General features: G+C 42.5%; 61 protein-coding genes and 1 pseudogene. 9 read left to right on the forward strand and 53 right to left on the reverse strand.

The window, feature by feature from the left end:
• Positions 1–13: 13 nt before the first annotated feature.
• The 32 genes from WA1_RS21440 to rplC form a co-directional block, all read right to left on the reverse strand.
• Positions 14–244 carry a hypothetical protein gene (locus tag WA1_RS21440; RefSeq protein ID WP_066612953.1) on the reverse strand — a complete coding sequence of 77 codons (231 nt, stop codon included), beginning with the start codon at positions 242–244 and terminating at the stop codon, positions 14–16.
• Positions 245–337: 93 nt separating this feature from the next.
• Complete coding sequence (gene prfA / locus WA1_RS21445) at positions 338–1,432, reverse strand: peptide chain release factor 1 (RefSeq protein WP_017748897.1); 1,095 nt, start codon at positions 1,430–1,432, stop codon at positions 338–340.
• Between the two features lie 107 nt (positions 1,433–1,539).
• Positions 1,540–1,779 (reverse strand): 50S ribosomal protein L31, encoded by a 240-nt coding sequence (rpmE, locus tag WA1_RS21450; protein WP_017748896.1) that lies wholly within the window; start codon positions 1,777–1,779, stop codon positions 1,540–1,542.
• Between the two features lie 124 nt (positions 1,780–1,903).
• Positions 1,904–2,320: a 30S ribosomal protein S9 gene (rpsI, locus tag WA1_RS21455; RefSeq protein ID WP_017748895.1), complete on the reverse strand. Its 417-nt coding sequence runs from the start codon at positions 2,318–2,320 to the stop codon at positions 1,904–1,906.
• A 5-nt stretch (positions 2,321–2,325) separates the two neighbouring features.
• Complete coding sequence (gene rplM / locus WA1_RS21460) at positions 2,326–2,778, reverse strand: 50S ribosomal protein L13 (RefSeq protein ID WP_017748894.1); 453 nt, start codon at positions 2,776–2,778, stop codon at positions 2,326–2,328.
• Positions 2,779–2,846: 68 nt separating this feature from the next.
• Complete coding sequence (truA, locus tag WA1_RS21465) at positions 2,847–3,674, reverse strand: tRNA pseudouridine(38-40) synthase TruA (protein WP_026135261.1); 828 nt, start codon at positions 3,672–3,674, stop codon at positions 2,847–2,849.
• 79 nt (positions 3,675–3,753) lie between these two features.
• Positions 3,754–4,104, reverse strand: a complete 351-nt coding sequence (gene rplQ, locus WA1_RS21470; RefSeq protein WP_017748892.1) for a 50S ribosomal protein L17 — start codon at positions 4,102–4,104, stop codon at positions 3,754–3,756.
• 90 nt (positions 4,105–4,194) lie between these two features.
• Positions 4,195–5,142 (reverse strand): DNA-directed RNA polymerase subunit alpha, encoded by a 948-nt coding sequence (locus tag WA1_RS21475; RefSeq protein ID WP_026135260.1) that lies wholly within the window; start codon positions 5,140–5,142, stop codon positions 4,195–4,197.
• A 307-nt stretch (positions 5,143–5,449) separates the two neighbouring features.
• On the reverse strand, positions 5,450–5,848 hold the full coding sequence (gene rpsK, locus WA1_RS21480) for a 30S ribosomal protein S11 (protein ID WP_017748890.1): 399 nt from the start codon (positions 5,846–5,848) through the stop codon (positions 5,450–5,452).
• Between the two features lie 48 nt (positions 5,849–5,896).
• On the reverse strand, positions 5,897–6,277 hold the full coding sequence (gene rpsM / locus WA1_RS21485) for a 30S ribosomal protein S13 (RefSeq protein WP_017748889.1): 381 nt from the start codon (positions 6,275–6,277) through the stop codon (positions 5,897–5,899).
• Between the two features lie 218 nt (positions 6,278–6,495).
• Positions 6,496–6,609, reverse strand: coding sequence for a 50S ribosomal protein L36 (rpmJ, locus tag WA1_RS53015; RefSeq protein ID WP_072040794.1), 114 nt, complete (start codon positions 6,607–6,609; stop codon positions 6,496–6,498).
• 374 nt (positions 6,610–6,983) lie between these two features.
• Positions 6,984–7,208, reverse strand: coding sequence for a translation initiation factor IF-1 (gene infA / locus WA1_RS21490; RefSeq protein ID WP_006276978.1), 225 nt, complete (start codon positions 7,206–7,208; stop codon positions 6,984–6,986).
• Between the two features lie 244 nt (positions 7,209–7,452).
• The gene (locus WA1_RS21495) at positions 7,453–8,010 is read right to left on the reverse strand and encodes an adenylate kinase (protein ID WP_017748888.1); all 558 of its coding nucleotides are present in this window, start codon (positions 8,008–8,010) and stop codon (positions 7,453–7,455) included.
• Positions 8,010–9,323, reverse strand: coding sequence for a preprotein translocase subunit SecY (gene secY / locus WA1_RS21500; RefSeq protein ID WP_017748887.1), 1,314 nt, complete (start codon positions 9,321–9,323; stop codon positions 8,010–8,012). Before secY ends, WA1_RS21495 begins: the two co-directional genes overlap by 1 nt.
• A 127-nt stretch (positions 9,324–9,450) precedes the next feature.
• Positions 9,451–9,894, reverse strand: coding sequence for a 50S ribosomal protein L15 (gene rplO, locus WA1_RS21505; protein WP_017748886.1), 444 nt, complete (start codon positions 9,892–9,894; stop codon positions 9,451–9,453).
• A gap of 78 nt (positions 9,895–9,972) precedes the next feature.
• Positions 9,973–10,500 (reverse strand): 30S ribosomal protein S5, encoded by a 528-nt coding sequence (gene rpsE / locus WA1_RS21510; protein ID WP_017748885.1) that lies wholly within the window; start codon positions 10,498–10,500, stop codon positions 9,973–9,975.
• Positions 10,501–10,600: 100 nt separating this feature from the next.
• Positions 10,601–10,963 carry a 50S ribosomal protein L18 gene (gene rplR, locus WA1_RS21515; protein ID WP_017748884.1) on the reverse strand — a complete coding sequence of 121 codons (363 nt, stop codon included), beginning with the start codon at positions 10,961–10,963 and terminating at the stop codon, positions 10,601–10,603.
• Positions 10,964–10,965: 2 nt separating this feature from the next.
• Entirely contained in the window at positions 10,966–11,511 is a 546-nt protein-coding gene (gene rplF, locus WA1_RS21520; RefSeq protein ID WP_017748883.1) for a 50S ribosomal protein L6, read from the reverse strand.
• Between the two features lie 108 nt (positions 11,512–11,619).
• On the reverse strand, positions 11,620–12,021 hold the full coding sequence (gene rpsH / locus WA1_RS21525; protein WP_017748882.1) for a 30S ribosomal protein S8: 402 nt from the start codon (positions 12,019–12,021) through the stop codon (positions 11,620–11,622).
• Positions 12,022–12,041: 20 nt separating this feature from the next.
• Positions 12,042–12,590 carry a 50S ribosomal protein L5 gene (gene rplE, locus WA1_RS21530; RefSeq protein ID WP_017748881.1) on the reverse strand — a complete coding sequence of 183 codons (549 nt, stop codon included), beginning with the start codon at positions 12,588–12,590 and terminating at the stop codon, positions 12,042–12,044.
• 129 nt (positions 12,591–12,719) lie between these two features.
• On the reverse strand, positions 12,720–13,073 hold the full coding sequence (gene rplX, locus WA1_RS21535) for a 50S ribosomal protein L24 (protein ID WP_017748880.1): 354 nt from the start codon (positions 13,071–13,073) through the stop codon (positions 12,720–12,722).
• A complete protein-coding gene (gene rplN / locus WA1_RS21540) occupies positions 13,073–13,441 on the reverse strand; it encodes a 50S ribosomal protein L14 (RefSeq protein ID WP_017748879.1) in 369 nt (122 codons plus the stop codon). Before rplN ends, rplX begins: the two co-directional genes overlap by 1 nt.
• A gap of 39 nt (positions 13,442–13,480) precedes the next feature.
• Entirely contained in the window at positions 13,481–13,741 is a 261-nt protein-coding gene (gene rpsQ / locus WA1_RS21545; RefSeq protein ID WP_017748878.1) for a 30S ribosomal protein S17, read from the reverse strand.
• Between the two features lie 6 nt (positions 13,742–13,747).
• Complete coding sequence (gene rpmC / locus WA1_RS21550; protein ID WP_017748877.1) at positions 13,748–13,978, reverse strand: 50S ribosomal protein L29; 231 nt, start codon at positions 13,976–13,978, stop codon at positions 13,748–13,750.
• Between the two features lie 3 nt (positions 13,979–13,981).
• Positions 13,982–14,413, reverse strand: coding sequence for a 50S ribosomal protein L16 (gene rplP / locus WA1_RS21555; protein WP_017748876.1), 432 nt, complete (start codon positions 14,411–14,413; stop codon positions 13,982–13,984).
• A gap of 82 nt (positions 14,414–14,495) precedes the next feature.
• Complete coding sequence (gene rpsC / locus WA1_RS21560) at positions 14,496–15,281, reverse strand: 30S ribosomal protein S3 (protein ID WP_017748875.1); 786 nt, start codon at positions 15,279–15,281, stop codon at positions 14,496–14,498.
• A gap of 21 nt (positions 15,282–15,302) precedes the next feature.
• The gene (gene rplV / locus WA1_RS21565; protein ID WP_026135259.1) at positions 15,303–15,668 is read right to left on the reverse strand and encodes a 50S ribosomal protein L22; all 366 of its coding nucleotides are present in this window, start codon (positions 15,666–15,668) and stop codon (positions 15,303–15,305) included.
• Between the two features lie 99 nt (positions 15,669–15,767).
• Positions 15,768–16,046: a 30S ribosomal protein S19 gene (gene rpsS / locus WA1_RS21570; protein WP_017748873.1), complete on the reverse strand. Its 279-nt coding sequence runs from the start codon at positions 16,044–16,046 to the stop codon at positions 15,768–15,770.
• A 91-nt stretch (positions 16,047–16,137) separates the two neighbouring features.
• Complete coding sequence (rplB, locus tag WA1_RS21575) at positions 16,138–17,001, reverse strand: 50S ribosomal protein L2 (protein ID WP_017748872.1); 864 nt, start codon at positions 16,999–17,001, stop codon at positions 16,138–16,140.
• A gap of 4 nt (positions 17,002–17,005) precedes the next feature.
• Entirely contained in the window at positions 17,006–17,332 is a 327-nt protein-coding gene (locus tag WA1_RS21580) for a 50S ribosomal protein L23 (protein WP_017748871.1), read from the reverse strand.
• Complete coding sequence (gene rplD / locus WA1_RS21585; RefSeq protein WP_017748870.1) at positions 17,325–17,957, reverse strand: 50S ribosomal protein L4; 633 nt, start codon at positions 17,955–17,957, stop codon at positions 17,325–17,327. The genes WA1_RS21580 and rplD overlap by 8 nt, the downstream gene beginning before the upstream one ends.
• A 130-nt stretch (positions 17,958–18,087) precedes the next feature.
• Positions 18,088–18,729, reverse strand: coding sequence for a 50S ribosomal protein L3 (gene rplC, locus WA1_RS21590; RefSeq protein ID WP_017748869.1), 642 nt, complete (start codon positions 18,727–18,729; stop codon positions 18,088–18,090).
• 808 nt (positions 18,730–19,537) lie between these two features.
• Between rplC and ndhN the strand changes: the two genes are divergently transcribed.
• Positions 19,538–20,014: an NAD(P)H-quinone oxidoreductase subunit N gene (gene ndhN, locus WA1_RS21595; RefSeq protein ID WP_017748868.1), complete on the forward strand. Its 477-nt coding sequence runs from the start codon at positions 19,538–19,540 to the stop codon at positions 20,012–20,014.
• 211 nt (positions 20,015–20,225) lie between these two features.
• On the opposite strand, the gene WA1_RS21600 is transcribed toward ndhN, so the two are convergent.
• Complete coding sequence (locus WA1_RS21600) at positions 20,226–21,053, reverse strand: ABC transporter permease (protein ID WP_017748867.1); 828 nt, start codon at positions 21,051–21,053, stop codon at positions 20,226–20,228.
• A 360-nt stretch (positions 21,054–21,413) separates the two neighbouring features.
• Here WA1_RS21600 and WA1_RS21605 point away from each other — a divergent pair, with 360 nt between their 5' ends.
• A complete protein-coding gene (locus WA1_RS21605) occupies positions 21,414–21,968 on the forward strand; it encodes a DUF3172 domain-containing protein (RefSeq protein ID WP_017748866.1) in 555 nt (184 codons plus the stop codon).
• A gap of 67 nt (positions 21,969–22,035) precedes the next feature.
• On the opposite strand, the gene WA1_RS21610 is transcribed toward WA1_RS21605, so the two are convergent.
• The 7 genes from WA1_RS21610 to WA1_RS21640 all read right to left on the reverse strand — a co-directional run bounded on the left by WA1_RS21610 (position 22,036) and on the right by WA1_RS21640 (position 29,100).
• Positions 22,036–22,992, reverse strand: coding sequence for an AMIN domain-containing protein (locus tag WA1_RS21610; protein ID WP_017748865.1), 957 nt, complete (start codon positions 22,990–22,992; stop codon positions 22,036–22,038).
• Positions 22,993–23,058: 66 nt separating this feature from the next.
• Positions 23,059–23,646 (reverse strand): hypothetical protein, encoded by a 588-nt coding sequence (locus WA1_RS21615; protein ID WP_272819195.1) that lies wholly within the window; start codon positions 23,644–23,646, stop codon positions 23,059–23,061.
• Positions 23,647–23,656: 10 nt separating this feature from the next.
• Positions 23,657–25,837, reverse strand: coding sequence for a cation:proton antiporter (locus WA1_RS21620; protein ID WP_017748863.1), 2,181 nt, complete (start codon positions 25,835–25,837; stop codon positions 23,657–23,659).
• Between the two features lie 279 nt (positions 25,838–26,116).
• The gene (locus WA1_RS21625) at positions 26,117–27,409 is read right to left on the reverse strand and encodes a cation:proton antiporter (protein ID WP_017748862.1); all 1,293 of its coding nucleotides are present in this window, start codon (positions 27,407–27,409) and stop codon (positions 26,117–26,119) included.
• 244 nt (positions 27,410–27,653) lie between these two features.
• Positions 27,654–28,058 carry a type II toxin-antitoxin system VapC family toxin gene (locus WA1_RS21630; protein ID WP_017748861.1) on the reverse strand — a complete coding sequence of 135 codons (405 nt, stop codon included), beginning with the start codon at positions 28,056–28,058 and terminating at the stop codon, positions 27,654–27,656.
• Positions 28,055–28,288, reverse strand: coding sequence for an AbrB/MazE/SpoVT family DNA-binding domain-containing protein (locus WA1_RS21635; RefSeq protein ID WP_017748860.1), 234 nt, complete (start codon positions 28,286–28,288; stop codon positions 28,055–28,057). Before WA1_RS21635 ends, WA1_RS21630 begins: the two co-directional genes overlap by 4 nt.
• 386 nt (positions 28,289–28,674) lie before the next feature.
• Positions 28,675–29,100 (reverse strand): hypothetical protein, encoded by a 426-nt coding sequence (locus WA1_RS21640; protein ID WP_017748859.1) that lies wholly within the window; start codon positions 29,098–29,100, stop codon positions 28,675–28,677.
• Positions 29,101–29,376: 276 nt separating this feature from the next.
• Between WA1_RS21640 and WA1_RS21645 the strand changes: the two are divergent.
• Positions 29,377–29,706: pseudogene (locus WA1_RS21645) on the forward strand (hypothetical protein); the annotation flags it as partial.
• Positions 29,707–29,851: 145 nt separating this feature from the next.
• Here WA1_RS21645 and WA1_RS21650 read toward each other — a convergent pair.
• The 3 genes from WA1_RS21650 to WA1_RS21660 form a co-directional block, all read right to left on the reverse strand.
• On the reverse strand, positions 29,852–30,574 hold the full coding sequence (locus WA1_RS21650) for a GDSL-type esterase/lipase family protein (protein WP_081402913.1): 723 nt from the start codon (positions 30,572–30,574) through the stop codon (positions 29,852–29,854).
• Between the two features lie 174 nt (positions 30,575–30,748).
• Positions 30,749–32,710, reverse strand: coding sequence for an FHA domain-containing protein (locus WA1_RS21655; protein ID WP_017748856.1), 1,962 nt, complete (start codon positions 32,708–32,710; stop codon positions 30,749–30,751).
• A 233-nt stretch (positions 32,711–32,943) separates the two neighbouring features.
• Entirely contained in the window at positions 32,944–33,588 is a 645-nt protein-coding gene (locus WA1_RS21660; RefSeq protein ID WP_017748855.1) for an FHA domain-containing protein, read from the reverse strand.
• A 611-nt stretch (positions 33,589–34,199) separates the two neighbouring features.
• Between WA1_RS21660 and WA1_RS21665 the strand changes: the two genes are divergently transcribed.
• A complete protein-coding gene (locus tag WA1_RS21665) occupies positions 34,200–34,958 on the forward strand; it encodes a glycosyltransferase (RefSeq protein ID WP_017748853.1) in 759 nt (252 codons plus the stop codon).
• A gap of 69 nt (positions 34,959–35,027) precedes the next feature.
• Here WA1_RS21665 and WA1_RS21670 read toward each other — a convergent pair whose 3' ends face one another.
• From WA1_RS21670 to WA1_RS57145, 7 genes are all read right to left on the reverse strand, one after another.
• The gene (locus WA1_RS21670; RefSeq protein WP_017748852.1) at positions 35,028–35,747 is read right to left on the reverse strand and encodes a hypothetical protein; all 720 of its coding nucleotides are present in this window, start codon (positions 35,745–35,747) and stop codon (positions 35,028–35,030) included.
• 482 nt (positions 35,748–36,229) lie between these two features.
• Positions 36,230–36,613, reverse strand: a complete 384-nt coding sequence (locus WA1_RS21675) for a hypothetical protein (RefSeq protein WP_017748851.1) — start codon at positions 36,611–36,613, stop codon at positions 36,230–36,232.
• 616 nt (positions 36,614–37,229) lie between these two features.
• On the reverse strand, positions 37,230–38,003 hold the full coding sequence (locus tag WA1_RS21685) for a hypothetical protein (RefSeq protein ID WP_017748849.1): 774 nt from the start codon (positions 38,001–38,003) through the stop codon (positions 37,230–37,232).
• Between the two features lie 780 nt (positions 38,004–38,783).
• The gene (locus WA1_RS60090; RefSeq protein WP_017748847.1) at positions 38,784–40,631 is read right to left on the reverse strand and encodes a calcium-binding protein; all 1,848 of its coding nucleotides are present in this window, start codon (positions 40,629–40,631) and stop codon (positions 38,784–38,786) included.
• Positions 40,632–40,673: 42 nt separating this feature from the next.
• Complete coding sequence (locus tag WA1_RS21695; protein ID WP_066612958.1) at positions 40,674–48,107, reverse strand: CARDB domain-containing protein; 7,434 nt, start codon at positions 48,105–48,107, stop codon at positions 40,674–40,676.
• A gap of 317 nt (positions 48,108–48,424) precedes the next feature.
• A complete protein-coding gene (locus WA1_RS53025; RefSeq protein ID WP_017750179.1) occupies positions 48,425–50,593 on the reverse strand; it encodes an SBBP repeat-containing protein in 2,169 nt (722 codons plus the stop codon).
• 60 nt (positions 50,594–50,653) lie between these two features.
• Positions 50,654–50,815 carry a hypothetical protein gene (locus WA1_RS57145; protein ID WP_158516674.1) on the reverse strand — a complete coding sequence of 54 codons (162 nt, stop codon included), beginning with the start codon at positions 50,813–50,815 and terminating at the stop codon, positions 50,654–50,656.
• Between the two features lie 511 nt (positions 50,816–51,326).
• On the opposite strand from WA1_RS57145, the gene WA1_RS55185 reads away from it, so the two are divergent.
• On the forward strand, positions 51,327–51,428 hold the full coding sequence (locus WA1_RS55185; RefSeq protein WP_272819439.1) for an element excision factor XisI family protein: 102 nt from the start codon (positions 51,327–51,329) through the stop codon (positions 51,426–51,428).
• Positions 51,429–51,433: 5 nt separating this feature from the next.
• Here the strand turns inward: WA1_RS55185 and nfi are convergent, their stop codons facing one another.
• Positions 51,434–52,102 carry a deoxyribonuclease V gene (gene nfi / locus WA1_RS21705; protein WP_017744593.1) on the reverse strand — a complete coding sequence of 223 codons (669 nt, stop codon included), beginning with the start codon at positions 52,100–52,102 and terminating at the stop codon, positions 51,434–51,436.
• A gap of 165 nt (positions 52,103–52,267) precedes the next feature.
• On the opposite strand from nfi, the gene WA1_RS21710 reads away from it, so the two are divergent.
• Positions 52,268–53,110, forward strand: a complete 843-nt coding sequence (locus WA1_RS21710) for a prohibitin family protein (RefSeq protein WP_017744592.1) — start codon at positions 52,268–52,270, stop codon at positions 53,108–53,110.
• A 353-nt stretch (positions 53,111–53,463) separates the two neighbouring features.
• On the opposite strand, the gene mnmH is transcribed toward WA1_RS21710, so the two are convergent.
• A complete protein-coding gene (mnmH, locus tag WA1_RS21715; RefSeq protein ID WP_017744591.1) occupies positions 53,464–54,519 on the reverse strand; it encodes a tRNA 2-selenouridine(34) synthase MnmH in 1,056 nt (351 codons plus the stop codon).
• 314 nt (positions 54,520–54,833) lie between these two features.
• On the opposite strand from mnmH, the gene WA1_RS21720 reads away from it, so the two are divergent.
• The 3 genes from WA1_RS21720 to WA1_RS21730 all read left to right on the forward strand — a co-directional run bounded on the left by WA1_RS21720 (position 54,834) and on the right by WA1_RS21730 (position 56,883).
• Entirely contained in the window at positions 54,834–55,910 is a 1,077-nt protein-coding gene (locus tag WA1_RS21720; protein ID WP_017744590.1) for a hypothetical protein, read from the forward strand.
• Between the two features lie 318 nt (positions 55,911–56,228).
• Positions 56,229–56,513, forward strand: coding sequence for a hypothetical protein (locus WA1_RS21725; RefSeq protein ID WP_017744589.1), 285 nt, complete (start codon positions 56,229–56,231; stop codon positions 56,511–56,513).
• Positions 56,514–56,598: 85 nt separating this feature from the next.
• A complete protein-coding gene (locus WA1_RS21730; RefSeq protein ID WP_017744588.1) occupies positions 56,599–56,883 on the forward strand; it encodes a hypothetical protein in 285 nt (94 codons plus the stop codon).
• 219 nt (positions 56,884–57,102) lie between these two features.
• Here WA1_RS21730 and WA1_RS21735 read toward each other — a convergent pair whose 3' ends face one another.
• Positions 57,103–57,606: a hypothetical protein gene (locus WA1_RS21735; protein ID WP_017744587.1), complete on the reverse strand. Its 504-nt coding sequence runs from the start codon at positions 57,604–57,606 to the stop codon at positions 57,103–57,105.
• Positions 57,607–57,671: the final 65 nt, after the last annotated feature.

A 57,671-nucleotide genomic window follows, 5' to 3' on the forward strand; every position in this document is an offset into this window, starting at 1 on the left:
TTGAAAAAAAGTTTTATGCCTTCTTCTTGAAAAAAAGTTGCCTGCCTTCTTCTTGAAAAAAAGTTGCCTGCCTTTCTTCTTGAAAAAAAGTTGCCTGCCTTCTTCTTGAAAAAAAGTTGCCTGCCTTCTTCTTGAAAAAAAGTTGCCTGCCTTTCTTCTTGAAAAAAAGTTGCCTGCCTTTCTTCTTGAAAAAAAGTTGCCTGCCTTCTTCTTTATTTAAAACGGGCGAGGACGCCCGTTCCACAAGATCAGAAGTTTCACAAGATCAGAAGTTCCACAAGATCAGAAAATACTGTGGTGCGATCGCTGGAATTTTTAAATTCCTAGCCCCTAGCCCCTAGTTAGTAGCAGAGGCAAGTTCCGCTAAACGTTCTTGCTGATCTTGAGAGATACAAGCTTGAATAACGTGTTCAATTTCACCCTCTAGGAGTGTACTGAGTGGGTAGTTTTCACCCAATCGGTGGTCGGTGACACGGTTATCTTTATAGTTGTACGTGCGGATTTTTTCAGAACGCGAACCAGTTCCTACTTGGCTTCGCCGCATGGAAGTGACAGCTTCTTGCTGTTCGCGTAACTTCATTTCATACAGCTTTGCTCTGAGGATCTGCAATGCCCGTTCTTTGTTTTGTAACTGGCTGCGTTCTTCCGTACAGAAAATACGGATACCAGTAGGTTTGTGGAACAAATCAACAGCTGTTTCCACTTTGTTGACGTTTTGTCCACCTGCACCGCCAGATCGAGCCGTCGTTAATTCAATTTCCTTGGGATCGATGTGGATTTCTACATCATCCACCTCTGGCATAACTGCCACAGTAGCGGTAGAGGTATGAACTCGTCCGCCAGCTTCCGTAACTGGTACACGCTGTACGCGATGTACGCCAGCTTCAAATTTTAGTTTGCTGTAAACGCTATCACCCTGAATTTCTAAAATAGCTTCTTTGAAACCGCCCATTTCTGCCAAAGATTCACTGAGCATTTTTACGCGCCAACCTTGGCTATCAGCATAGCGTGAGTACAAACGTACTAAATCTCCAGCCCAAATACTGGCTTCATCACCACCAGTACCCGCACGAATTTCCAACATAATGTTTTTGTCATCATTTGGATCGCGGGGTAGCAGCAATATTTTTAGGCGATTTTCTAATTCTTCTATTTTCTGCTCGAGTTCATTTACTTCCAAAGCTGCCATTTGCTGCATCTCTGGATCGCCGTGAGCTTCTTTTAACACCTGACGCGCCCCTATTAAATCTTCCTGCGCTTTTTTCCAGGTATCGTAAGTGTCTACAACTTCTTCTAACGTGGAGCGTGCCTTTGCGATCTTTTGATACTCATCAGGGTTTTTAGCAGTATCGGGGTCGGCTAGGCGACGAGTCAATTCATTAAAGGTTTGTTCAACTGACTTGAGTTTCTCCAGAAGATATATTTCAGCCATGACGGGTTCAGTCACTCCTTAAAAAAATAGCAAATTGGCTTGAGCATTAGATACGACAAATCGACCCAGCCGATGCAGGGTCGTCGTTAAAAGCTAAAGCCAGCCCGCTACTTTTTACGTTTACTGCTGGTGGTTTGACCTTCCATCATGCCGTACTTCCTCATGAAGCGCTCTACGCGACCTTCGGTGTCTATAATCTTCTGCGTTCCTGTGTAGAAAGGGTGGTTTCCAGACCAAACATCTACGTGCAATTCAGGCTTAGCAGCGCCTACAGTCATAACAAGTTGACCGTTGCAGTAAACTTTGGCTTCAGGATACCACTGAGGATGAATACCTTTTTTAGCCATTTTCTCTTCCGTGGTTGATGTCTATGATAATATTATAACTTTTTGGGGATTGGGCATGGGGCATGGAGCATAGGGCATTGTCAAAGCTATTAAATTCCCCATTGCCCATTGCCCATTGCCCATCTTATCGCTTCGAGTACTGAGGTGCTTTGCGAGCTTTATGCAAACCGTACTTTTTGCGTTCTTTAGCGCGTGGGTCACGAGTCAGATACCCTTCGCTTTTCAAAGGTGAACGGTTATCGGGATCGAGTTGGCACAGCGCACGAGCAACTCCCAAGCGAACAGCATCTGACTGTCCGGTTAAGCCCCCGCCTTCAGCTTTCACTAGGATGTCATACTCGTTTTCCAAACCTAGAGTTTCTAGCGGTGCCTTGGCAACGGCAAGATAATTCGCATTGAACTGGAAATAAAGGTCTCCTGGTTTACCATTGACAATCATTTGTCCGGTACCGGGAACCAACCGAACTCGCGCTATTGCGGATTTTCGACGACCAGTACCCCAATACATGGCACGACCGCTGTTGGTGTCTGTTGCTTGCATGAATCTTATTCTCCTGGAATTGTCTGAATTTTTAACTCTTTGGGTTGTTGTGCTGCATGGGGATGAGTTGGTCCGGCATAAACTTTCAGCTTGGTAAACAGCTGACGCCCCAAACTATTCTTGGGTAACATACCTTTAATAGCGTGTTCTACAATCCGTTCTGGCAAACGTTGTTGGAGCTTATCAAAGGTTTCGGTCTTCATACCACCCGGCCGACCAGAATGGCGGTGGTAAACTTTTTGACTGCGCTTTTTACCAGTAACGGCTACTTTCTCAGCATTGATAACGATCACAAAGTCACCTGTATCCATGTGAGGAGTATATTCGGGTTTATTTTTTCCTCTAAGAATCATGGCGATTTCAGTAGCTAGGCGACCAAGGCGTTGGTCAGCCGCATCTACTACATACCAATTATGCTGAAGTGCTTTTATGGGAGGAAGGAACGTTTTGTTAGTCATTTGTTAGTCATTTGTTAGTTGTTAGTTGTTAGTTGTTAGTTGTTAGTTGTTCTACTATCTACTAACCACTAACTAAATACAAATTTTGGTTGAGTATCAAACCAAATTTCTGGAGGAAAGGGAAAATCTGGATAGCCCACTCGCAACAAACATAAACCTTGGGAAGGTGCAGCGTGTTTTACTTCTTCACGCCGTTCGTATTTCCATAGGTCAGTAAAGTTTTCTGGTGTCCGCTGTCCTGAACCTACTTGTACTAGCATCCCTACTAATAGCCTCACCATACCGTATAAAAATCCATTTGCCTGAATTTCTATGTGCAGAAACGATCCATTGCGATAGCACTCCGCAGCTTGTATATCTACCCAGGAGTGCTTTCGTACTGAATTCGCTCGGTGAAAAGCAGCTAGGTGATGATGCCCAATTAACGGTTTTAAAGCCGCTTGCATCAACGATTCATCCAAAGGGTCAATATAATAATGCCAACTCACGGCGCTGGCAAACAAGTTCGGTAATCCTTCAGTATATAACGTATAACGATACCGTCGGTAGATGGCACTAAAGCGAGCGTGCCAACGGTCATTGACCTCTGCTGAAGCCCGAATCAATATATCGTTGGGCAAATAACTGTTCAGGATAACTGCCCACTTGCAAGCTGGAATTGGACTGGTGACATTAAAGTGGGCAACTTGAGCAGCTGCATGAACTCCAGCATCAGTTCGCCCAGCACCATAAAGTGTTACTGGATAACCCAGTACAGTAGCGATCGCTTTTTCAATCTCTTCTTGAACGGTACGCTGTTGTTTTTGCCGTTGCCAGCCATGAAAATGAGTACCCAGGTATTGAATGACCAGGGCGACTCGATAAGTTCTTGGTTTAGGCTGCTGGCTGTCTAACATAAGGATGTTGTCATTTGTCATTTGTCATTTGTATTAAAGATTAATAACTAATGACTAATGACCAATGACCAATGACAAATTAAACCAATTCAATGATTGCCATTTGAGCATTATCACCCCGACGAGGTACGGTATGTAGAATTCGGGTGTAACCACCTTGACGATTGGCATACCGAGTGGGGACTTGTTCAAACAAAGCACGAACTAATTCCTTGTCATATATATAACCAAGGGCTTGACGGCGTGCTGATAGGGAACCATCTTTAGCTAGGGTAATCATTTTGTCAACTTCAGCACGTAATACCTTAGCTCGGATTAAGGTGGTTGTGATTCGTCCGTGACGGATCAGTTCGGTAGTCAGCGATCGCAACAAAGCACGACGCTGATCGGCTGGTTTGCTAAGTTGTTTAACTCGACAACGATGACGCATAATCTTTGTTCGTGGTTAGTGGTTAGGGTTAGTAGTTAGTGGTTAGTGGTTCTATTACTAATAACAAATAACCACTAACCATTAGCCAATTTAAGGATGTTTTGAAGCTCTTTCAGTTGGTAAGGTAATACCCAAGCGTCGCTGTAGGGCTTCAACCACCTCTTCAGCAGACTTTTGACCAAAGTTTTTGATTTCTAATAGGTCTTCTTGAGTGTAATCTAGTAAGTCGGCAACAGAGTTAACCTGTGCTCGCTTGAGACAGTTATAAGCTCGTACTGAAAGTTGTAACTCTTCAATAGGAATTTGAGCGGTGGGATCGTCTGGAATATCAGTAGCTGTGTCTGTAGGTTCCAGCGAAATATCTTTTAATGGATTGAATAGCTCTACCAAAATACCTGCAGCGCCTGAAAGTGCCTCTTGTGGAGTCAGACTGCCGTTTGTACATACTTCTATCAACAAACGGTCTTTTGGTATCCCATTATCTCCACGAGTTTCTTCTACGCTGTAATTAACTTTTCGCACTGGCATAAATATTGAATCGATTTGAAGAAAGTCCAAAGATGTAGCTTCTTCACGACCCCTCTCGACAGTGCGATATCCCTTACCTCTTTCAATCCGAAATTCCATTTCCAACTTCCCACCTTCCGCAACCGTAGCCACGTACTGAGTGGGATCGATCACTTCTACTTCACTGGGTAAATCAAAGTGTGCTACTGTGACTGTTGCCGGACCTGTAACAAGTACTCGACCAATCTGGGGTTGAGATGAATAGCTTTTGAGGACGACTTCCTTCATTTTCATGAGGATTTCCAAAACATCTTCCCGCACACCCGGAACGGTAGCAAACTCGTGTGAAACGCCTGCAATTCTTACTGCTGTTACTGCTGTACCTTCTAAATTAGAAAGCAAAACCCTTCTCAAGGCATTACCAACTGTAGTTCCTTGACCCCTTTCTAGGGGTTCTAAGACAAATCTACTGGCTTGACCTCTATTTTCTTCAGTATTAGATTCTACACATTCAATTTGAAATTGTGCCACGGAGTAGCCTCCCTTATTGTCGAGTCCTGTAAGAGGGGCAATCAAATTGCCTCCACAAACACTTGGTTGTAGCGGAAATTTTCTTCACCAGTGTTTAAGGGCGGACAGGTACGTTCTAAACGTCTGCCTTCCCAAATTTATTTTTTGCCTTATAGCTATGGTGAAATTTTGAGACTTCCAAATAGCTAACAGACAGCAGTCATATGTCGTTTACTATATTGCCGCTTTGAGTTCGCACCGCAGTGCTAGCTCAAAACCCATGACTCTCGCACCACAAGAGCGATGACCACTTAAGTGGTCATCGCTTTTACACGCGGCGACGCTTGGGCGGACGGCAACCATTGTGAGGAATTGGAGTAATATCTCGAATGAGAGTAATTTCCAGCCCTGCTCCTTGAAGTGCTCTGATAGCTGTTTCTCTACCTGCTCCCGGACCGCTGACCATTACCTCTATCTGGCGCATTCCCTGATCGATAGCTCGGCGTGCTGCACTTTCTGCTGCTGTTTGTGCGGCAAAGGGAGTTCCCTTTTTAGCTCCTTTGAAGCCACTAGATCCAGCACTTGCCCATGACACAACATCTCCGTTTGAGTCGGTAATGGTGACAATGCTATTGTTAAAGGTAGACTGGATGTAAGCAACCCCATTTGGGACATTACGTTTTTGCTTCTTGCTACCTGATTTTTTGTTACTTTGTTGTCGCGCCATATCGCTGTGATTTTTCGTAAATTGCTGTAGATAAGCGTTAGTAAAGAATTACTTAGCTGGGGCCTTTTTCTTACCCGCCACTGTCTGCCTTCTCCCCCGACGAGTTCTGGCATTAGTACGAGTTCTTTGTCCTCTGACTGGTAAGCCCATACGATGGCGACGCCCCCTATATGTACCGATATCAACCAGGCGCTTGATATTCATCGCTTCCCAGCGCCTTAAATCACCCTCTACTTGATAGTTACTTTCTATCTCGCCTCTTAGGGCTGCTATATCAGCATCACTTAGCTCCTTTACACGGGTGTCGGGGTTAACACCTGTTGTTGCTAAAATCTCTTTGGAACGAGATAATCCAATTCCGTAAATATAGGTTAGACCTATCTCAACACGCTTGTCTCGTGGAAGGTCTACTCCGGCAATACGTGCCACAATTGTCTCCCTCTTTGTCAGTTATCAATTACTTAGTTATTTACTTAACAGTTACCCAGTACCAGTATATTGTTTACTTATCAGTCATCAATACTCAGTTACTAATTCACAGTTACCCAGTGTAAGCAAATTATTTACTGGTCACTGGTCACTGGTCACTGGTCACTGGTCACTGGTCACTGGTCACTGGTCACTGGTCACTGGTCACTGGTCAGGTTTTACCCTTGACGTTGCTTGTGCTTGGGGTTGGAACAAATCACCATGACGCGACCACGACGTCTAATCACGGTGCATTTTTCACAAATCTTCTTAACTGATGCTCTGACTTTCATGTTGCTTATTTTGACTCCAAATAGAAAATTATAACATATAATGGGAATTTATGCTGTGAGATACATCTAAAACCCAATTTTTCTGTTTGTGGTAATATTTTCTACAAGTGTTAGGTTTTTCACTCAAGAGTAGATTTTACCTTTGGTGAACTTGTGTTGCCACTTCACTTGACATGAGCGATCGCTTCTTAAAATTTTTAGAAAACTCAGGTAGCCTCTCGTTGGGATATAGCCTAAAATATGGGAAGTATTTTCAGATTTATCCCGAAAACTGTCACTTCGGTAGGGCAACAATCACAGTGGTTCCAACAAAAATCGCATCTCGGTCAATAAATCAACTGAAATTATCCAAGCGCAAAAATTGTTTGTTCGGTCTACTTCTTCCGAAGTCGATAAGTGATTCTACCTTTTGTCAGATCGTAAGGAGTTAACTCCACCTTGACGCGATCGCCGGGTAATATTTTGATATAGTTACGGCGGATCTTGCCAGAAATGTGGGCAAGGACGTTAAATCCGTTATCGAGGTCTACACGGAACATGGCGTTAGGAAGGGACTCGGTAACTGTACCTTCCATTTCAATTAGGTCTTGTTTAGACAAGTTTTTTCCTCAACTCAACAGTCTCCTTTTCAGTTTTTCAAACGCAGCTAGGGTAGCTCTAGTGTGCAGAAGAACATATTTTGGAGAATATATCAACAGTTCATTAATATATCTTATCCAAGATTTACACACATTTGCTTGCTAGGAGATTGGGAATTGGGAATTGGGCATCGGGAATTAGGCATTGTAAAAGCTATTCAATACCCCATTGCTCCATGCTCATTGCCCCATGCCCATTGCCCATTTACGAAACAACGATTTTTTTCAAATCAGCAGTGACTTCTTCTGGGGACTGATTGCCATTGACACAGAGCAGGAGATTGCGATCGCTGTAAAAATCAATTAAAGGAGCTGTTTCGGAACGATAGACCTCCAAACGGTGACGAATCACTTCTTCTGTGTCATCGTTTCTGCCCCGTTCCAGCAATCGGGAAATCACGATATCATCTGGGACTTCCAGATTGATTACCCTTTCTCCTCCTTGCTGGTGGAGTTTTTGTAGCAATTGCTCCAAGAAAACAGCTTGATTAACAGTACGGGGAAAGCCATCAAGAATCCAACCAGATTGAGCATCTGGTTTGCCAAGACGTTCCTCAATCAGATCCTCAATAAGTTTATCGGGAACCAAGTCCCCCTTATCTAGATAACTTTGAGCTTTTACACCCAAAGGAGTTTGGTCTTTAACTGCTTGACGTAATATTTCACCCGTAGAAATATGGGGCAGATCGCAATCCTGAGCTAAATTTTTCGCTTGAGTTCCTTTTCCAGCTCCTGGCGGTCCCAAGAAGATTAATCGCGTCACTATTGTTTCACCATTCCTTCATAGCGCTGAGAAATAACGTAGGTTTGGATTTGCTTTGATGTATCAATCGCCACACCAACTAGAATCAGCAAAGAGGTAGCACCCAAGCCTCTAAAAGTTGGGACACCCAAAGCACTTTCAACGGCAGTAGGGATAATTGCAACCAAGCCTAAAAAGATCGCACCCAAAAAAGTTAATCGATTCACCACGCGTTCGATATACTCACTTGTTGCCTTACCCGGACGAATACCGGGGATGCTAGAACCCATTTTCTTCAAGTTCTGTGCCACATCTACCGGATTAAGAATCAACGAAGAATAGAAATAGCTAAAGAACACGATAGAAACGAGGTAAACGAGAGCGTAAACCCAAGATCCGGAAGCACCAGGAACAAGATAAGTGTTAACAATCCTTGAGTATTGTGGATTGTTAATGAAATTTTGTATTAACAGTGGCAAACTCAGAATAGCAGCAGCAAAAATGATTGGCATCACGCCCCCTTGATTAAGACGTAGGGGTAGATAGCTGCGCTGTTCTGCAAAAAGTTTTCGACCAACTTGACGGCGTGCGGAGATAATTGGGATGCGGCGGATTCCTTCTTGTACGAAGACAATACCAACAATCGTGGCTAGAAAAAGCAGCAGCAACACAATAACACGACCAGCGATTTCCCGACCGCCAGTTTGCACAAAGTCGATAGTATCACCTAAAGCCTTTGGCAATGTTGCCACAATGTTGACAAAAATCAACAAAGAAGCTCCATTCCCAACACCTCGTTCTGTAATCAGTTCGGATGCCCACATGACAAACATGGAACCTGCTGTCAAGGCAAGGGCTGTCTCAATGACAAAAATCGGTCCGTAGCTTTGGGCAAAAGGTTTGAGCCAGAAAGCAGCCAAAAAAGAACTTTGAATAATTGCCCAAATGAGAGACACGTAACGAGTCACTTGAGAAATTTTTCTTCGTCCTGCTTCACCTTCATTTTTCTGTAAGTTTTCTAAAGCAGGAATGGCAGCCGTGAGCAATTGGATAATAATCGAGGCATTGATGTATGGCAAAATACCTAAGGCAAAGACTCCCAATGCTGAAAGTCCGCCTCCGGAAAAGATATCCAAAAAGCTTAATATCTGGTTATTACCTTGAAGGGCTTGAGCAAATTCTGCCCTATTTATTCCTGGAATGGGCAAATGTATCCCCAAGCGAATCAACAGGAGAATACCCAGGGTGACAAGCAACCGACCTCTCAGTCCTGCGGCTTGTGCCATCTGCATAAAAGTTTCTTGAGCCGTTGGAGCTTTTTCTCGACCGAGCATAGAAGGCTACCTTTGAAATATGAAATATGAAGAAGTATGAAGTGTGAAGTTATGAACTACGAACTTTGAAGTATTAAGAAGTATAAATTTTTTCATCCTTTATCCTTCATCCTTCATCCTTCATTTTTCATATCACTTCGCAACTTCCACCAGCTGCCTCAATTTTGGTACGGGCTGTACCTGTGAAAGCGGCTGCTTTTACTGTGAGCGGAACGCTCAACTCCCCATTTCCCAGGATTTTTAAAGAACCTTTTGAGGCAGTTAGAATACCTGCTTCCTTCAGTGAGTCCAGTGTTACTTCTGAGTTTGGGGGTAGAGCAGCAAGCTTTTCTACATTAATCGTAGTGTAAATCTTACGGTTAACGAGGGGAAAGCCCTTCAATTTAGGAATACGGCGGTATAATGGCTGCTGACCACCTTCAAAGCCAGGTCGAGTGCTGCTTCCAGAACGTGCGTTTTGACCGCGCATACCTTTACCAGCGCTTGCGCCCTGACCAGCGGCAACGCCTCTACCCAGACGGCGACCGCGTTTCTTAGATCCCTTTTGGGGGCGGACATCATTTAGTCTCATAATTAATTTGTTAGTGGTTAGTGGTTAGTGGTTAGTGGTTAATGGTTAGTGGTTCTACTCACTACTAACTACTAACCACTAACTAATGTATAAATTTTCAACAGGGATGCCTCGGTCTTCAGCAACTTCTGTAAAAGTACGCAGGGTAGACAGCGCATTGACAGCAGCTCTGGCATTATTCAGAGGGTTGTTGGAGCCGAGTTGTTTTGCTAGAACGTTACGAACGCCTGCCAATTCCAATACTGTCCGAACAGCACCACCAGCGATTACCCCAGTACCTGGTGATGCAGGGCGCATAATAACTTTTGCGCCACCACCAGTCCCATTAATCGGGTGGGGTATTGAATTGGATTTGGTGATGGGGATATCAATAAGATGTTTTTTGCCGTCGGCGACACCTTTCTTTACAGCACCAATAACATCTGATGCTTTGCCGACGCCCACGCCGACTTGACCGCGTTCGTTACCCACAACAACGATCGCTCGGAAGCTAAGCTTTTTACCGCCTTTAACAACCTTGCTCACACGTCGGATCTGGATAACTCGCTCTTGCCAATTAGTTTCTTCCTTTTTCGTCCGGTTGGTTTTGCGACGATTTGTTGCCATTATGATATGTACCTCATATTAATTGTTAATTGTTAATCGCTAGTTGTCAGTTGTTCTATCAACTACTAACTACTAACCACTAACCACTAACTAATGTCATTTAAAACTCCAAACCAGCTTCACGGGCTGCTTCAGCGAGTGCTTTAACGCGTCCGTGATAGAGGTTTCCACCACGGTCAAAGACAACTTTTGCGATCCCCTTGGACAAAGAACGAGATGCAATCAACTTACCAACTTCTATGGAAGCGTCGCAGTTTCCACCTGAAGACAATTTAGATTTCAACTCTGGTTCTACAGTGGAGGCAGCTACCAAAGTATGATGTTGTGTATCATCAATCACCTGAACATAAATATGCTGGTGAGAGCGAAATACAGCTAATCTTGGGCGCTCGGCAGTTCCACTGACTTTGCCACGAATGCGTCGTTGGCGACGTTCTCTTGATTCTTTGCGAGTACTCTTCATTTTTACTTCTTACCCTTACCAGTCTTACCAGCTTTACGTCTAACGGCTTCACCGGCGTAACGAATACCCTTACCTTTATAAGGTTCTGGTGGACGAACATCACGAATTTTAGCTGCTATGTTGCCTACCACTTCTTTGTCATAACCACTGACAATAACGTTGGTGTTGTTTTCAACAGCAAACTGAATTCCTTCTGGGGGAACAATTTGTACCTGATGGCTGTAGCCCATGTTCAAAACCAAGTTACGACCTTGAACAGCAGCCCGGTAACCCACCCCTTGAATTTCTAAACGGCGTTGAAAACCTTGAGAAACTCCTTCAACCATATTGGAAACCAAAGTCCGGGATAAACCGTGCATTTGACGAGATACGCGGGAATCATCCCGACGATTCACCTGCAATATTTCTCCCTCTTGGGAAACTGTGACTTGGGTTGGCAATTCGCGAGAAAGTTCACCTTTTGGGCCTTTAACAACTACCTTTGCGCCATCAATAGTCACTTGTACTTTGGCAGGAACATTAATTGGTCGTTTACCAATTCGAGACATAACTTTCCTTTTGTTAGTTGTTAGTTGTTAATTGTTAGTTGTTAATTGTTAGTTGTTAATTGTCAAAAAGTACCACTAACCACTAACTACTAACCACTAACACCATATCTACCATACATAGCAAAGTACTTCTCCACCTAAGTTTTGACGCCGTGCTTCCCGGTCTGTCATGATCCCGCTAGATGTGGAAATAATAGCAATGCCAATACCGCCTAGTACCCTTGGTAGCTCTTTCTTATTGGAGTAAACTCGCAAACCTGGTTTGCTTACCCGCTTTAAGGAGGTAATTAGGGGTTGGCGATTTTTACCCTTGTATTTTAAGGAGATGGTGAGTTCGCGCTTAACGCCTTCTCCCACTTCTTCAAAATCAGAAATAAAACCTTCTTCCCGCAGCACTTTTGCAATGTTGCGAGTCATCTTTGTGGATGGCACGTGTGTTGTTTGATGCCGCGCCATGTTGGCATTGCGAATGCGCGTCAGCATATCTGCAATTGTGTCGTTTACCGCCATCTTTTCCTCTTTAAATCAACTTATTGCTCGCGAAAAGGCATTCCCATTTCTTTTAGTAAAGCGCGACCTTCTTCGTCATTTTTTGCTGTGGTAATGATGGAAATGTCCATACCACGAACTTGATCGATGCTGTCGTACTCTACTTCCGGAAATATCAGTTGCTCTCTGACACCTAAAGTGTAATTACCCCGACCATCAAAGCTTTTAGGGCTAATACCGCGAAAGTCACGAATCCTTGGTAGTGTCAGGTTGATCAAACGGTCAAGGAAGGCGTACATCCGTTCGCCTCTGAGGGTCACCATAATGCCCACAGGCATACCTTGACGAATTTTGAAGCCTGCGATCGCTTTTTTTGCTCGGGTCACTACAGGTTTTTGACCGGTAATGAGTGCAATTTCGCTCAACGACGCTTCTAGTGCTTTAGCATTTTGAGATGCTTCCCCTAAACCTCGGTTGACGGTAACTTTCACCAACTTTGGTACTTGATGAATGTTTATGTATTCAAACTGCTTCATCAGTTTGGGGACTATAGTCTCTTGGTATACAGTTTTCAGTCTTGGTGCTGCCATAGTCTTTTGTCCTTAATTTCCCTGGGCTTGGTCAGGGAACGTTGTTATTTGTCCTTTGTACGAGTGTCCTTCGTCCTTTGTCCTTTGTCATTGGTTTTTTACTAATGACAAATGACTCATGACTCATGACTATTTATCAAGAATTTCACCAGTTTTTTTCAGCATTCTAACTTTCTTCCCTTCGGAGGTGAAAGTGTAGCAAATACGACTGGCAACGTTTTGCTTAGTGGAATAAAGCATGACGTTAGAACTGTGGATAGGATACTCCTGGTTGACAATTCGTCCGGATTCGCCTTCCTGCTGTGGTTTAACGTGCTTTGTTTTAATGTTGACACCTTTGACGATGACTTTGCTTTCTTGGGGGAGGGCTTTAATAATTTCACCCACTTTGCCCTTGTCTTTTCCAGCAATCACTTGCACGGTGTCTCCGGTTTTGACGTGCATTTTAGAGAATTTGGGCTTTTCCTTCTTTTTGGTCGCCATTACAGCACCTCCGGAGCCAAAGAAACGATTTTGGTAAAGTTTTTGTCACGCAGTTCCCGTGCTACGGGACCAAAGACGCGGGTTCCTTTTGGGTTACCGTCTTTGTTGATAATAACTGCGGCGTTGTCGTCAAAGCGAATGCTCATCCCACTGTCTCTACGTATGCAGTGGCGAGTGCGAACAATCACCGCTTCTACAACGTCAGACTTTTTTACAGCCATGTTGGGAATTGCGTCTTTAACAACAGCAATAATTTTATCGCCTACAAAGCCGTAACGGCAGTTACCAGCACCTAGAACGCGGATGCACATCAATTTGCGAGCACCGCTGTTATCTGCGACATTGAGGTAAGTCTGGGTTTGAATCACTGTTTATCTCCCTTGCATGTGTTGTTAGCTATCTAACAACTATTTCGTTAACTCAGCGTTCTTAGTGGTTAGGATTTCAGTGACTGTCCAGCGCTTAGTTTTACTGAGGGGTCTGGTTTCCTGAATCCGAACGCGATCGCCTATTTTGCACTTATTTTCTTCGTCATGTACCTTATATCGTCTGGTTTTCACAACGATTTTGCCGTATTTGGGGTGGGGAGAGCGGTTTTCGATAGCGACGACTACCGTCTTTTGCATTTTGTCGCTCACAACCAAGCCCACTCGTTCTTTTACTGCCATATTTTTCTACTCTGCTTCACTAGTGGCTTGACTTACAGACGCCCGCTTGCGCTCATGTTCTACTGTTAGTAATTGAGCTAGGCGATGTCGGGCGTGTCTGAATTGGTGGGGTTTTTCCAACTGTCTGGTGGCTTTTTGCAAGCGCAATTGAAACAATCGTTTTTTAACGGCGAGAATTTCATTAGACAATTGTTCGTCAGTTAATTCTCTTGCTTCTGAAATTTTAGGAAGAGCCATAACCTACACCTCCTGCTGTTGCTCTTGTTCAGAGCGTTTAATAAACTTCGTTTTAATTGGCAACTTGAAAGCCGCCAGTCGCATTGCTTCACGAGCAATTTCTTCCGTTACACCAGCAATTTCAAATAAAATTCTGCCCGGTTTCACGACAGCTACCCAAAACTCTGGAGATCCTTTACCGGAACCCATACGGGTTTCTGCTGGACGCATGGTAACTGGTTTGTCAGGGAAAATGCGAATCCAGATTTTACCGCCCCTACGAATATAACGAGTCATTGCTCGACGAGAAGCCTCGATTTGCCGGGAGGTAATCCAAGCGGGTTCTAAAGCTTGGAGAGCAAAATCACCAAAGTTAAGGCTACTTCCGCGAGTGGCTTGTCCGCTCATCCGCCCGCGTTGTTGTTTGCGGAATTTAGTTCTTTTTGGACTTAACATATTTGTCAATTGTTAATTGCTAACTGCTAATTGCTAATTGCTCATTGCTAATTGCTACTATTAGTCATTAGCTATTAGCCATTTACCCTTCGTTAGAACGGTCTTCAAATTGCTGGCGACGGCGATTTTGACGGCGAGAAGGGGGACGATCGCGATCGCGGTCACGATCTCCTCGGTCACGATCGCGAGATCCTTGTGGTGGTGGAGTTTCTTCCTGTCCGGGAATAATTTCTCCTTTAAACACCCAAACTTTAATGCCAAGAATACCGTAGATGGTTTTAGCCGTGCAGTAAGAGTAGTCAATGTCAGCTCGCAAGGTGTGGAGGGGAACGCTACCTTCACGAGACGACTCTGTCCGAGCAATTTCTGCACCGTTGAGGCGACCGCTGACTTGAACTTTGATGCCTTGTACTCCTGCACGTTGAGCGCGTTGAATAGCTTGGCGAACGACTCTCCGGAAGGAAACCCGACGTTCTAACTGCTGAGCAATGTACTCGGCAATCAAGTAAGCATCAGCATCGACTCGCTGTACTTCAACAACGTTAATGCGAATCTGACGATTGCTGCCTAACAGTTGTTGAAGCCCTGTCCGCAAAGCTTCGATTCCTTGTCCACCTCGACCCACGACTACGCCTGGTCGAGCAGTGCGAACTTCTAGATCGATCTGATCTGCTTTGCGCTCAATCCGGACTTCAGAAATTCCGGCGTTGTTTTGAGCAGATCTACCCAGTTTTTCTTCTATATATTTACGCAGTTTGCGATCTTCTTGAAGAAGTTCTGGATAGCGGTTAGGGTCTGCAAACCAACGGGATTGGTGCTCTTGGGTAATTCCCAAACGAAAACCGACTGGATGTATCTTCTGTCCCACAAATGCTTCCTCTAAAATTTCTTAATCTTTTGCTGCGTTGGGGTCAGCAGCTACAGCTACAGTGATATGACACGTTGGTTTGCGAATTTGGTAAGCCCGACCTTGTGCTCTAGGTTGAAATCTCTTCAGCACAGGACCTTGGTCTGCATAAGCTTGAGTGATTACCAAATCGGCTCTATCTAAGCCAGCGTTATGCTCCGCGTTAGCTGCTGCACTTCTAAGTACTTTTAGTACTGGCTCGCAGGCTCGATAGGGCATGAATTCTAAGATAATCAGTGCTTCTCTATACGAGCGTCCCCGAATTTGGTCTAGTACGCGCCTCACTTTTAGGGGAGACATACGTATAAAGCGGGCGATCGCTTTTACTTCAGTAGTATCAGTTGCCATAATTTTCTCCATCAAAAAATTTTGGATTTTGGATTTTGGATTTTGGATTTTGAATTTTAGATTCAATCCAAAATCCAAAATCTAAAATCTAAAATTCTTTTATCTCCCTGATTTTTTATCACTCTTAGAGTGACCTCTAAAAGTGCGAGTGGGTGCAAATTCGCCCAATTTGTGTCCCACCATTTGGTCACTAATAAAGATAGGAACGTGCTGACGTCCGTTATGAACGGCAATGGTATGACCAACCATGAGGGGTAAAACTGTTGAAGCCCGCGACCAAGTTTTAATAACTTCCTTTCTGTTGGCTTCGTTAAGTTTTTCAATTTTGTTTAGAAGATGATCCGCAACAAAGGGACCTTTTTTTAGAGAACGACCCATAATTTAACAATAGTTAGTGGTTAGTGGTTAGTGGTTAGTGGTTAGTGGTTAGTGGTTAGTAGCTACCAACAAACAACTAACCACTAACTCTTTATGATTCACGTCCGCCACGTCCGCGCTTGGATGACTTACGACGGCGACGTACAATCAACTTACTGCTGGCTTTCTTGGGTTTGCGAGTCTTGAGACCTAAAGCGGGTTTACCCCAAGGGGTGACAGGACCCGATCTACCAATAGGTGCTCTACCTTCACCACCACCATGAGGGTGATCTACTGGGTTCATCACACTACCTCTGACTTGAGGACGGCGACCCTTCCAGCGAACTCTACCAGCTTTACCTGCGCTGAGGTTTCTGGCGTCGAGGTTACCAACTTGCCCGATAGTGGCATAGCATTCACGGCGCACCATCCGGACTTCGGTGGAAGGCAACTTAAGAGTTACGTAATTACCTTCTTTTGCCACAACCTGAGCTGTAGCACCTGCAGCCCGAACAATTTGACCGCCTTTACCTGGCTTTAACTCTACGTTGTGGACGCTAGTACCCAAGGGAATGTTAGCTAGGGGTAAAGCGTTGCCATCTTCGATAGGCGAAGTTGGTCCGGCAATAATTGTTCTACCTACACCTACTCCATTGGGCTGTAGAATGTAACGCTTCTCGCCATCTTCGTATTGCAACAGCGCAATTCGTGCATTGCGGTTGGGGTCGTATTCAATTGCTATGACTTTAGCTGGAATCTCACGCTTATCCCGCTTAAAGTCAATGATGCGGTAGAGACGTTTGTGTCCGCCACCTCGATGACGGGTGGTGATACGTCCTTGATTGTTCCGACCTTTTGCACGATGGATCGATCTGGTTAAAGACTTTTCTGGTTCGCTTTTTGTAATTTCCGAAAAGTCAGAAATTGTGACCTGGCGAGTGCTGGGGGTATAAGGGCGAAAAGAACGAGTACCCATTTTCTTAAACCTCTGGGAATAAAACTTGTCTGATCTTCTCTACATCCCCAGCTGCGACTGTAACAATAGCTCGCTTGTATTGGGGTTTGAAACCTATAAATTTACCAACACGTTTCTTCTTGCGTGGTGGTAATGCGGTATTGACTCCTACAACTTTGACGTCAAATAAGTTTTCAATTGCCGCTTTGATTTCTGGTTTGGTCGCTTTTGGCGTCACTTCAAAAGTGTATTTGTTCTGCTCCATTAAGATAGTCGCCTTTTCAGTCAGAATTGGACGACGTATAAGATCGGGGAGCTTACGGAGGTCAAACTCCTGAGGTATCTTAGCCACCGTAGACCTCCTGAATCTTTTCTAAAGCTTGCGCTGTCACAACAATTTTGTCAGCATGGAGTAAGTCGTAAACGTTGAGTTGATCTGCTGGAATGAGCTTGAGATTTTCTACGTTCCGGGCTGACAAGTATACGTTTTCCTTGCGTTCCGCCAAGATTAACAGAGTCTTTCTTTCTTGAGACCCACCCCAACGAGCGATCGCACTTACCAACTCTTTTGTTTTAGGACGTTGCATTTGATCGCTAAATTCTTCTACCACAATCAAATCATCGATCCGGCTAGCAAATGCTGTTCTCAGTGCCAATTGCCGTTCTTTGCGGTTCATTTTGATTTCAAAATCTCTGGGTTTTGGTCCAAAGATCACACCACCACCGCGCCATAATGGTGAACGGATAGATCCAGCACGAGCTCGACCGGTTCCTTTTTGCCGCCAAGGTTTGCGACCGCCTCCTCGAACTTCCGAACGAGTTTTTGTACTAGCTGTTCCTTGGCGAGCATTAGCCATTTGTCTCACCAAAGCTCTATGAACGATGTGAGACGCTGTTTTTTCCTTGGCTACTTTCAAGTCGAACGTTGTTTGTCCGACTTGCTCTCCTTGCCAATTTTTGACTACACACTCAAACATTTTTTGTCCTTTGTCCTTTGTCTTTTGTCCTTTGTACGAGTGTCTTTTGTCCTTTGTCTTTTGTCCTTCGTCCGAAATCATGACTAATGACTAATGACTAATGACCAATGACCAATGACTAATGACGGACTTATGATTTTTTACCAACTATGGTTGCCGGAAGAACATTTACAATAGCTCCGGGCTTCCCAGGAACAGCTCCCTTGATCAGCAATAAGTTACGTTCTGAGTCTACTCGTACTACAGTGAGTTTGCGAATTGTGACTCGATCTCCTCCCAACCGTCCTGGCATCCGCTTTCCAGGATAGACACGACCGGGAGTCGTACCAGCACCGATTGAACCTGGTTGTCTGTGGTTTTTAGAACCGTGAGACATTGGTCCTCGACCAAAATTGTTGCGTTTTTGGTTGCCAGCAAAACCGCGACCTATACTTGTACCAACTACATCTACTATTTGACCTGCACTAAAAATATCTGCTTTAAGCTCTTGACCTAGAGAATAATCACTAGAGTTATCTATGCGATACTCATGCAAATGACGCACTGCTGGGGCAGATGACTTAGCCAAATGTCCTAACAGTGGTTTATTCAGTGCTTTTGGCTTTACTTCGCCATAACCCACTTGGATGGCGGAGTAACCGTCGGTCTGCTTTGTTTTGACTTGGGTAACGGTACATGGTCCCGCTTTGATAACAGTTACAGGAATAGCAATTCCATCACCATCAAATATTTGGGTCATGCCCAGTTTGGTGCCGAGAATACCTACAGACACAGTTACTGGCTCTCCTTACTTAACTTTTTTTCGTTAACATCGGATTTTAGACATTTGTATATATGCCCAGATAAGCATTTGCAGCTTTTTTGGGCTGACCTCTGAAGTCGAATCTGCTAGGTGTCACAGTTACAACTTCTTTGGGTCTTCACAACAGTCCCTACTGTTCGGTGAATCCGATTCTGTTTGTTTTCACCACACAGCCAGAATTATCTTCCATAGTGGAAGAACTCATTTCTGGATTAAATGCAAGGCACGAGAGCTTTGCTTTTCGTGCAGCAACGCTTTTATTTAAGCAGTTGATTCGGCACTCTTTCATTGCAGTAGTAAGACTTAGGTAGCAATCTACCCAGTATCCATCAACTGAGACTCACGCAATGCCACAAACAAACATTACTGCTCAGTTTTTTCTTTACTGCTCACCTCAAACACTTGTTTGAGATTTTTGCGGTCTTTTTCAAGGCTAAGAACTGAGTGTACTATGTACCCTAGGATAACCTTGGTTTTTCAACCAATTGACCCTTAGCATAGTTTATCCAGTTTACCAGTCTTTTGACCAATCCTTACTAGTTTATCCTATTTGGATGATTGTCACCAATTTTGATGACAAAACTATCCGGAAATGCCAATAGAATAGTTACCTGATTCTACTAAATGTCACGATCCGATAGTATAGCGTACAGATTTATATTTGTCTACAAATTTTTTACAGTGACCAATTCCACTCCCTACTCCCTACTCCCTACTCCCTACTCCCTAAATAACAGATAATAGAGATATCAAAGTGGGATAGGATAAAGAATAATCTATGGCATTAATTACCACTGGCAACGGTTTAATCCGCGATTTGGAGAAGCATGGTGCTCTCGGTGTGTACGTACCTCTCGAAGGAGGTTTTGAAGGTCGGTACAGACGCCGACTGCGTGCAGCAGGCTATATTGCCCTCAATTTGACTGCAAAGGGACTGGGAGATGTAGCTGCCTATCTCACGAAAGTTCATGGTGTTCGACCTCCACATCTCGGTAAAAAAAGCACGGGTAGTGGTGCAGCAGTAGGTTATGTGTACTACTTGCCACCAATTGTTAGCTCTCAGCTAGAACAACTTCCACCAAAATCCAAAGGTTTGGTGTTGTGGATTATTGAAGGGTCTGTTCTTTCAGATCAAGAAGTCGAGTTCTTGGCAACTTTACCTAGTATAGAACCACGCGTTAAAGTCATCATTGAGAGAGGAGGCGATCGCGCTTTCCGTTGGATGCCTTTAGAAAAAACTCTGGTAGCTGTCTAGAAAATAGGGAGTGGGGAGTAGGGAGTAGGGAGTAGGGAAGAGGGATTTTCATAACGAGCGTTGTGAGCGCTCCTCCGTGAGGATCTAGCTAGCGAAGCCGCAGGGGACAAGGGAAACCATAAAACTATTCCTCCTCCCTACTCCCCTCACAATGCCACACTTGCATCAATTAACTGATTGTGGCAAAGTTCCAGAAGCGTGCGGTTCAAAATTAATCTTGCTGATGAGAAAACAAATAAGCACCACGAAACGAAAGAGCGATCGCCATCACTAACAGAATCGGTATGCAATACCATGGAAACTGAGACAATGGCAAATAAGTCGCTCCACGCAATCCAATACTGGCGTAGGTCAGAGGTAACAAGTAAACCACCACTTTGAACGCAGCTGGTAAAGTACTGGGGTCAAAAAATGTTGCTCCCAAGAAAGACATAGGGATAATAATAAAATTGTTGTAAAGCCCTACTGCTTCAAGAGACTTCACCGTTAACCCCACAATAACACCCAAACCCGCAAACACAGAACAACTTAAAAGTAGTATCAGCAAAAACAGTGGATGGAGAAAACGCCAGTTACCACTAAACGCAATACCTACCACCATCACACCTAGCGAAGTCATCAACCCTCGCAGGACGCCTGCCAGCATTTTACCTGTGTGTAACGCCAGAGGATGCACGGGAACAAGCAATAATTCCTCAAAGTTTTTCGTAAAGAGTCTATCTCCACATATAGAGAACGTTGTTCCAACAAAGCTGACCGTCATTGATGACAGCGCTACCATTCCTGGCAATATAAACTCCAAGTAATTATCAAAACTACCACTTATCCCCGCTCCAGGTTTGATTGAGTTACCCAATCCAAAACCAAAAGCTAGAATGTATATCAAGGGAGATATAAGTCCTGATGAAGCAATTTGTACAACCCGTGCGCGTAGTTCCAGCCAATCCCCCCAAAAAATTGTGAGACTATCTGCTACGAGCGTTTGAAGTTGCGAAAATTTGAAACCCCTGCCTAAGAAAAGCACTTGTTGAGTAGCCACTTGATTTTTGTAAACGTAAGATTTTCTTAATAACTTTTAGTTTAAAATTTTTAATACATCAACTGCATTAGGTAACAGAAGGTATTAATCTTTGAAAGATTTGCCGATCTTGCCTTCACAAGGAACAATATATATCTATAGGAATCCTAAATTATTTATGAAAAACTTTAAGTACCGTAGGTAGGGCTAAAGCCCACCGCAAGCTTTAGTTGGTGGGCTTTAGCCCTACCTACGTGTATTTTAAAAATCAAATAGGATTGCTATAGACGGGCAAATACTGTCACGACTAGCCATACTAAAAGAGGGAGTAAATTCACAACCCCTCCCCACTGTCTAAAACATAACGTTAATTAAATCACTATGAGACGTAAATCTTCTGGTAGAACAGCTACCCCTCCCAGACCTACTACCCCTAAATCTTCTATTTTTCAATCTCCCTTATTTAATGTCACCACCATAGCAATTTTGGCAGGGGTGTTTGTTTTGGGCATTGGGATTGGTATTGCTTTTAGCTCCACAGCAACATTTACTCCCAATAACGTAGCTAGTAGAGAATTTATTGATACTAGAGCACCCAACCCCGAACTTTGCGTTCAGTATGGAGCTAGCGCTATGGTGATGGATACCCGGCTGTTTGTCACTCTCAACCCATTTAAAGTCTACGTTGGTCAGCCTAGTATGCGTCCTGGATGCGTTCTGCGTTCTAGTAACTGGGCTATTTTAGAGCAAAGGAAGCTGGTGTCAGGAGATCAGGTGAGAGAATGTAAAAATCGCCTGAATCATTTCGCATTCGTTGGTGACTTAAACGGTGATAAACCTGATATTAGTTGCACCTACGAGAATGATGATGCGAAAAACTTTTTCCTCAATAATCCAGGTGCTGCAGCACCAACTCTAGAAACAGAAAGGTTTTAATGGTTAGTGGTTAGTGGTTAATGGTTAGTGGTTAATAAAATAACAATTAGCCATTAGCCATTAACAATTAATTACGAATTTTGGGAAATGGTTGACCAAAATCAATGACCTCAGGAGCATCAGCGCCGTAAGGATAGTTGGGCGCACTGGGAACTGGAAAATTTGGTGTTCTTGAACGTGGGGTATTGTTGTAATTATTGGGTTGATTTGGAAAAAAAGCTGACGGAAGATTAGAATTCGGTGCTTGATAAGGATTGTTGGGTGCTAAAGGTGGAACTTGGACAAACGGTGCTTGGGGAGAGTAGTTGGTTGTTGGGGGTAAATTTGTAAATTCAGAGGGCGCATTCAAAGATGGTGGCGCACCATAGATATTTGGTGTGAAATCGTTTGCTGGTTGTGGAGGATAAATACCAGACGGTAAATAACCAGATGGTTGTGAAGGGTAAATACCAGGCGCTAAAGAACCTGATGGTTGTGGAGGATAAATACCAGGTGGTAGATTTTCTGAGAATGGTGGGTTAATAGTTGTTGGTGGAAAATTTCCAGGTGAAGGAGGTAAGTCGCCCGGAGGTAAGTAAGTATTGTTACTAGAAATTGCAGGACGTAACACCCAACGATTGGCTTGCCGAGACAGAGGTTGTAATTGTACTCTTGCTGGATCTAGGAGAGATCCAGGAGCTAAATCTAGGACAATACGAGTTACATCTGCATTTAATTGGGAAATACGGATGCTTTGGATTGCGCCAGAATAATTTTGTCGAGTGGAAACATTGCCTAGTTTGGTATCTGGCAAATCGACAACAATGCGAGGCGGTTGGGCAAGATAAAATTGGCGCGGTTGAGAAGCTGCTGAGAGCGAAATTTCTAGTTGTAACGCTTCTGGATTGAATCGCCAATCTTCCAACCGCGCTATTTGCTGTGCATAACTACTACCAGTATGGAGAGCGATCGCAACATACGAGCCAAGCAAGCCAATCCCAAATAGATGCTGGCAGTAATATACAAGTGGTCTGTGCTTACCCATACGCTCAATGCTCCTTACTTTTACTTAGCAGTAGTAGATCATTCTAAATATGGCATCAGTTTGTACTTAATGGGTATTTAAGTGGTTAGATTTTTCAGGGATTTTTTCAGGTGTCGCTGTCAAGTTAATAGCCTCTGAACTACCATCCATACTGAGAGTTCCTGCTAAATCCTGTTTAGGAGTCAGTTGAGCTTGTATTTTAACTAAACTCAAAGAAGGACTTTGTTGTGTTGCAGCATTGGGAGTATGGCAAAGAATGGCTCTAGGCACTTTTCCTGATAGGCTTAGCTGTCGATGATTCAATTTACCTGTCAGAGAAGAGGTGGTTTTATTAGCTGTAGACATTTTAGTGTTAAGATTTGCTGATTGTACAGAACCATTCAAGTAAACGCCTGACTGCTGAATATTTAATACTACGGGATTGGACTGTTTGCAGATTTGCAAATTATCGTTAAGCACTAAACGGTAGTGACTGTTTAACGTTGGAGCAGCCTTAAGATTGCTTTCACCATAAGCTGTGACAACTTTAAACAAAAGCAGTACGGAACTTATCGCTGTGCCATAGAAGACTAAAGATTTTAAGTTGAAATGGTGCATATTGGGGAGTAGAGAGTAGGGAGTAGGGAATAGGGAAAAGACTATTGACCTGGTCACTGGTCACTGGTCACTGATCACTGGTCACTTCTGTTGCCAGTATAGGTCCGAGGTGAGAAGTGACTTGATTGTAACGACGGGTGATCAGCAGCGATGAGCGACACTCAATGGCTAATTCATCTGTATATCTTCCCAACGTTTGACGTTCGATCCCCCAAGCACGGCTTGTTCCTGCAATGGTAAGGTCAACACTTTCTGAGGCGGCGACTACAGCTTGAATCGGCTCTGCAATTTCAACGACTTTGATGTCAACGCGATCGCGCACGCTACGAGGCAATTGCTCCATGATATTGCGAAGTTCATTACTTAATTCGTTTTTGACTTGCTGATTTCCCACCACCTGTAAAATTTGTAAGCGTCGCGTATCGCTATTGACCAACAATCTCAGAGCAAGTACTAATGCTAAATCATCGTGAATATTTGCTGAGTAAGGTACTAACAAACGTTCGAGGCGTTCTTCTCCGCGATCGACAAATACGGCTACATCAACTGGCGCAGTTAAAAGAATTTGACCAACTCGTCCACCCAAACGATTCTTACTAAAAGCTGGGCGATGCCATCCTACTAAGATGAGGTTGGCTTGTTCTAGTAAAGCGATTTGGGAAGTTTCTCTAGCAACATTATTTGACACGCGAACAATGGGATGTACGTAAGACCGTGAAGCGGAAGGTTCTAAACGTTCAATCAATTCTTCTAGTTGATAGCGGCGCTGTGTAATTAACTTCTCTGCTTCTACAGGAGTACTTTCAAAAGCGTAGTCTTCTTGCAGTTGAATCAAACTGAGGGGATGAACAACCGCAGATTGTCGAGAATTCATTGCAATTGCAACAGCCAACTGTACCAAACCTTTTTGGGTGCCTGGATTTGCTACGGGTACCAAAATTCGGTAAGAGATGGGGTAAATATCATCAGTTGTGGTATCGCGATCGCTTGTTACTTCCTCTGATTCTGGCTCCAGTACATCTAACATCATTAACTTCTTAGGATAAGTCATCTCAAGCAGTGGCGATGTCATGAATGTTGTCACAAGTGCCATAATCACCAGCATGGTAAACAATAGAGGTGATATAACTCCAAGGCTAAGACCAATGTTAAGTACTATGAGTTCGGTTAAGCCGCGAGTATTCATTAACCAACCTAGTGCAGAAGCTTCCCGATTTTCTATCCCGCTAACACGGGCGGCTACGTAAGTTCCAATGTATTTCCCTGCGATGGCAACTCCCAAAACTGTCAAACTTAGTAACCACAATTCTGGGCTGTTGAGCAACCCAATTTCCGTTCGCAAACCGCTATAAGCAAAAAACACTGGTAGCAAGAAGATTAAAACAAAATCTTCGGTTTTGATTGCTAATTCTTTGACAAGCTCGGCATTTTTGGGCATGATTGCTCCTAACAAAAATGCTCCAAATATCAAGTGGATGCCAATGAGTTCTGTAATCAGAGCAGACGCAACAACTCCCATGTAGATTAAAGCCAGAACCAATTGACTGAGACGTCCGGAGCGGCGGTAGTAGATGGCAAAACGCTCTAGGAAAGACCGCCCCACGGTCACCATGAAGCCAATATACACGAGAGAATAGAGGATTGTGGGGATAGCTTTGGCAAAGCTACCAGTATTTGCCACTGCGATCGCAACTGCCAACAAGCACCAAGCGGTGACATCATCAACTGCAGCACATGTTAATGCCAAAGTCCCCAAACGAGTTCCCTGTAGATTATTCTCAGTGATGATTCGGGCTAGTACGGGAAATGCAGTAATTGACATGGCTGCGCCCAAAAATAGGGCAAAAGCGGTAAACGAAACACTACCATTAGAAACCAAAGGATAGAGAAGTACTGCAAGCAACGTTCCGAGAGAAAACGGCATTAAAATACTGACGTGAGATGTCAAGATTGCCACTTCTAGATTACCGCTAAGGTATTTGGGATTCAGTTCTAATCCAATTAGAAACATGAAAAAGATGAGTCCAACCTGAGATAGTACGTTTAGGAAAGGAACTGTCTCTGGTGGAAATAAGGTAGCTGCTAACCCCGGAGCAACCAAACCAAAAAAAGACGGACCGAGAAGAATCCCGGCTACAATTTCGCCGATAACAAGTGGTTGGTTAATCCACCGGAAGGCAAGCCCCACCAGTCTGGACAGCCCAATAACAATCAGTACCTCAAGTAGAACGAGAACAACTGTGTGCATGGTTTCCTCCCTGACTAGCGACAACCTGATGTCCCTAAGATAATTCTTTATATCACTGAAAGATGTCAACTTTATTCAGCAATTTTGCGATTAGTTGCCATAGTCTTGAATATTAATTCTTCTTGAGACACAGTTACCACCGTTAAAACCAGGGGATTTTTAATTTTATTTTTTTAGAGAAATATACTGAATATCCCATGATTGGCATAACGAAACCCGGTATCTCCAAGATACCGGGTTTTTAAGACTCAGTATTTGTTTACAACTCGAACAGAATTGCTATATCATTTGAGATTTATCATAAGTTGTTCCATGCAACAAAAAGTTAACTAATGGTGATGTCATGAGTGTAGTGACAATTGCCATTATCACCATAATTGTGAATAAAGTTGGGGTAATTATACCTTGTTCCAACCCAATATTCAGGATAATTAATTCCATCAAACCTCGTGCATTCATCAAAGCACCAATAGTGGCTGATTCGCGCCAATTTTCACCTGCCAATTTTGCAGCTAGCATACAAGCAATACCTTTACCAAAAATAGCAATTGCCACAATTAAAGCTGTTATTGCCCAAAGAATCGGTGTATTAACCAATCCAATTTGAGTGTTAAGTCCAGAAAACACAAAAAATATAGGCAATAAAAGAGAGGTGGTCAAAAATTCCGTGCGTTCGCGAAGTTGTTCTGCAAACTCACCTCTTGGCATTGCTGTTCCGATAATAAATGCACCAAAGACTGCATAAATACCAACTGCATCGGTGATCCAAGAACAAAACATCAAGAGTGTAAATACTAAAGTTAGAGTTTGAACGGTCAATTCACCATCTCGTTTTACCATCTTATTAAAGATAGTGAGCGCAGGTCTTGCCACAAAAGTTGTCATTAGTACGTAAGCAATACCACCACCAATGGCAAACGCTGCAATACTTGTGTTGGTGTGAATACTTGCTAATACAATAGCTAGCAAACACCATGCTGTTGCATCATCAATGGAACCAGCGGCTAATGCCAAAGTTCCAAAATGAGTTTTCGCAATACCACGTTCGTAGAGCATTCGGGCTAACATGGGAAATGCCGTGATTGACATGGAAGCACCTAAGTATAGTGCTGCAGCCCAAGGGCTGACACCTTGTTTAAATAAATCGCCCCTATTAACAAGGAAGAAAGCAGCTATACTGCCCAAGCAAAATGGCACAAGTATCCCCGCTACAGAAACTAAACCTGCACTCTTGAGCCTTTGCTTAATAATTTCAGTGTTAAATTCCAAACCAATTAAAAACATATAGACAACCAACCCAATTTGACTGATAGCAAAGAGAATTGACATTGATGGGTTGGGAATTTTTTCTCCAGTGGCAAGTATGATGGGAACTTTAGGAAACAACCATTGCTGTATGCTGGGTGCGATCGCACCAAAAAGCGATGGTCCCAACATAACACCTGCGATCATTTCGCAGACAACATCCGTTTGCCCTAGGTAGCGCCGCCCAATAACCGTGACAATGCGACAAGCGGCTAAAATTACTGTTAACTGCAGTAATAGCCTTAAAATTAGCTCAAAATTTGACATCGTGTTCCCTATTTGGAGAATTCATGCCATTCATCTACAAGTTAGCTTTCGGATCATCCATAGATGAACAAACACGACACTCCAATTGTTTAAATTGACATCACAGTTGTAAACTTCACAACAGCGTAATGTACAGTGCCTAAGGATAATTTTTAACATATAATAGCAAGTTTCTCTGATTCTTCAATGTCTCTAATTTTACGAGGAGCGTTAATAGGTATTTCCCATTCCACACTAGTCATGGCTATTCAGGTGAAATCAGCCTAACGTTGGGAAAGTAGGTGCGATAGCGATTGACATCACGAGTAATGAGAGGAAAATTAGCAATGCTAGCATGGGCACCAATGTAGAAATCAGGCAATGGGGAGGTTCTTGCGCCACCACGACGGCGGTAGTTAAGAAAACTTTGACCTGCTAGGAATGCTGCATCCCAAGGTAAAGGGAGACGTTCAAATAGATCTTCTGACAATGCAGTTATGAGTTCCTGTTCTTGGGGAAAGCCGACAGCAATCTCCGCATAGATAATGGGATTAATGGCAAGTCGGTCTTGACTGGCATAGGTTGTCAGTTGAAGGGCTGACCAATCAAACCAGTTGGGATCGTTGGTAAAAATGTCGAGAATAACGTTGCTGTCTACCAAGACGGTCATTGATTATCGTCGTTGCGGGTAAGGGTCATGATTTGGTCAGTGGTGAGATTTCCAGCCGCGCAACCCCGCATGGTGTCAATCCAGGTTAGGATTTTATCAGTAGGTTGTATTTTCTTGAGATAAATGCGATCTCCTTCGATTTCAAACGCTAATTCTACGTCAGGAGAAATGCTTAGCGCCTCTCGAATTTCAGGAGGGATGGTAATCTGACCGTCAGGTGTAATTCGCATAGTGTATTTGTTGTTCAAGCGTTCTTATTTCCTCATATTACTGTATTGTAAAAATTTCTTGCTAATTTAAAAATAATTCTGTCGAATGGTAGCGCGATCGCGATGAAGAACCAAACAAAAGAATTGATAAGCAATTTTGAGGAAACATACACTATTACAGAACTAAAAACCTAACTTTATTTATGGAGACAAAATAAAGCGTAGCAACTTTATTAAATCCCCCCTTTAAAGCGTGGGGAAACATACCTGCCCTCAGACGAGCGTACTTCTGCCTTCTTAATCGGTTCTTCACATAGCGACTCATGCTCAGTTTGGTACCATTTAGTATGTTTTGTAAACCGAGTCTAGCTTCCCGTTCTCTCAGCCAAAGACGCTCTGATATTCGTTCACAACCACTGTCCGCCTCGGAAGCGCCAACGCACAAAGATAATCCGCATTAAACTTTGTGAAACTAAAAAAACTGCTAACCACACAACACTGTAATGCTGAAGAAATACACCTAAGGGGGGATAACTAGGTATAGGTAAGATGCGAAAGATGCCTACTATGAACCAGATAAATATCATTTCCCAGATCCCTGCAAAGAGTTGATAAGCTGCAGGCCAGTCTCGATCCCAACGGTATTTTTGAATTTGGTCGTATACAAGATCCCATCCCAAACCAAAGATAGCGACATAAGCTAGTATCCAAAAATAAACCGCGCTTGGATAAGAACCTATCCAACCAATCGCAAACGGTATAGATACCACTACACCTACAGTAGCAAGTAATAACAATCGAGTTTGCCACCGACCAAATAAAGTAGGAGTCATAATATATAGTGAAATGTTTGGGAAGAAGGCTTATATAGCAATCTTATTTGATTTGTGACAATTTACTGTGTCCAGATCCCAGACTTCTTTAAGAAGTCTGGGATCTAACTTTTCACGAATGATTTCAGATTGCTATAGGATTCCTATTTGATTTTTGAACTACACGTAGGTAGGGCTACGCCACACAAAAGCTTTATGTGGTGGGCTTTAGCCCTACTAGCCCTGTCAAGGTGAGATCAAAACCCTCCTCTCGAACTGTGGGGGACTCAGACCCCCGGATTTTGTGATTATATTATCAGTGGTTCGCAAGAACAATTATTTATTTCTACTCCTGTAATGTTTATTTTTGAGGCAAAAAAAGAAGATATTAACGGCGGTCTCGGTCAATGCATTGCAGCAATGGTTGCAGCACAATTATTTAATCAAAGTCAAGGCAAGGAGATTGAACGTATCTATGGGTCTGTTACTACCGGAACTAATTGGAGATTTTTATTTATAGAAAGAACGACTGTTTATATAGATTCAGTGGAGTACTATATTAAAGAAGTTGATAAAATTTTGGGGATTCTATTGCAACCTTTCCTGCCTATTTTAACTACTCTTTAAGCAAATTTCATCAGCGTGCATCAGCGGTTCATTTTTTGGATTTTTGCAAGAAGTCTATTAAATATTTGAATTAAAAGAAAACATTGACCCAACAAATGTTGATAAATGTTGGGTTTCGTTCCTCAACCCAACCTACGAGAATTTATTAACGAGCAAGTTGGTAGTCAGAAATAGAATTGTACTCACTCATCGCTTCCCAACTCATAACATCTTCTAACAAGGTCTTATATCCTAAGGTATTAGGATGGAGACCATCAGCACTGACTCGCTTCAGCCTCCAAGCTTCACCTTGTTCCATCCATTGCTCGAAAATATCGAGATAGGGAATACCCCGTTCAATACAAGCAACTTTAGTAGCTTCTTTGTAACGGTGTTGATCGGTATGATTGAAGTAGAAGCAGTCAAGAAAAGGCATCTTAGCTTCATCGACTGGCATCATTCCTACAAATAAAACCGGGCATAGTTGCTGTGCTAGATCGAGTAAAACAGCAATTTCTGATTCAAAAACGGCAAAGTCTGTAAAATTCCGTCCATTAGGACGACTTAACCGCGCTGAATCATTGACTCCTACCGATAAAATAATCAAGTCGGGAACTTGGTTTCGCAGTTCACCACGATGGCGAAACTCGGCTTCTAATCTGTGGGCTACTTGCTGGGTGCGATCGCCCCTTACTCCCAAATTATAAAGAACGTGACCCGGACTGTCGGGTGACATCCAACTCCGCCGCAGTCGCTCAACCCAACCTCCTCCTTCTGGGTCGCCAAATCCATAAACTAAACTATCTCCTAGCGCTACGATTTTCAAGGGCTGACAGAGTTTCGGTACAACTGACAGATGCATTGGGGAACGTGCTTTAAATATCTGCATCTTAAAATTTTACATTTTATATCTCTATAGAATTCTATACAGTTCTATACCATTGATGGCAATACTGACAATTTTTCTATATTTTTCTATAGTAGCTTCATAACAACTACTGATTTTTTGACACAAACTTTACAATTTTTTATTTTACTCACAAATTATGATATGTAATCTAGTTTACGGAGACTGGTTCAATACCCACTTTAGCCAATTGCTAAAAGAACTCACGGCATTTAAGCGCTTGATGCTAGGCGCACGAGCAGCAGCAAGACCATCAACAGCACACAAACAGGCATATTGCAATCCCAGGAAGCTATCAACAGCTGCATAGGGACCACCTAAGGTTATTGCCCCAGCCGCATAGATTTGACCTTTCCCATGGCGCATTTCAACAACTTCAAAATTATTTGCCACAGATAACCTTCCCAGATGGTTCAACGGCAAGCTGTAATGTTTCACCAAATCTGCTAAGAGGGGGTTGACTTGTACTTTGGCATCTAGCCCAGTGGCATCAACAATAAAGTCGGCTTCTAAAGTCATTTGCCCAAAACCCTTTTCTTGAATGTAGGTGACTGGACGGTTTTGAGTATCCCGTTCTACTTTTTCCACTTCACCGAATTCAATTTTATACCAACCTTCTCTTAATCCTTCTTCAGTAATACGTTGCCAGTCATGACGATCTGCTGTGGTAGTTCCACCCCAATCTGCTAGCAAGCGTTTGCGTTCGTCGGGACTGGCTTTTTCCAGTAAGGCGCGGAGTTCGCCACCCCAACAGGCTTTGGGCCAATTGAACGGTTGGTATTCGTAATGATTCTTGACAAGACGCTGTGCTTTCTCATATTTATTGCCCATTGGTTTGGGCGATCGCATCAAGTGTAAAACTGTAATATTGCGATTACTCCGCCGTGCTTCATAAATGCGCTGCATAATTCTGGAAGCCACAATTCCCCGTCCCCGCAGCAAGACTTTCCCACCTTTTTTTTCCAGTTGTTCGTAAATGTGGTTGTGTTCTTCGTAAGCATTGACAACAGACTTAAAATCTTGATACTTCTCACGATAAGCTTGCAAGTCGGGAAGAAACTGAATCGCTGGATAACCAGTTGCCAAGTGCAAATGACGAGCCACGTGAAAAGCATGGCTTCCCGGTCCTTGAGAGTAAGCGACACAATACCTACCATCATCCGTTTTCCGAATTGCCCGTATCCGTCCGTGACGGTAAATCTTATCCCAGCCTATGCGTTTCGCTTCCCTGTCAATAGAACCAAAGACATTTCCCGCACGGGGTGTATAAGTTTCAGCAAAAGTTGGCTCATTAAAAACTTGCCACAAATACCGAAAAGATTGGTCTAATTTCCCTTGAGAAAAGTCATGCCATGCTTCTCGTAAAGCATAACTCGGCCAACCCCAAATATTATCAGGACAAGAATCGGAATTTGAACGCAGACGTTCGTGCAAAGGAATTTGGGAATTCAGGCAAAGGCGCTTGTATCGGGCATAAGGTTCTTTTTCCAACCCCAAAGCCACAATATTTTCACTCCTAACACCAGACATTCTCAGTAAATCTACCCAGATATAGCTACCTAACCCAGCCCCAACTGCAAGATAATCGCTCTCACCTACTGGTAACCCCGTTGCGTGTAGCGCTTGCACGGGAACTTGTTCTTCCTGAAATACGGATGGTGGAAAATTGCTACCCAATGGTGTTGCAGGTGGGGAAGCAGGTAGGCTTGGGTCTGGAAGATTGGTGTTGGGGTTGAACTGGATAGCAGAGTGAACTGTAGGAGTCGGTGCAGGTGTGCCAGCAACAGCAAGGGTCACAGTAATTATGTAGGGACCGATTTGTACGGTATCGCCACTGGCAAGAACGCTGCGCGTCTGACGTTGACCGTTCACAACAGTGCCATTAGTACTATTTTGGTCAGTCACCACTAACTGACTTTGTTCCCAATCAATCAAAACATGGAAACGAGACACTTGACTGCTATTCAGCAGCATACGAGCAACACGGTGTCCATTGAGTTCGGCAGGTAAGGCAGCAAAATCACGACCAAGAGCGATCGGTGCATTTAAACGCGGTTCTCGTCGTTCCCCTGTGGTAGGATCGTCCCAAGTTAATTGAATTTGTAAATTATTAGACATTAGTTAATAATTAATAGCAAATAATCATTTAGTTATAAACTATACAACTACTCCTGTCCCGCCTAAAGATTACTTATTTAAATGAACCGCAAAGACGCAAAGGACACGTTCGCGTTCGCGTAGCGTGTGCTTTGCACATAGCGTCTCGAAGAGAAGAAAGACGAGAAGAAAATCGGTAATCTTGTAGCGAGAAGGGAATCAGAATTCTTCTTGTCTCCCTTGTCCTGCTTTCCCTAAACACCCGGTGGGACTAAAACGCTCATTGCTGCAGCTAAAGATGTCCCGCACCAAGGACAACCGACTTGTAAATGTTCTGAGGAAGAAACTTTATGACATTTGGGACATTCCAAACCGTAAAATCCCTGCTGTACAGGTGGAGTCGGTAAATGATGGTGATGTCCTTGGACTGCTGGTTGCTGTCTGACAGGAGGCGTAGGTTGGTGGGGGTGATATTGTCCTTGCCTTGCTGCTGGTGTAACAGCTTGGGAATTTGCTACCTGTGGTTTTGGTGGGGCTAAAAGTGTTTCTGGAACGCTGCTAGTTGAGGAGATATAAACAGCAGTTACGTGGAGTTGTTGCTGCCCTAAATAAATACTACTGCCTTGATTCAGTCTTAATGTACCTTGAACCAGTTGTTGTCCATCTACAAGTGGAGGATTCTGTTCTCGCAAATTTCTAATAAAAAAGCCTTGCTGTTGTGAATGAAAGTAAATTTCAACGTGCAACCCTGACACAGTGGGATGACTCAGTACAATGTCACATCGAACTGGATCGCGACCAATACGAACAGTACCTTGATTTTTACTTTGCTGTTGTTCGTATATTTTCTGAGTTTTGTCTTTTCCTGCATCCTGCCACTGTAAAGTGAGTGAGTTCATCTTTCCAACACCGTAATATTAATCAATAACTTCAATTCCTAGCTGTGTGATTCCTAACACGATTAATAGAAGTAAGCAACTGCTTCTAGAAGGTCAGTCTAGTATTTAAGATAGGGGGCAATACTTTGTAAATGTTTCGTAATATAACTCAAACTCAAACCGACTAAAGGCGATCGCAACCCCGCTCTTGACTTGAATTCAGTAAATTTCACGAGGTAATCGGTAATCATTATGTTTTACAACTTTATGGAGTCAAGTTGGATTAAAGTATTTTCGCTCTGAGCGCAGCAATCAATAGCAACTGAGTCTTGGGAAGCTAGTTCTTTGAAATCGTTGCTTCCTAATTGCATAATGGCTTGATTGTTTTAGATAAAACAACGAGGCTTCTACGTAATCGATGCTAAATCTTTGACGACAAATAAGTAAGACTACTGTTATTAACCGCGTAATTGTGTTGATAAACTCTAAAGTCAGGGTTAAATATAACAAAGCTAAATAATGTGTTATCTGATGTTTAGACAATTACAGTCTGAAATCCCAACACTTTAATAAGTCATGAAATATACATCTGGCTTCAAATAAGTCGAAGTTAGTACCCTAGCAAAGATTTTATGGAAAAATCGATTTCTATCATCATGACGGTCTACAATCGGGAGCGCTATCTTGCCTCCGCAATTAAGAGTGTCTTAATACAAACTTGCCCCGACTTTGAACTGTTAATTTGGGATGATGGTTCCACTGACCGTTCTGTTGAAATCGCTCGTTATTTTGCTCAAATTGACCCACGGGTGCGTGTAGTAACAGCAGATCATCAAGGGCGAGCACGCTCTTTGAAGGCGGCGATCGCACAAACAACTTGTCCCTACTTTGGGTGGGTAGACAGTGATGACTTATTGGCACCGACTGCCTTAGAGGAAACGCTTGCTGTGTTGGCTGATAGTCCAGAAATTGGACTGGTCTACACCGACTATCAGGTCATCAATGAACGCAACAAAATCATGGGATACGGACAGCGCTGTCGCATTCCCTATTCTAAAGAGCAATTGTTGGTTGATTTCATGATTTTCCACTTCCGACTGCTGCGTCGATCTGTCTACGAGCAAGGGGGCGGAATCAACGAGCAATTTGAACTAGCTCAAGACTATGACTTGTGTTTGCGACTATCTGAAGTGACGGAGATAGAACACTTAGCAAAACCCCTCTACTACTATCGGCGACACTCTGAGAGTGCGTCCCATCAAAAGCGGGTCGAGCAAATACTGGCAGCAAGGGATGCGATAAACTTTGCTCTAGTGCGTCGGGGGCTGAACGAGCGTTATGAATTAGATGTAGAAATTGTGGGACGGTACAGCTTGCGTCCAAAAGCGTAAGTGCAAATGTACTTCCTGTTAACTTTTGTTGTTCCTTTTCAAGCGCATGACATCAAATTGACAGACACATTAAATTAGTGCTATATAGTCCATGCGTTCAAAATCGTTACGTTCAAGACCTAATACCCGTACAGTAACTTTCTGACCAACTCCAAAGTCGCTTATCCAAGAAATGCCAGGAGCATAGGCATCTTGCTCTCGCAAAAACTGGTTAGTGAAATCATAGGCATTGCGTGCCACATTTTGAATATCTTCAGCTTTTATCTGACGTAGCTGAGAGCGGAATTGGTAGATTCCTTCCTCGGATCTGTACTCGTTTTCACGCATACTGCTATTTGCATCCATCTCTTCTTCAAAATCTTTTGCCTCGAAGTATAGCCTTTCTGTAGATTCGCCACAGTTGTAAAGATGGTATCCAGTGTGGCCACATACATCACTGACCTGATAGTAAATTGCTTTAGTGTGTAACCAAATAGAAGTTAGTAGAGCGTACTCATCTTTTAACCAAATCGTATGTGGAAAAAAATTACTTGACTGGATTATAGTCCACGGGTGTCTCTGAAACTGAAAAAGGATAAAGCTCCTTTTGTTTGTAAGTTCTATTTCGCGTGCATATACATCTCGCTCCCAAAGATCCACCAGTCCCATTTGGATAAACGCTTGTCCCACTTGCTCAATCGGTGATTGGACAAGAACTAGGTAATCGTTTAAGTCAATGTTTTCGGTTCCTCGACGCTGCTCTATAGAAACGCCATCTTGATTTATTATGTATCTGCCAAAATTTTTCATTTAAACCTCCAAGATACGTGTGATTTGAACCATAATTTGGCCAAACGGTCACGACATACTTCATAACCTGTAACTTAAAAGATAAAGTGGCAGTTTTTAAAGTATAAAGTGGCAGAGCCAAGGGAGCTAGAACGCTTATTTTCCCGTTCTACATGATTTGCAAGCGATAACTTCGTTAAGCTTCGCTAACGCATTAAAATCTCTCAAATACACGAACACTATAGGTTTTTGACTGCTGCCACTTTATGGTTTTAAAACTGCCACTTTTTACTTTAAGTCACAACAACATATGGTTCAAAGTTATAACCTTTGGTCACGTTATGGTTCAAATCACAATACGGTACACAGCAAGTGGAACATCAAAGAAGCACAATTTCCTGTAAGCTTTGATATACGATATACGATAAGGGTTACAGAATACGTGTTTAGGAGTAACCCTTGATTAAATTCAAACTACACACAACCTCTTAAAAAAGAGTCTTTCACTGCTCCTTAATAGTCATTACATCAACTGGCAAATAACTTGGACAGTAACCTTGGCTCTCACAAACCTCCTTTTTCAGGGCAGCAATTTCAGGGGAGTTGTCATTGGAGAAGACTACAATAGGTTGTTCGGGCATTTCTTGACTGTTGGTTAAACTAGGTTGTTCGTTAGTTAAACTGGGTTGTTCATTTGTTTTTCCACATACTTTAGTCAAATCTAAAACTGTGCCATCCTTTCTCTGCATATAGCAAACTGGTTCATTTGAAGATGGAATTACTGAAGATAGATGATTTGGCCATGACTGTTGAGTAAAAGCTACTTTAGCTGTTACTAGAATCAAAATCGAAGGAATAAGTGAAACTACACTAGATAACTTGTACATAGGATTACCTACCAGCAAAAGCAGTTAAGAGAAAAATTTTCGCATCATATATTATTCCCATATTACCCTACCCAACTCTTATCAGTTAACTATCTGTTACCAACTCTGTCTTCGTTGTGGACTCTTTTGAGGTGAACAGACAACATTTGCTCCCACGTCGATTGCAATTCCGCAATACGTTTGGGTACTTCCCGAACCGCCCACGCAACTTGATGACTGTGCTTGCTTGCAATAGCATTGAGTGAGAAACTGCTTGAGTCAATTTTTATTACTTGCTGCTGTTTCGAGAACATGGTCTTAACAAATACGCCGCAAACAATGCCATTGCAATAGCCATGCGCGTCTAATATGGAAAAACACATCAATTTCTTGGTTTTCTACACTTAGGAACATCCTACCTGTATTCGGATAGGGGATTAGCAGCATTTTTGTTCCAATTTCAATGCCTCTAGCATTTCGCCTGAGATTTCCTGAGTCGGCTACTCTTATTGCTCAGTTACCCATTTCTTAAGATTTGTGGAATCTTAGCTCTTCATTTTTAGCATTCTCTTACAGTAAAAATCTCTTGAGGGGTAGGCAAAAAATGTAGTCCATGATAAGTCAGAGAAGGCTAGGTCTATTTATATAGAGAGCTAGGTATTGATCTAATCTCAAAATTGTTAGGTTTTGCTCTCTTTGATGTGTAAACATTAGGATTTAAATTAATAGGTCTTCCCATTATAAGGTCTGTTAGCTTTGGTATACCTGTGAAGTTTGTACAAACTATTTGCTGATATATGGCTACACCTTGTTGGGTAGCAAATTCTTTTAGGTTTTCTCCCACTATGGCATCTGCTGAAGTTAACAAGACGAGCCTTGGAGTAGCACGTTGGCCATTGCTTAGCGTTCCTGTAGCAGCAGGAGATCTACTTAAAATATCAATATAACCCGCAAGTTGGTGCTCCGAGTAGCTGTAAGGCATTCTGGTATTTACAGCTTTTGCATCAAAGATTATACTATTGGGAAATGAATATTGCTTTATTACCTGATTAGTGGTCTCATCCTTAATTAGTAGAAATAGTGTTGTATAACCATCTGGTTCAACATTCTTTATCCCACCTTTGGTTTCTCGGTCTCTTAAAGACGAATAAATAATCGGACCAGTGTACTTTCTAATTCCTATGCTCCTTAAGGCAAAAGCTTCAAAAACATCACCTATATTTTTCAGACTTCCATATTTGCGAAGTTCATCTGTGTTTACTGGTAAACCTAAACCAAAACATGATGAGAAAGCAATAGACTCATTTAGTTGCTTTCCTCCATAAGCTGTCAAAGGTGTTAGCAGTGTTAGTAGTAAATTGGAAACAACGCATGCACTCACCCATGAATTTACACGAAATATTTTTAACATTGTTATCTGGATTATTTACTTTGAGCAATTACAGTGTTTTAGCCACTTTTGAATATTTCCATTCTCCAATAGAGTAGAAGATTCCGCCTCACTAAAAATACTTAAAATTAATTATTTAATGAAAATTTTTGATAAGTTTTTTTATAAAAAAACAAGAGAATAAACAAGGAAAATTCTAAGATTTTAGATATTTTTTTGTTCATTCCTATAAAACAGAAATTGGAATCATAAGAAATGAGCATTAGAAACATCCTAAACTCTAATAAATTAGAGGCTTTGCTCAAATAAAAAATGTTAAAGCGATTTATAAAGTAATTTTTAAGAGCGCCTTACGGGCGGCAATCACAACCTGTTATGTTAGAACCTCGCGAATATCGATGGTTCTTTGTATGCCACCCGCAGAATGCTGATAGAATCAGCAGTTTCCTTACTCGCTGCTAGGCGGTTGTCCTGACTTTTCACGAGAAGTCTCAAAACTCACTTCCAGACTGAGTTTTACCTAACTCCCTAATTGTCATTAACATTGAATTAATGACAAGATATGATTAAGAAATCAGGTTTTGGAACAGTGGTTTGAGCAGCGATCCTACAAACCAAAAAGATGCCGTGAAAAGTCAGGCTAAAGGGTAAATCAGGGCAACCGTTGCAATAAGGGCGCTAAGAGCTATCAATTTTGTGCTATTGATTTGCAATAAAGCGCCCTTCATATGCGTGTCTGGTAGATGATACGTTTTTTGGTCTCGAATGAGCAAGAAAAAAGGGGCAGGCTTTATAACTACATCAAGTGGTGACAAAAATGTCACTAGTGCCAATTGTTGGTTTATTTGATAGCATCGCTATTTGTACCGCCCCAAAAGCAGTCTGGTTACCATCGGCATCAAAGAACAGAGCACCTGTAGTGGTGTTGTAGATAAATCGCTGACTAGAGTTAGTTGCTGCCACTGCACCGCTACCGATGAGAAATTGACTTGAGGTAATGGCAGCACCTCCTGTCAAGCCACCACCGAAACCAGCAGCAGAAACACGGAGTGTATCATCAACTACTGAGAAGTCGGTAATGCTATCAACTCCAGTGTTTGGGTTGTTGAGAACGAAGAGATCAGCGCCAGCACCACCCGTAAGTACGTCATTGCCAAAACCGCCAATGAGGGTGTCATTGCCCGATCCCCCAAGCAAGGTGTCATCCCCAGTGCCACCATCAAGAGTATCTCTTCCCGTACCGCCAATGAGGGTATCGTTAAGAGCACCGCCAATGAGGGTGTCATTGCCCTTTCTACCATTGAGGATGTCGTTACCATTCCTTCCAATGAGAAGATCTCTGCCAGGAATACCAATTCGGGTCATCGGAAGAACATCATCTGTACCGTCACTGATGGTGATGGATGTCTGAACGCTCTTCGGAGCATCTTCAGTATTGCCCGCGTTGTCACGGGCACGGCTGTAGAAGGCGTAGGTGTGACCTGCAATGCCAGTGAATGTAGCTTCGGTGAGAGTGGTGTTTTCCAGCCAAGGAACAAATGCTCCGCCATTGTCTGAGACGTAAATAGTAAAACCAGCCAAAGCTGACCCATCCGTATTGTCACTACCAGACCAACTGACTGAGAAACTGGTGTCGTTAGTCGCACTTGGCAATGCGCCGACAGTGCTTGTGGGTTTACTCTTGTCAATGGTGTTAAAAATCGCTGGTGTATCAATGGGTTCGTTAATATCGAAGATAATGCGGGCTATTGCGTCAATAACAGCACCATTCTCAACACTCGATTTAGGTTTTACGGAGTAGCTGACGAAGCCGTCACCTTCAGGTTTGGTGATGTTGGGTGGCAAGAAACCTTGCAAGGGATTGGTTGGCTCTACTCCAGTGGTGGGGTCTATGGATGTCAGTTCCCAGAAGGCTTGCCCTGTAGCAACATCAATCCCCGCGACTACATCTACGTAGATTCCTTTAGTAGCAGTTAAGTCCAGACGGGTTTGATAGAAAGCTCGGTTGTCTGGTACGTCAATAAATGTGTCGCCAAACCCGAAGTCACCTACGCGAAAGGTACGGAAGTCGAGGTCGCTATCAAGTTGTTGGGTAATGCGTACAACTTGGGCGGGCGCAGTCGCAAAAACTGGGTCGTTTTCAAAGCGGATAGTGTAATTTAAGGGGTCAGATGTTACCCAATGTTCTGCACCAAACCCTTGAGGACCAAGGATGTCGTTGGGGTCGCGGGAAACGACAACATTGGTAGTACTGTGTCCGGGGTCAAATGGATTATTCGGGTTTCCAAAGTTTCCAGGTTTTCCAGGACTTTCGGATGGATTATTCGATGGTGGGGTGGGAGGCTTTTTAGGGTCAGGATTATTTTCAGAACTAACATCTACGTGATATATACTTCCTGTCAACCCTAAACTTACTTCATTCTGTATTTCCTCTTCGGTTTGGGAGCTGCTATCTTCTGATAAAGAACTTGTATTCCGATCACTTGTTGAGGAACCATCATTATCTGTTAAAGAACTACTTTCATTAGTTGTGGATAGATTTTCCAACTCGGCTAGGAGCCACGCATTTAAAGCCACATCACTCCACAACTTTGTAGCAGAGTGTGTATAGTTACTAGTGATAGTAGATTCAGTCGCCTGATTAGCCAAACCAGCTTGGAAAGTAGTCCACGAACTGCCAAACTGATTTTGCTACGCCGTAGCTGCATCAAACCACGACTTTGTTGAAATATCACCGCCCAGATACTCTATAAAGTCGCTGTAGTTAATCGGAGTGCTATTATCTGCTATTTGGCGAGCAGTAATATTGATTGGTCCTGTAGTCGAAGGCGCTGTTCCCCGAAGGCGAATTATGCCCATTTCCCCAGGACGGAGAGTACCCGCCGGTCCTTCATTGCTAATGCCCAGCAACGTCATTGAGCCTATCTGGACAAATCCATCTCCATCTTGAATGTTCTGTAGATGAACTTCGCGGTCAGTATTTACAACAATGACTGGTGCTGTGACATCATGAGTCCCGCTATTTGCATAAGAAACAATGATGTCGAAGCTTTGTCCGGGGGATACAGCAGATGTCGAGGTTACGGAAATCAAGACGTTATCCGGACGTGCATTCACAACTGAAAATGCATCATCCAGCACATCTATATTTTCTTCTGTAACGTATACAGGCTCAAGCTCACCATCAGGATTCGTAATAAATACAGGTTCAAGTTCCCCATCAGCATTTTCTTGATAGACTAGCTCACTCAAAGTTTGCGAAACTTTCAGGTCATAAGTTCCTATTGCTGCATTCGTTAGGTCAAACGTTGCAAATACGTCGGTTGAACCTTCAAACCAGATATTCTCAGCAACAATTGACTTACCAGTGCTATCAATCAACTCCGCCCTCATGTACGGAGTAAACTTGGCACCATCAATCTCCAGAGTTATCTTACCACCGCGATCGCCCACAGTTTGACCGATGGATGTGATACCAAAGTCAATCGTCTTAGCCTCAATCGTGTAGTTATTTCCCATTCCAGAAACGGTAGTATTCTCACCTACAACTAAATGACTAATCCACTCAGGGGCTTTGATAGCACGGGCAAGAACATAGTAAGTGCCAGCTTCGGTAAAGGGTACGACAATTTGCTGGTCGGCAGAGACATTCTCAAATCCATAGTCAAACTCTGTTTGGGAAGGCATTTCACCATAGCGGATGTAGAGTTCGTTAAACGCATTATCCGCAAGGGAATCAAAGGTGACTTGTAGCGTCTCTCCCTCAGTAACATCAATCTTGTAGTAGACAGATTGTCCTTGGAAGAGCGTTCCAGTTTTAGAGACATCCAATTGCAGTGGCTCGACATCAATTGATACTTTGTCTAGAGAACCACCAATGTTGTTATTTTCATCGTTTTCTACAATGGCGTTGCGAATATCGCTCTTGACAATAACGTGATAGTCGCCGGGGACTACACCGGGTAAGGGAGCCGTTATACTATTGTCGTAATAGCTGTACTCATTGCCAGGATCTGCTACGTAGCTTACTGGTGCTTGGCTACGTCCAAAGAAAGTATCATTTATATCCCACTTATCATCAGCAGAAAGGTAGATTGAGTCATACCAAATACCTTGAGCCGCATTTGGTCCCAAGTTGTTAATAGTGTAACTGATGGTGGCATCAAGCCCTGGAACGGCATTGACAGGGACAGTGATAGTACCGACACTCAAGTCAGTAGGGTTCGGCAAACTCACCTGCATGGAGTTCCGGTCATAGTTCAAATTGTTGCCCACCGTGTTGCCTTCTCCACCGCGCTCGTATACCTCATTGCCACCATCAGCAACAACAAAGACGTAGAATGGACCAGACAACCCAGAGGGGATTTTGAACAGTTGGTTTTGTTGCGTGTACGTCTCTCCTGCTGCTAAACTGCCAACATGGTATCGATAGTCGAGGTAAATATCGCTACTGCGGTCAAAATTTTGGTCGCGAGAGAGGTAGATGGCATCGTACCAACGCTTGTAGCCAGTAGCAGCACCATCGTTGCGGACAGTCCAAGTGAGATTAAATAGCTGACTGCTAATAGCATCAATGGGTGCATCAACACTTTCCACCACCAAGTTAGGAACTTCACCCAGGGTAATAGCGGTGGTGTTGTTGGTTGCTTTGTCGTTGTTGTTTTCTAAAGAACCTTCCAAAACCCGGTCATTATACTCGCTATTGGCACTGTTATCTGTGCGGACAATGACGTGATAATTACCCTTAAGGTCTATTGGCAGGTTAAAGGTACCAGAACCGTCATAAGAGCCAAATTGGTCTAGAGCACCAGAATGGAAAACTTGTCCCAAGTAAATGTCTTGTTGAGAGTTGAGTTGGGTGTCGGTAGAAAGGTAGACACTGTCGTACCAGGAGTAGGCATTAGTGCGACCAGTTCCGAAGTTTTTCACCGTCCAATTAACAGCGAGCTTGTCTGTTGATGATACAGAAGGTGTCGCATTAATTACACTAACTCCCGTCACTTGCAAATCGGGAGTGTCTCGATTGACGGTAATTAATTGGGATTTATAGTTATTGCCAAGAGCATTTGCTTCATAGACCTGAGCGTTAGCATCAGTCACAACAAACAAATGGTACTGACCTGACAAGGTGAAGGGAATGGTAACCAGTTCGTTGCGTTCGTAGAAATCCCCAGGGTTCAACAAACCACTTCGGGAAGTACCGTCTATCAAATTTAATGTATCGCTGTGGTAGAAAGAACCTAAAACAACGTCATCGTCGTTGCCTAAATTCGGATCACCAGACGCAATTATGCTGTCAGTCCAAGCCCTGACAGCAGTATCACCAGATCCAGTGTTAACAACAGTCCATATGATACGGCTCGCAATGCCAGCCTCAATACTTGTGGGAACATTGATCGCCGAAACTACCAAATCTGCCGGACGCGATGAAACTGTAACGACTCCAAGATTGTCACTAACATTGTCGTAATTATTAACATTATTGTGATTATTCAGTTCAAAAACGTCATTGTGCTGGTCAGTCACAACAAAGACGTGGAAAGTACCACTCAGCCCATCAGGTAGAGTAAAGGTAGCAGAGCCGTCATACCATTTGTTGGGTTCATCTATGTCTAAGCTGCCATGATGCCTAATTTCACCCAATAACCTATCCGTGCTGGAGTTGAAATTAGCATCCTCTGATAGATAGAAAGCATCAACCCAAGAATAGTTGGGAGTAGCGGTTGAGCCATTGTTGGTAACACGGTAATCAATGGTCAGGGCATGGCTAGCCAAAGCTTGAGTTGGAACGTCTACCAACTCGACTTCCAAGTCTGGCGGTGGTGTGAGATTAACAGTAGTAGGTGTAGGTTGGGCAACAATGTTATTGGCGTCGCCCGCAAATTCCAAAACCTGATTGCCAGCGTCAGTTCTAACAATGAAGTAGAAATTTCCACTCACTCCTATTGGCAAAGTGACATCCAAACTAGTGGTGTAGCTGCTAGTAGCTCCATTAGTGCTGTTAGCATCATAAACATCAAGGTCGCCGTAGTGGTAACGAGAACCCAGGAAGTACTCCTCATCGCCATTGCCCAGGTAGGGGTCAGCTGACATATAAACTTCGTCATACCAGCTGTGCTGAGAGGTTTTGCCAGGACCATTATTGACAACAGTCCAATTCAGGGTCATCCTCTGACCTGAGAACACTGGGGAATGTTCGTTGACAGTCGGCTGTAAGTCTGGCGGTGGAGTCAGTTCAATGTTGGTGGGTGATTCTGTGCTCCGAAAATTGTCATCCTCGTTTTGATATTCGTAGACATTATCGTAGTAATCAGTTTTAACAACAAAGTAGTAGTTGTTGCCCTCAATATTATCAGGCAAGGTAACCTCTAAACTATTGTTATAGCTGTGTATGCCGCTACCATATTTATCCAAGTAGCTAAAGTTAGAAGTTTGACCCAGGTATGTTTCTTGACCGTTTAAAGACAGGAAAACGGCGTCATACCAAATTGGAGCGCTAGTTGAGCCAGTTCCTGTGTTTTCTACTACCCAATCAATAGTAATTTTCTGACCGGAGAAAGCTGAATCGGTTCGAGCAGTAACGCTGGATACTTTCAGGTTCGGAAAATCACTCTTGCGAATGTCGATAGGATTGGAGGAAATACGAGTATTGTTGCTCTCTTGACCGTGTTCGTAGACATCGCCACCAGCATCCGTCTTAACAACTACCCAACGCTCGCCACTCAAATCAATCGGCAAGTCGATGAACTGTCTCCGCTCAATTGGCTTGCCTGCTTGAATTGTTCCTTCAAAGGAAAAAGATGCATAAAAATCGTCGTTTCCGATACTTCCGTCTTTCGACAGATAAACGTTATCGTGCCACACTCCAGTGGCATCCTTATCCCCTCCGTTATAGATTGTCCATACAATTTCCAGTTTTTGTCCGGACAGTCCCTCAACTGGAGTCACAACACTAGTAACCTGCAAATCGGTTATTGGAGGTAATGTCAGGTTAATTGGTTGGCTGAATTTGGTGTTGTTGGTTTCGTTAAATTCCACTTGATTGTGTGAAGTATCTGTCGCCACCCAAATATAGTAAGTTCCGTTGGAGAACTGCGGATTTAATGGTAAAGGTACGGTAACTGTTTTGGAATAAGAAGTACCAGAATTTAAAGGTGTATCTCTCTCTACCGATACAGGTGTCAACTCAATTCTAGGGCTGTCAAGCGTTGATCCTTTGCTAAGCCAAATCCGATCTGTCCACCTCGAAGCAACGGTTGATGAACCAGGATCGCCAGCATTGCTGACAAAGTAAGTAACATTAATGGTTTGACCAAATTGGGCAGAGGTTGATGGAACAGCAGTTACCGATTCAACCACAAGGTCTGGCGCAGCTATAAAAATCGGTACTGGTTTTACATTGTTGGTTTCCAATAGACCTTTGGCTTCATTCGTTTCTCCTTGGTCTTGATTTGCGTCTGTTACAAACAGTAAGTACTGATTTCCTCTGATGTAGCTATCATACTTAGGTATGGTAATCAGTTTGTTGTTGATATTGTAACTTGCATGACCAGCTAGAGGTGTGTGAGCGTCAATGAATTCACTGTATAAAAGTGTGTCTCTATTAAGCTTGTCGTCACTGGAAATATATACGCGGTCATACCAATTAGCTGGAGCGGCAGCATCACTTATATTTTTGACAGTCCAAGAAACTGGTATTTCCTGACCCCAACTAGCTGTCCAAGTGGTTGTGCCTGTATTTGGTTCTCCGGCGTCTATAACCGTCAAATCCGGTGCTTTGATTTCAATGGGAACTGCGTATGTATTGTTAGTTTCATTACTCTCACTTTGACTACCAATCGTATCGTTTGGGTTACTAGTTGCATCTGTGATAAACAGCAGATACCGCTCTCCGGTCATCGTGGTAGGTATGGTAATAACTTTGTTTTCAATGCTGTAAGTGCTGTCATTACCATTATTTGCCTCTAGAGGTGTTTGCTCGTCAATAGATACACCGTATACATATGTATCGCTATCATCCCACGATTGGTCACTAGAAATATAGATGCGGTCTACCCAGTTAGCTTCAGCTCGGTAACTTCCTTGGTTTTTCACAGTCCAACTCACTGACATTTGCTCGCCTATAATGGCCGTACTCTTGTTTTGTGCGATACTAGCAGATTCAATCAGTAAGTCTGGTGTATTTATTTGAATTGGTACAAAGTAAACATTGTTAAGCTCGTTGGTTTCTTGTTGCCGTGGGTAACTCCAACTGTCAGATCTGTCAGCTACAAACAGCAAGTACTGAAGACTCTTGGCCGTAGTTGGTATAGTAATAACTTTGTTGTTAATGGTGTAGTTAGCACCAGCAGGTAGGGATGTGTTGTTGATAATTGTTTCGCCACCTAGAGGTGTATCTAGCCAAGATTGAAAATTCTGGTCACTAGATAAATAGATGCCGTCATACCAGTAATCGGCTAAGGCTGCACCATTTCCTTGGTTGGTAACAGTCCAAGAAACTGGTATTGGCTGCCCCGGAATGGCTGTTGAGGGAAGGGGAACATCTGGGTTTGTTGTAATGGTCAGGTCTGGGGCTTTAAACTCTATAGGTATTGGATAGACGTAAACGTTGTTACCTTCATCGGTTTCCCCTTGATTATCAAAATCATCTGCTACAAATACTAGGTACTTACTCCCAAGGTATTTCTCGCTTCCACCTGGAATAGTAATGTTTTTTTGAATATTATACGTAGCACCAGGAGCCAATGGTGTATGCTTGTCGATGTTCTCCTCATTTATGGCCAAGAACAAATCTTCTTCATCAAAATAAGGATCGCTAGAAATATAGATGCGATCGGACCAATTAGCTGGAGCAGGGACATCATTACTTTGGTTTTTGACAGTCCAAGAAACTGATATCTTCTGACCCCAAGTGACTTCTCTTGGCGGGGTTCCATTTTCTATATTGGCTTCTATGATATCTAAATCAGGTGCTTTAACTTCAATAGGTATGGCTAATACATTGTTAGATTCATTAGATTCAATTTCTTCATTGTAATAATGATATGAAGTGTTGCCATAAAATCCATCTACTTCAAAAATTAAGAATTTATGTCCCGGTTTTATCTGCGACAAATTAATGCTTTCAGTTATTTCATAGCTGGTATTAGGCATCATGGAGTTTTCTAAATATTGACTCCACGAATATATTGCTCTATCATTTTCATCAAGTTTATTATCATCTGAAATATAAACCGTTCCACGGCTTATGTCTTCTAGTAATGCCCCACTTCCTTGGTTTTTGACATTCAAAGTCACTGAAATATTTCCATCCGAAATGGGAACTTCACCTAGAAGTATTTGAGCCGACTCAACTATCAAGTCAGGCGGTAGTTTATTATTAAAACCAGTGCTAAAGTTGATAACTTGTCTCTTTTCTTCCTCTGTCATTCCCGCTAAAGCATTCATACCCAAAAGTGCGAGCTGGTCTCCTTTTGCTAAGGCAGTCGCGACATCGGAAGTGCGGGCAATAAAGTGCATGACAATTTGAGTTTCGCCCGGAGCCAATTGTAGCCTGTATATAACATCAGAAGAATTCCCATTTGAAACCTGATAAGGACGATAACCACCCGTTCCAGCTATGACTCGAACTATATCACTAGTATTGTTATCGCTTATACTATCTAAAACTAACCAGTTATCATCCAGGTTTAATTTGCTGTTTCCACTTGAGGTTTTGGTAATATTTGATGGCAAGTTATATGAGTTATTGTAAACCCTATGGTCATATTGCCAAGGTTCTGAATATGTATTTTTGACAATATCTAAAATCCGAACAAAGCCAGAGTTTTCTGAAACGTAGACTTTTCGTGATAGTGAAATTTCCGAATCTCCACCGTATCCATTCCCCAAATATCTGGGAGCTACGACAACTTCACGACCATTATCTTCCGTATAAGCATCGGCGCTGTGATAACTGTAAAAGTTGTTGTACAATCCTCCATAAGATTGAAAATATTGCTCGCCTGTATCTGAGTTGGCTGCTATACGACCGTATTCCAATTCCCCGTCTGCTGTGATTTCCCACGGAAAAGCATCTCCATCAATTAAACTAAAGGGTAGGTTAATGGGATTGTTATTACTCATAAGAATGCTCCGGAATTTTCAAATCTTTTATTAATGTTTTTTAGGCAGTCTCAAATGCGGTTAGCTAACTTCGCCGATTTAACTACTTCCTTGATAGGGCTAGTGTCATCAAGGCAAACCTTGTCAAATCTTGCGGGAAATCAAAGCAGTTAAAACCCTTATTCTTTCGGACAACGGCTGTCATACTTTGCCTCTTTTGAAACTAAATCCGCAAAGATTAGTAGCCAATAGAGTGATAGCCAAAATGCATATATTGCTTTGATTCGGTCAACTGAACTATTTAGTCTTTAGTAACACTCACCCTCATATTGGACCAATTAACGGTACTTAGTTATCCAAGCATCAATACTTCCAGCATTTGTTCCGCTTAAACCACCGTCGGTATCTCCAGTAATGTAAACATGACCACCACTGGCAACGGCGATTCCATTAGAAAAGTCATCACCCTCTGTACCAAACTGCCTGATAAATAGTGGGTTGCCATTGCTGTCATACTTAGCCACCCACGCATCAATACCTCCCGCATTGGTTCCCCCCAAAGCATCATCGGTATCTCCGGTAATGTAAACATAACCAGCACTGTCAGTGACGACACCATAAGCAAAGTCATCACCAGCGCTCCCCAGTTGTTTTTTCCATTGGAGTTCGCCATTAGAACCGTACTTCGCTATCCAAGCGTCCTGACCGCCCGCATTGATTTTCCCCACAGAACCAGAGGTATCTCCTACAATGTAAACATTAAGAGCAGTATCAACAGTGATGCTATTGGAATAATCTTCACCCTCTGTACCTAGTTGTTTCGTCCATTGCCATGTTCCACTGCCGTCATACTTGGTTACCCAAGCATCAACACTTCCGGCATTCATTCCCCCTAAAGCGCCAGAGGTGAAACCTGTAACATAGACATTGCTAGCATTATCAATTGCAATACCATTGGAAACATCCAATTTAGAAGTACCCAGTTGTTTTTTCCACTGTATTGTTCCACCACTGTCGTACTTGGCTACCCAGGCATCAATATCTCCTGCATTTGTTCCCCCCAAAGAATTGTCAGTGTGTCCCGTAATGTAAACATAACCGGCACTATCAACAGTGACACTGTTGGAGAAGTCATCGCCTGCAGTACCCAGTTGTTTTTTCCACTGCTCCGTGCCATCGCTGTGATACTTGCCTACCCACGCATCAATACCTCCTTTATTACTTCCCTCCAAAGCACCAGAGGTGAAACCTGTAATGTAAACATTGCCAACACTATCAGCAACACTGTAGGAGAATTCTTTGCCAGCAGTGTCTAGTTGTCTCTTCCACTGTATTGCGCCATCGCTGTTGTATTTTGTTACCCAAATATCCTGACTCCCGGCAAGAGTTCCCCCCAACGACCCGTCAGTATAACCCGTCATATAGACATTGCCAGTGCCATCAACAGCAACACTATAGGAGGAGTCATCACCCTCTGTACCCGTTTGTCGAATCCACTTTTGTGAGAGGTTGGGTACACCAGGGCGTCCCTCAAGTTGACCGTAGAGTAAAAAGTGGTTGTATGCTTGAGCATAATTGTAACCAGCTGCTTTCAAGTCAGCATTGGAATCCAGATAGAATTGCACATCGAAAGATTGTGAAGATGCGCGTCCCTCACTTAAACCATGAGTTTGGAAGTGGTTGTACAATTGCCAATTGGAAAGATTTGCATCTCTGAGATCGCCATAAGTATTGCGATAGTAATTGACATCAACGGTAGCAGAAAAGGAGCGCCCTTCCGCCAGACCGAACAGTTCAAAATGTTCTAATAACTGTCTACCACTGAAGCCTGCACTTACCAAGTCAGAATTCTGAGCCCGGTAGTAATTGACATCAAAAAACTGAGAAAACTGTCGGCTTTCATTCAACCCAAAGATGAGCAGGTGTTCTAGAGCTTCAAGGCGATCGTTTTTGGGAGTGCTACTGAAGGCTGTCCGGAGGTCAGAATACTTAGTCAAATAAAAGTCTGTCTCAAAAAATTGTGAAAACCTTTTTCCTGACGCTACACCAGCGTAACTCAAATGGTCAAAGAGTTGTTTATTGTTAAAGTTTGCCAAGTCACTATTGGCTGCTCGATAAAAATTCAGATCGACTAACGGCGAAAATCTCCTTCCTTCCGCTACACCAGCGTAATTCAAATGGTCAAAGAGTTGTTCGTTGCTTAACCCAGTTAAATCGTCATGAATACCCCGGTAAAAAGAAAGATCTACAAATGGGGAAAAGTGTCGTCCTTCTGCCACACCGTAATTTTGCAGATGGTTAAATAAATTCCGGTTGTTAAAACTAGCTAGATCGCTATTAGCAGAACGATAGAAGCTGAGGTCGGCAAGTGATGAGAAGGCTCTGCCTTCATCCAAACCATAAGCTTGGAAATGTGAAAAAAGTTGGGCGTCTGTTGTCAATCCAGCCGCCGCGAGATCGGTATTGGCAGCACGATAGAAATTAGCATCAAATGGGTTGTTTATCATTTGTACGAGGTAGTAAATCTAAGAAGTTTCAATACGTTAGAAGGAGTTACAGTAGCGGCTCTAGTAACAATGTCCGTAAACAAAGGGAGCAATAATTGGTATGCCTGTATTGCCCGCGATCGCAAAAGGTGTTGAGCGGCACACAAATCTACACCAGATAGCTTTGGGGTCTATCTGGTTTCTTAGTTCCCAATTTCTAGAGCGTTTGTACAGTCTTCTCATGCAACCCGGTTTCTTTAAGTTTAGGGAACGAAAATTCGGTCTTTGCAGGGACAGAAACTGAGTTTTTTCTGCTCAAACTTGAATAATGAACAGACGCTCTAGCAATTGAATCCAAACAATGAGTATTTTTGCGCGTTTACGGTTAACCGACTCATCAAATACTTCGAGCCGATTCAATTCTTATTGCTATTATTAAATGTCTCAATGGATAATAACAGCGAAATTTTACTGACAAGTGTCCGGATGAGAAAAATTAGTAGAAAGACTGAGATTGTTAAAAGCCTTTTAAATTCTTCTCACAAATGTTTGGGCATTTTGTAAGAAAAGTGTAAAGTTAGGGGTAGCTGACAGTTCTGCTTTTCTCTTGAGTCAGGCGTTGACGAGCAATAAGCCTTGTGCTAACAGAGTGTTCTATCAGTGGTAAGGGACTTACCGAAAAATAAAGTACCAGTCATTATAGAGGTATAGTAGACGAAAGAATTCAAAGCAGAGACCAATCTTTAGAATTGGAATCTTAAAGATGATACTAACCGACGGAGTTTCAAAAGATGATATAGTACTAGGATTTCAGTCACCTTTTATGCGACAGTTTACGGAATATGCTGTGGGCTAGAACCTTTAGTCTTTAGAAGAAGCTAGTTTATCAGCAAAGCGAGTTGTTTCTGGCAACCGATACTTTGTTGTACAACGCAATACACAATCAATTGCCGTAAGTAAACTCACTCTATGACCGCTAGAAACATACACGGGTTTAACTCCTGTACGTGTTCGTAAAACGGCTCCCACAGTGTCTCCTTTATGTATTAATGGTTGCCAGCTACCTCGTGTTTCTGGTAAATCATCATGTTTACCAATAAGTAACGATTTCGCAACACCAATAGTAGGTATATCTATAATTAAGCCTAAATGACAAGCTATCCCAAACCTACGAGGATGGGCAATTCCCTGTCCATCACACAGGATAATATCTGGTGTTGTTTGAATTTTTTCCAAAGCGTCTAAAACGGCGGGTATTTCGCGAAATGAGAGAAAGCCGGGAATGTAGGGAAACGTTGTAGGACGGCGTGCAATGCTTGTCTCCTGTAACTGCAAATCGGGAAAACTTAGCACCGCCACAGCCGCACGGCTAATGGCACCATCTTCTTCAAAACCCATATCAACACCAGCAACATATTGCAAAGGTTGCTTGAGGTTATCTTCAGTAATAACCTCAGGCTGGAGTTGTTCTTGTATTTTTATAGCTTCATCTACCGTAGTAGGCCAGGTATGGCGTTGATAAATCTTCATAGTTTAAAACTTTAGTTTATTAATTATATTTCATAAATTTTCCCATTCGGGGTGTATCTATATTAAAGAGTTTTACTCATTGAGTAAGCTCAAATAACAAAAGAACTTTTAAGGTTGGCTGTATCGACCTTACAGGTGCTTAATTTATTAAATTCTCTTAATAGTATGCAGAACATTAGCAGACAAATTTCCAGTTCCAATAATTTTAGATTAGGTTTTTACTTAGCAGGAGGTGTATTTGTCTTACTTCTAGCGATGATGTTCCGTCCCTTCACAATTGTGAATGCAGGTGAGAGGGGTGTTGTCATGCAATTTGGAAAAGTCCAAGAGCAGGTGTTAGATGAAGGTATTCATCCTATAACGCCGATTGTTACAACAGTTAAAAGATTAAGTGTTAGGGTTCGACAAAACAGTTTTAATGCTGATGCTGCTTCCAAAGACCTGCAGAAAATCACGACAGAACTTGCGGTGAATTGGCATATCGATCCAACACGGGTTAATAGAGTTTATCAACAAATAGGTGATGAAGAACAAATTATTACTGGGATCATCACTCCTGCTGTTTCTGAAGTGTTGAAAGCAGCAACAGCAAAAAAGACGGCAGAAGAAATTATCACTATCAGAACGCAGTTGAAAGAAGAAATCGATAATCATTTAAAAGAACGTCTTTCTGCTTACGGTTTGATAGTTGATGATGTGTCTTTAGTAAATTTTGCATTTTCTCCTGAATTTAGTAAGGCTATTGAAGCAAAGCAAATAGCTGAACAAGAAGCTAAACAAGCAGAGTTTATTGCTAAGAAAGCAACTCAAGAAGCCCAAGCAGATGTGAATCGTGCTAAAGGTCAAGCAGAAGCACAAAGATTACAAAGACAAACTTTGACTCCAGAATTATTACAAAAGCAGGCGATAGAAAAGTGGGATGGACGTTTTCCAACAGTGATAAGTGGTAATGGTACTTTACCTCTTATCAATATTAGTCCTGAAAGTTTGGCAGGTAAGAAAGAGTAAATTTTGGTGTCTCACGCAAAGGCATAATGTTGGGAGCATCCCAATTTGGCGCAAGCCTGCAAGAATAGAATTCTGGGGCTACACAAAAGAAGTCCGCGAAGGCGGACTTAATAGAAAGTCCACGTAGGTGGACTTTGTTTGTATAGACGCGATTTTAATCGCCCGATGTTTTTTTCAAATTGGGATGCTCCCCACGCAAAGGCATAATGTTTTCAATTTTTTGGGCGAATAGAATTCACTACTATACAAACGCTAGTCCGCCTGCGCGGACTAGTGAATTTTAACCCACGCAGGTAGGTTTCGCCTGTGTAGCTGCGAATTCTATTTGCCAGAGCGGTAAGAAATAAGAGCGCTCAAACATTCTTTAATAACGAATTTAGCAAGTTCTCTATTGTATTATCAGATAAATCTGGTATTGCTAGAACTTTATCTACTTTATTAAAGTTCCACTGCATTGATTTATAGTAAGTTGGATCGTAGTGGAACTCTAACAGATTCTCTACAAATGACTCCCATTGTTGGGTATCAATCAACTGATACCATTCACGCAGTTTTTCTTTGCTGTAACGAGATTTAAGCTTTTCTAGTTTTACTTTTAAGAAATCAGGATGTGTTGTCAGGTGTGGATATTCTTGCAAGAGATAGCCAACTCTTGTGGGTAGGGGAACTTGAATTTCTACACAACTCGCCTGTTTCATCTTTTCCCATAATGGCAAGGGTAAATAAACTTGCCCAATTTTGTTACTCTCTGATTCTACCCAGACTGTCTCCGCAGGGTTGAAGCTTTGCAGTTGTTGCACTAGCAAAGATTCAAAATATTTTTGAGATGGTTGAGCTGAGGGTTGATTATCCCATTCTTCGCCAAGTAGAGAACCACGATGATTCGCCAAAGCTTCCAAATCTAAAACTTGAAAACTACTTAGGCGCATTTTGCGTAGGATATGAGTTTTGCCACTACCTGTTAAACCACACAAGATTCGGTAGGTCAATTTTTCTGGTATTTTTTCTAATCGATCGCGAACATAAGTACGGTATGTCTTGTAACCACCTTCGATAAGGGTGACACGCCAACCAATCTGTGTCAGTACCAAAGCCATACTATTGGAACGCTGTCCGCCTCGCCAACAGTAAACTAAGGGATGGTAATCTTTCCCTTTTGCTTCAAAATGCTGACTCAGATGCTGAGAAATATTTTTGGAAACTAAAGCTGCACCAATTTTTCGGGCAGTAAAGGGACAATCTTGTTTGTATACTGTTCCTACTTGAGCGCGTTCTGCATTATCTAGCACCGGCAAATTGATAGCCCCAGGGATATGGTCTTCCGTATATTCGCTAGGAGAACGGACATCAATTATTTCACTGTAAGTTTCTGTCCAAGGTTGTTTGGTGTATGTAGGTAAAGGTGGCATTAAATAATCTAAATTGAGATTCAGGTTCGGGGCTGCAAGATCCCCGACTTTTTGGAGAAGTCAGGGATATAACCACTAGCTACCAAACACTATGTTCCTTAATTTTGACACTGGTGAGCGGAATCGTATTATTCTGCCAGTGTTCCCTTTTTTTCTAAAATACTTCTTTCGATAGATGTTAATTTCTGAAAAATTTAATAAGACTTCATGTGTTGCTTGCTAACAAGCACGGGAGGGTAAAGCATTGTACCTCGTTCCAAGGGGTTTGGGTGCTGAAATCTATCCTTGATTAAGCAAAATACGGTAGGTGTGAAATGAAAAAACTTGGATTACCTATATGGTTACCTTGCCCTAGTGCATGGTTGAACGCTTTGATACTATCAGTTTTCATGGCTGGGTTAGGGGCTTTTATTAGGCGTAGTGGTTTGTTGGATTCCTATCTGGATAAGTGGTCTCAACAGCCAGAACTGTCTTCTGTAATGTTGATATTGTTGCTCGTCTCTCCAATACCTGCGATCGCCTTTTTCCATCACTTTTTTCTGAGTCGCTTTATTCCTGCTATTCCAGGCGAGAGAGTGAAAACACCTGAAGGATTAGTACCTGGGATTATTAGTTGGAGGGAAAGCCTGTATAGTTGGTTGGTGTTTGTTCTATCTACCCTGATAGCAGCGTTAATTTGTATCCCTTTCCTCTCTCTATTTAAAGTTAACTACGAAAAAATTATCTACACCTACAATCAACCTCACAGAACTGTACAAATTCTCTTTGCTGTTGTCTGGATTATTAGTGCTGCTCTCCTTTATCAGGTTGAATATCTCTTTAAAGATCGCTTGCTTTTCATGGACGATTTTATCAGTGAGGAACCCAGTGTTAGTCAGGAGCAAACAGTAGACATTCAACCAGAAAATCAACAAGCTGAAGCGATCGCAACTCAAATACCAATAACTGAGATATCGCCTCAGAAGAAAACTAATATAACTGACCTAATTGTCAAATATCGCAAATTACCGCAAAGAATTTTCACCCTTTTGTTGATATCTGTAGCCGGGTTATGGATGTATTTCTTTGCTAATTTACCAAAAGTGAAACAAACTGTATCAGCGAATTTATCTTATATTGAAAAACAATTAGCAGTACCCTCAGAAACCGCTCCTCCAGAAGATAGCACTTACCAAAAAGGTTTGAATAAAGCAAAGTCAGCGACCAGACTAACAAAATCAGCGCAGTCTGAATCTGAATGGCGGGTTGTTTCCCGTCGTTGGGAAGAAGCCATTAAACATATGGAAGGCGTACCAACCTCTAGCCCCAACTATGCACTAGCACAACAAAAGATTTTGCAGTACCAATTGCATCGAGAATTCGCCAAGCAAATGCTTTCCAATAAGCAGTGACCAGTGACCAGTGACCCGTGACCCGTTAATTACCATATTTAAAGGTAGGAGCTTGCACTCTATACGTAACAATCCACTAATTCCAAAAACCCGGTTTCTTCGAGTTGAGCCTACGAGATATCAAGCTTTGCAACAGAAAGAAACCGGGTTTTTTGCCTCCTTTTTGAATACTGTATCGGTGCTCTAGTGACCAGTCAGTAATTCAAGCAATAATTTCTAAGTTTTTTGAATCTATTTTTATTATTGTCCGTCTCTACTATTTAAAGTTTGTTTTGGTAAACTTTTTATTGGCTTTCCAACTTAGCAACAAAATTACAAGTGAGTTACTACGATTTCAATAATCATTTCTGGCCTCACCAGATGGTTTGCAGTCAATCAGGACTGGCAAAACCAAGGAAAAAAAATGCGAGATCTCGCAAATTAGTGGAGATGCTGAGTTTGATGTGCGTTGCTGTTTGGACTCCTTTACTAGTCCAAATCATAGTTCCAACTAACAATCAAAATCAGGAAAATATTTCTCTGAATAATAATGAAGTTGGTAGCGATCGCTTTTTGAAGCGAGAACACTACTACTTTTTCTACCGCTCAGTACAGAATCAATAGCTCATGAAGCCACAACTTCGTTAAAATGCAATGGGGTGCAGATACCAAACCATATGCACACTTAGATTTCAAGAAATAGTTCTTCATGAATCAAGAAACAAAGACTCCGTCTCCAAAACTAGAACGCGATCGCAACTCCCAGCCAAAAATTCAAGTAGAACAGCACGTTAGACTCTTAGATGTTGACAAACCACAAGGACGTGTTATCTGCGAGTGCTGGAACTGCAAACAGGGGCTATTGATTCAGCACGAGAGAGAACCGCAGCAGGACACTAAAGTGACTTGTCCAAATTGCGGTAGAGTAGCTGTAAGATTGCAAGTCGCAAAAACTTTATCCGTCATTGCTATTCCTTCGCCTTGGGAAGGTTAGTTTCCAGTGAAATAAATTGTCGGTTGGGTTGAGAAATGAAACCCAACATCATTTTATTATTTGTTGGAGTTTGCGATCGCACAACCCAACAAATGTAAAAGAATATTTTAAAAGGTTTGGCCTCATATAATGAGCTTCTACACAAACAGAGTCCACCTGCTTAGACTCGGTAATCGAACCAGATGCACCGACAAGAACAATAAAGGAGAGTTCGGGAATTTAATCTGTATATCTAATTCCGATTTTTTCTACAAACTCTCTTTCTTTTAATTTCAAATAATTCTCTCTTTTTGAAATAAAATCATCTATCTTATCTAGTTTATATAAATCAACCATCTCTTGTGTAATGAAATGCTTATCCAAAAGCTGAATTGAAGAAGTTTCAATAAAATTATTAATTTGTTTTTTCTCCTTATTTTCCTCCAATTCAGATGATAATCTCAGAATAATATTAGCTGAATTTCTATCTTTTTTTGAAGAAAAAGAAATAAAAATTTCTTTTATCCCTTCTCTATCTTGAATCTCATTATTTTCAATAATTGACTTTAAATAAAATAATTGCAACGCCTTTGCTCTTACACCTGTAAAATTTAATTTATCTGGATACTTAGCTGTTCTGAAAAGCGTATCGCTATTTACTTTATAAATTCCATCGGGATGTTCTCCTTTTGCAAAATCACAGAATTCTTGATAAGCGCTTCTTTGTTGACTTATAGAATACACTGTAAAGTAGTTTGAATAGGTTGAATCATGAATATGTAATACCAATTCTCTAAATTCACACTACA

The sequence above is a fragment of the Scytonema hofmannii PCC 7110 genome, from assembly GCF_000346485.2.
Taxonomy (GTDB): Bacteria; Cyanobacteriota; Cyanobacteriia; order Cyanobacteriales; family Nostocaceae; genus Scytonema; species Scytonema hofmannii.

Coding starts and splice junctions, on each gene's coding strand:
- rpmJ (WP_072040794.1), bottom strand. CDS start 6,609: ATGAAAGTCAGAGCATCAGTTAAGAAGATTTGTGAAAAATGCACCGTG.
- rplP (WP_017748876.1), bottom strand. CDS start 14,413: ATGTTAAGTCCAAAAAGAACTAAATTCCGCAAACAACAACGCGGGCGG.
- WA1_RS21660 (WP_017748855.1), bottom strand. CDS start 33,588: ATGAACTCACTCACTTTACAGTGGCAGGATGCAGGAAAAGACAAAACT.
- rplE (WP_017748881.1), bottom strand. CDS start 12,590: ATGGCAGCACCAAGACTGAAAACTGTATACCAAGAGACTATAGTCCCC.
- WA1_RS53025 (WP_017750179.1), bottom strand. CDS start 50,593: ATGATAAACAACCCATTTGATGCTAATTTCTATCGTGCTGCCAATACC.
- rpsH (WP_017748882.1), bottom strand. CDS start 12,021: ATGGCGGTAAACGACACAATTGCAGATATGCTGACGCGCATTCGCAAT.
- WA1_RS21665 (WP_017748853.1), top strand. CDS start 34,200: ATGGAAAAATCGATTTCTATCATCATGACGGTCTACAATCGGGAGCGC.
- rplV (WP_026135259.1), bottom strand. CDS start 15,668: ATGGCAACTGATACTACTGAAGTAAAAGCGATCGCCCGCTTTATACGT.
- rplF (WP_017748883.1), bottom strand. CDS start 11,511: ATGTCTCGAATTGGTAAACGACCAATTAATGTTCCTGCCAAAGTACAA.
- prfA (WP_017748897.1), bottom strand. CDS start 1,432: ATGGCTGAAATATATCTTCTGGAGAAACTCAAGTCAGTTGAACAAACC.
- rpsQ (WP_017748878.1), bottom strand. CDS start 13,741: ATGGCAGTAAAAGAACGAGTGGGCTTGGTTGTGAGCGACAAAATGCAA.
- rplO (WP_017748886.1), bottom strand. CDS start 9,894: ATGAGACTAAATGATGTCCGCCCCCAAAAGGGATCTAAGAAACGCGGT.
- rplM (WP_017748894.1), bottom strand. CDS start 2,778: ATGACTAACAAAACGTTCCTTCCTCCCATAAAAGCACTTCAGCATAAT.
- rpmC (WP_017748877.1), bottom strand. CDS start 13,978: ATGGCTCTTCCTAAAATTTCAGAAGCAAGAGAATTAACTGACGAACAA.
- mnmH (WP_017744591.1), bottom strand. CDS start 54,519: ATGCCACCTTTACCTACATACACCAAACAACCTTGGACAGAAACTTAC.
- truA (WP_026135261.1), bottom strand. CDS start 3,674: ATGTTAGACAGCCAGCAGCCTAAACCAAGAACTTATCGAGTCGCCCTG.
- WA1_RS21670 (WP_017748852.1), bottom strand. CDS start 35,747: ATGAAAAATTTTGGCAGATACATAATAAATCAAGATGGCGTTTCTATA.
- rpsK (WP_017748890.1), bottom strand. CDS start 5,848: ATGGCGCGACAACAAAGTAACAAAAAATCAGGTAGCAAGAAGCAAAAA.
- WA1_RS57145 (WP_158516674.1), bottom strand. CDS start 50,815: ATGAGAAGACTGTACAAACGCTCTAGAAATTGGGAACTAAGAAACCAG.
- WA1_RS21605 (WP_017748866.1), top strand. CDS start 21,414: ATGAGACGTAAATCTTCTGGTAGAACAGCTACCCCTCCCAGACCTACT.
- nfi (WP_017744593.1), bottom strand. CDS start 52,102: ATGAAGATTTATCAACGCCATACCTGGCCTACTACGGTAGATGAAGCT.
- WA1_RS21710 (WP_017744592.1), top strand. CDS start 52,268: ATGCAGAACATTAGCAGACAAATTTCCAGTTCCAATAATTTTAGATTA.
- rplB (WP_017748872.1), bottom strand. CDS start 17,001: ATGGGTACTCGTTCTTTTCGCCCTTATACCCCCAGCACTCGCCAGGTC.
- ndhN (WP_017748868.1), top strand. CDS start 19,538: ATGGCATTAATTACCACTGGCAACGGTTTAATCCGCGATTTGGAGAAG.
- WA1_RS21695 (WP_066612958.1), bottom strand. CDS start 48,107: ATGAGTAATAACAATCCCATTAACCTACCCTTTAGTTTAATTGATGGA.
- rpmE (WP_017748896.1), bottom strand. CDS start 1,779: ATGGCTAAAAAAGGTATTCATCCTCAGTGGTATCCTGAAGCCAAAGTT.
- secY (WP_017748887.1), bottom strand. CDS start 9,323: ATGCTCGGTCGAGAAAAAGCTCCAACGGCTCAAGAAACTTTTATGCAG.
- WA1_RS21630 (WP_017748861.1), bottom strand. CDS start 28,058: ATGACCGTCTTGGTAGACAGCAACGTTATTCTCGACATTTTTACCAAC.
- WA1_RS21610 (WP_017748865.1), bottom strand. CDS start 22,992: ATGGGTAAGCACAGACCACTTGTATATTACTGCCAGCATCTATTTGGG.
- WA1_RS21685 (WP_017748849.1), bottom strand. CDS start 38,003: ATGTTAAAAATATTTCGTGTAAATTCATGGGTGAGTGCATGCGTTGTT.
- rplD (WP_017748870.1), bottom strand. CDS start 17,957: ATGTTTGAGTGTGTAGTCAAAAATTGGCAAGGAGAGCAAGTCGGACAA.
- WA1_RS21625 (WP_017748862.1), bottom strand. CDS start 27,409: ATGTCAAATTTTGAGCTAATTTTAAGGCTATTACTGCAGTTAACAGTA.
- rpsS (WP_017748873.1), bottom strand. CDS start 16,046: ATGGGTCGTTCTCTAAAAAAAGGTCCCTTTGTTGCGGATCATCTTCTA.
- rplQ (WP_017748892.1), bottom strand. CDS start 4,104: ATGCGTCATCGTTGTCGAGTTAAACAACTTAGCAAACCAGCCGATCAG.
- WA1_RS21720 (WP_017744590.1), top strand. CDS start 54,834: ATGAAAAAACTTGGATTACCTATATGGTTACCTTGCCCTAGTGCATGG.
- WA1_RS21650 (WP_081402913.1), bottom strand. CDS start 30,574: ATGCAGATATTTAAAGCACGTTCCCCAATGCATCTGTCAGTTGTACCG.
- WA1_RS21635 (WP_017748860.1), bottom strand. CDS start 28,288: ATGCGAATTACACCTGACGGTCAGATTACCATCCCTCCTGAAATTCGA.
- WA1_RS21675 (WP_017748851.1), bottom strand. CDS start 36,613: ATGTACAAGTTATCTAGTGTAGTTTCACTTATTCCTTCGATTTTGATT.
- rplX (WP_017748880.1), bottom strand. CDS start 13,073: ATGGCGACCAAAAAGAAGGAAAAGCCCAAATTCTCTAAAATGCACGTC.
- rplR (WP_017748884.1), bottom strand. CDS start 10,963: ATGAAGAGTACTCGCAAAGAATCAAGAGAACGTCGCCAACGACGCATT.
- rpsI (WP_017748895.1), bottom strand. CDS start 2,320: ATGCAAGCAACAGACACCAACAGCGGTCGTGCCATGTATTGGGGTACT.
- WA1_RS21730 (WP_017744588.1), top strand. CDS start 56,599: ATGAATCAAGAAACAAAGACTCCGTCTCCAAAACTAGAACGCGATCGC.
- rpsE (WP_017748885.1), bottom strand. CDS start 10,500: ATGGCAACAAATCGTCGCAAAACCAACCGGACGAAAAAGGAAGAAACT.
- WA1_RS21640 (WP_017748859.1), bottom strand. CDS start 29,100: ATGACTCCTACTTTATTTGGTCGGTGGCAAACTCGATTGTTATTACTT.
- WA1_RS21620 (WP_017748863.1), bottom strand. CDS start 25,837: ATGCACACAGTTGTTCTCGTTCTACTTGAGGTACTGATTGTTATTGGG.
- WA1_RS21655 (WP_017748856.1), bottom strand. CDS start 32,710: ATGTCTAATAATTTACAAATTCAATTAACTTGGGACGATCCTACCACA.